Origin of the sequence: Iodobacter arcticus, from assembly GCF_042664895.1 — a bacterium.
GTDB lineage: Bacteria > Pseudomonadota > Gammaproteobacteria > Burkholderiales > Chitinibacteraceae > Iodobacter > Iodobacter arcticus.
The window spans coordinates 1-40,451 of sequence record NZ_JBHTBQ010000003.1 but is presented as its reverse complement, the minus strand read 5'-3'; the positions used below and the strand labels follow the sequence as shown (position 1 = coordinate 40,451).

The following is a 40,451-nucleotide window of genomic DNA, read 5'->3' as shown; positions in this document are numbered from 1 at the left end:
ATGGGCATGATCCACCTCCGCAAAATAGAACGTTCGTTCACTTTACGCCGCGCGAATGGCTAAATCAAGGGTTCCTGAGCAAGAGACATAATCAGGTAAATTAATACAAAGCGTAAGGATAACTCAGTACTTATCTTAAAGCATTATACTTTAAGCAACATTCAATCTTACTAAGATCACAAGCAACTAAGTGCTTAGGTATACATTAAGCAGCACTTGCCGCTCACCCCGAACGGCGGATGTTGGTTTAATTATGCAGGACAACTTAGATCAATAAAGCCGACGGCAGGCTTGGTATAAACATTTGAATTTGACGGAGAAACGCAGCAGCAAAAGCCATGCTAAAGCATTGCTCAATCCTATCAACTTAGCTTTTACCTTGGCGTGAATCTGCATTTCTTAGGGTGTACGACCACGTAGTCGGAGCGCAGAGAACGGTGCGCAAGAAGAACAACTTGCACACCCTACGCAAAACCAGACTTGGTCCTGTTTTTGGCCTTAAGTTGATAGGATTGGCTAATTGCTCCCCTCACAAATGCTTCCCTGCCTCTCTGCGACTTAATGCCGATAATTGATCGCTCATTTCTACCAAGAAAACACGAATGGCGGCAGGGTCGTGCCATGCGTATTCCCTCAGCGCCCATCCTATGGCTTTCCTAATAAAAAACTCGGTTTCGGGCGCAAGTTGCTTGGCGTAGTTTTGTAAGCGGGCAAGGTCGGTTTCGCCCTTCCAGCCCAGCTGATGCAACATGGCAATGCGTCTGATCCAGAAATCGGGGTGGAGTAGCGCGGCATCCATTTGGCTTTGCTGGGCTTTATCTGCTTTGGCTATCGCGCCTATCACTTTCACCAAGCCATCTACCGTATCCCACCAAGATTTCTGCTGAGCTAGGCCGAGTAAGATGGGGATGTCTGTGCCTGTTAAGACTTTGACATGCCTTGCCAGCAAATCGATGGCGATATATTGGTATTCGCGCTGCGGCAAATTCCACAGGCCTTGTGCCTCTGCGATTAAAGCCTCGGCACTGGCAGGCTTTAGTTCTTTGATCAATGACATGGTCGCGGCACGCCGGGCAGGGGCGGCTACGCCTAAAAATTCAAACTGATCACGCTGATAGGCACGCATGGCTATCGCCGCAGAATCATCAGCAATGGCTTGCATGGCGCTACGGATATGCTCTTGAAAGGAAGTCATTTGGCCTCTTAAATTATTTTTCAGGTCTGGTTTATATACTTGCCAAATCCCCCTGGCCCATATGTATCTTCATAAAATTGATGCACTTGTTCTCCCTTTTGAAAAAGGGGAGCTAAAGGGGATGAGGCATTGCATATCTTTACAAAAAGGCAGCAAACAAAGCTGATTCAAAAGCAAATCCCCCTCAATCCCCCTTTTACAAAGGGGGAAGCTACAACACTGAAGTGCCACCTAAAATTATGTAGATACTTATGCCCCCAGCCCCTTTTTTCAAAATGGGAAGCTGCAGCACTGAAGTGCCACCTAAAATTGTGTAGATACTTATACCCCCAGCCCCTTTTTCAAAAGGGGGCTGAAATCAATATTATTTGTTCTAGGGCCCGGTTTTACCCCCCTTTGAAAAAAAGCGAGGGATGAAATCAATTGTTGTAGTGGTCAAGTTGATAGGGCTGGGTTTTATCCCCCAAACTGCGAAAAAATAAAGGGTGAAATCAATCTTATCCCCTAATAAGGCTAGGTTTTACCCCCTTTTTCAAAAGGGCGATGAAATCAATCTTATTTGTTCTAGGGTCCGGTTTTACCCTCCTTTGAAAAAGGGGGGCCAGGGGGGATTTGTCTTTCAACCACATCAAAAATCACCTGCATAACTTCGTCAAATTCTTGTAAAACTTGTCTGTTATCAAATCGCAATACCAATAGGCCCATTGCCGCCAGCCCCTGATCTCTTTTCTTATCATTTACCTGATGCACAGCTTCAAAGTGCTGAGATCCGTCCAGCTCAATCACCAGACTGGCTGCTGCACAATAAAAATCAACAATAAAACTCGCCAAAGGCTTCTGCCGATAAAACTGCACACCCAACACCTGTTTGCGGCGTAGCCTTGACCAAAGCAATTGTTCCGCATTGGTCATCTGCTTGCGCAAATCTTGGGAAAAAGGTTTCAGGCCAGATTTGTATGGTTGCAAAATCCCCCCTAGCCCCCTTTTTCAAAGGGGGAGATGAAATCATTCTTAATGATATTTAAGTTAACCAAGTCGAGCTTGGCCTTTTTAAAAATAAAAGAAGCAAATCAATTTAGCCTATTCATGGCACTCGCTTTTACCCCCCTTTGAAAAAGGGGGGCCAGGGGGGATTTGCCTTTCAACTGTCGTTATATGGCCCAAAGATATTACTCAGCGTCATCACCAAGTCAGGCTGAACCTTTATAATCCCACCACCACTCATCCCCCGCCCCCTTCTGGAACTCTATGAATCTTCACCCCCTAAATCTGTTTGAGATGCCATTAGCTGGGCCACACATGATCGAGGCCAGCGCGGGGACGGGGAAGACTTGGACGATTACGGGTTTATATACAAGGCTGGTGATTGAGCACGGCTTAAAAGTGCCAGAGATTCTGGTAGTGACCTTTACCGAGGCCGCCACCGCCGAGCTGCGCGATCGCATCCGTGGGCGCCTTGCCGAGGTGTTGGAATCTTTCGAAGGGGAAGAGGCGCTCGATCCGTTTTGTGAGCAGTTACTGATTCAGCACGCCGATCGGCGGCAAGAGGTGATGCGCCGTTTGCAGCGCGCCATTGCCAGCTTGGACGAGGCGGCGATTCATACCATTCACGCATTTTGCCAGCGGGTGCTTATCCAGTCTGCGTTTGAAAGCGGCGCTGATTTTGGTATGGAAATCCTCAGCGATACCGGCCCGGTGCTGGATGAAATTGCCGCAGATTTCTGGCGCGAGCAGGTCTACCCCGCCGATGCGATTTACACCGAATACTTACTCAAAAGCAAAGCCAGCCCAGAGGAATGGCTGCGCGTAGTCTACGGCCATTTAGGCCAGCCGCTGCTGCATACCGTGGAGCTGGGTATGGCGGCCGATACTGCAGAATTAAGCGCCGCCCTGCCCGCTGCTTTTGAGAACTACCGCCAGCTTTGGAACGAGCATTCAGCTGTCATTAAAGAAATGCTGCTAGGGCAGTCGCTCTGCAAAGCCTTAAAGCAAACTAGCTATAAGCCTGAGCAATTAGAAAAAGTCTTTTTACTGATTGATGACCATATCGCAGGCAATGGCGGCTGGCAGGATATCGACAGCAAGGAGCTGATTAAGCTCAGCAGCAGTAAGCTAATCAGCGGCACCGCCAAGGGAAAAACGCCACCCGAGCATGCTTTTTTTGATGCAGTGGAATTGCTGGCCAGCTTAATTAATGACCTGAGCAGCGCTTGCCAGCTACGGCAAAAACAAGGCCTGGCCGAGCTGCGCCGCCGCTGCGATATCGAGTTACCCGAGCGCCTAGCCCGCCGTCAGCAATTATCCTTTAACGATCTTTTGCTGCGCGTGTGGCAAGGCCTGACTGCGGAAGGCGGCGAGCGCTTAGCCATAGCCATGCGCCGCCGCTATAAAGCCGCGCTGATTGATGAGTTTCAGGATACCGACGGTATTCAGTACGATATTTTCTCGCGCGTGTTTGCCGATGGCAGCACGCCGCTGTTTTTGGTTGGCGACCCCAAGCAGGCAATTTATAGCTTTCGCGGCGCGGATATTCACGCCTATCACCAAGCCGAAGCCTTGGTCGATGCCAAGGAAAGCTTGGACACCAATCAGCGCTCGGTGCCCGCTTTAGTCACAGCGGTAAATACCCTGTTTGAGCGGCCTAGCGAGGCTTTTGTTGACCCGCATGTCAGCTTTAGCGCGGTAAAAGCGGCGAGTAAACCTCGACCAGAATTAATTGTTGATGGCGAAAATGACGCTACTGATGAGGAGAGGAAGAGCGCCCCTTTTCGCTTCCAATTTTTGCCCGAGCCTGAAGGCGTATCGGATAAAGGCGTGCAAATCAGCTGGCCCAAAGAAACCGCCAATCATCTGGCAGCCCAAATCACCGCGCAAGAAATCGAAAGGCTGCTGCGCTTGGCAGGGGAAGGCAAAGCCAAGCTAGCAGATAAGCCACTCTCTGGCGGCGATATGGCCGTGCTGGTTCCCGATCGTTTTCGGGCTAAAGCCATGCAGGATGCGCTCACCCAGCTAGGCGTGCCGAGCGTGCTGCGGGTGAGGGATAGCGTTTGGGAATCGCAAGAGGCCGTCGAGCTTTATACCGTGCTTGCCGCCATTAGCGAGCCAGCCAAGCAAGGGCTTGTACGCGCCGCGCTGATTAGCACCCTACTCGGCAACAATGCCGCTACCCTGCTGCGCCTAGAAATCAACGGCTGGGACCAGATTGCGGACGCCTTTGCCCACTGGAAAAAACTCTGGCAAACGCAGGGTTTGATCCCGATGTTTAGAGAATGGCTGGAATACCAAGGCTTGGATGGGCGCAATGTGGCGCAACGCTTACTTTCTTTGAGTGATGGCGAGCGGCGGCTGACTAATCTATTACAGCTGGCCGAGCTATTACAAGCGCACAAAGCCACCGGCCTAGAGCAGCACTTGGCGTGGTTTAGCCGCCAAAATAAAAACGCCGGGGACGAAGCCCTATTGCGCCTAGAAAGCGATGAGGACCGCGTGCGCATCGTTACCCTGCACGCCAGCAAGGGCCTTGAATACCCCATCGTATTCTGCCCGTTCTTATGGGATGGCCGCCTGCTGGGCAAGCACACCGAAGCGGTGCGTTTTCATCAGGATGACAAAGCGTGGCTGGATTTAGGCAGCGATGATTTTGATGAGCATAAAGACAGCGCCAAACGGGAAGCCTTTGAAGAAAAGCTGCGCCTGCTTTACGTGGGCCTGACCCGCGCGAGAAACCGCTGCTATATCGTTTGGGGCAATATCGGCCTAAAAGATGGCCGAGGCTATGCAATTAGCGACGGCCTATCGCAATCGGCCATGGCCTGGCTGCTACATCCCCTCGCTGGTGAGCATAGCGATGTATTAGAAGCGCAAAAAGAACATCTAAAAGCTTACGATCATGAAACCTTGCTGGGTGAAATTACGGCGATGTGCCTGCAGCAGCCAGAAGTCTTTGCCCTGCACGATGCCCCCAGCGCTAGCGGGCCCGGCCTTAAAATTGCCCCTTCCGAGCCGCTAGTATTTAAGCCCTACCTTGGCAAAAAACTCTACCCCACATGGCGGGTCGCCAGCTTTTCTGGCATGACCGCGCATAATCATTCCGAAGGGCCAGATAGGGATAGCGCAAGTAGTGCGCCGGAAGCCGATTCATCCACAGCGCCAGAAGGCCGATCGGTATTTAGCTTCCCCGAAAGAGAAGCCGCCGCCACCGTGGCCGGTACTTGCCTGCACGCTATTTTAGAAGAATGGGATTGGCAAGATGCAGATACGCTGCTCGCCACCACCGGCAAAGCCCTAGAGCACCACGGTATTCCAGAGCATTGGCTAGAAATCGTCAGCCAAATGGTGCAAGACACCGTTTCTGCACGGCTCGATGGTAAGGCGCTGACCTTAGCCAGCATCCCGCCCAAAAACCGCGTGGCAGAAATGGAATTCACCTATAGCGTAAGCCACTGCCAGCCCGAACGCCTGATTGCAGCGCTGCAACATCCATCACTGCCTATCGAGTTTCGCGCCGCCGCCAGCACACTAGATTTCTTTCATATCAACGGCTTTTTAAGAGGCTTTATCGATCTAGTGTTTGAATACGAAAACAGCTATTTCGTGCTGGATTACAAAAGCAATTGGTTAGGTAATAGCGTGGCCGACTACGCCCCCGCTAAACTCATCCCCGCCATGGCCCAGCACCACTATTACTTGCAATACCTGATCTACAGCGCCGCAGTGCGCCGATTTCTGCGCCAGCGCTTACCCAACTTTACTGACGATCAATTCGGCGGTGTGTACTACTTATTTATGCGCGGGCTAGGAAAGCAAGACGGACAAAACGGCGTGTACTTCAGCAGACCAAGTATGGAATTGCTGGATGATATTGAAGTGGCGTTGATGGGGAATGCTGTGAAAACCTAATATCGTCGCCACAGAGAAAACCCAAATCTTAAACCACGGAGGAAAAGGAGAACACGGAGGGCCACGGAGAAAAACATGAGGAATAAGGTTTTCTCCGTGAAACTCCGTGTTCTCCGTGCTCTCTGTGTTTCAAGATTTGGGTTTTATAGCTACCCCGCGTGGGCACAAAAACCTGCCCACCCTACAATTTTTTTAAAGACCCCATGATTTCATTCAACCGCCCTATCGTGATGCTGGATTTTGAAACCACCGGCATCAGCCATTCTGATCGAATCACCGAAGTGGCTGCGCTGCGGATTGTTGACGGGCAGATTACTGATCGCTTTGTATCCTTGGTCAATTGCGGCGTGCGTATTCCCTCCTTTATTACCCAGCTCACCGGCATCAGCCAAGCCATGGTCAACAAGGCTCCGCCTGCCAGCGAGGTGGTTCCGGCGCTGATCGAATTTATCGGCAGCGATCCGCTGTCGGCGCACAACGCCAGCTTTGACGCGAAGTTTCTATTGGCCGAAAGCCAGCGCGTCCATCTATTGCCGCAATACCAAGGCCTGCACTGCACGCTCAAACTATCGCGCCGCTTATTCCCCGGCATGAGTAATTACAAACTCGCCACTTTGGCCGCAAGTTTAGGCATACGCTTTCAAGGCTCCGCCCACAGGGCCGAAGCCGATGCAGAAGTCTCGGCCCATTTGCTGATCCATATTGCCCAGCACTTAGCAAAAACCTGCCAAATGCAGCAGATTGATTTAGCACTGCTGGAAAAGATCAGCAAAACAGTCGCCGCCAAAGTACCTGATTTTTTAAATAAACAGAAAAAAGCCTAATCTCGTCGCCACAGAGAACATAGTGAAAGACAAAACCCAAATCTTGAACCACGGAGGAAAAGGAGAACACGGAGGGCCACGAAGAAAACTCCTCACGCTTTTCTCCGTGAAACTCCGTGTCCTCTGTGCTCTCTGTGGTTAAAGATTTAGGTTTTTTGCAGTTTTTTTATCCGTTTTGCTTCAAGAGCCCCCCATGCCAGACTTTGCCTTTGAATTAAGCCGTAGTTTTGAGCGCCTTTGCGGGCCGCAATCGGATGAGCTGAATGCCACCCTCGCCAAGCTCTGCGCGGCGCTGGCGGCGGGGCATAGTTGTATTAAAACTGCGCCATTCAGCAGCCCCTTAATCGGCAGGCCGGGCGAGTTTAAGCCGCTTACACAGGATAAAGACCGGCTCTATCTCACCCGCTATTGGTGGTATGAATCGCAGCTGGCCAAGCGCCTGCGGCAATTGGCAGGCGAGCGATGCGATGTGGATTTGGCTAAGCTTGCCACGCTGCTGGATGAGCTATTTGCTGCATCCAGCATTCAACCTGATTTGCAAAAAGTAGCGGCAGCGGCAGCAGTGATGCAAAAGCTGACAGTGATTTCCGGCGGGCCTGGCACGGGTAAAACCACCACCGTGCTGCGTATTCTGGCCGCTTTGCAAATCATGGAAGGCAACGCGCTAAGCATTAAAATGGCCGCGCCCACCGGTAAGGCTGCAGCCAGAATGAGTGAATCGGTGCGGGAAAGAAAATCGAGCCTTGCTGTCACGCCCGAAACGCTAGCTGTCATCCCAGAAACCGCTTCCACCCTGCACCGCTTACTGGGGCCGCGCCCTGATGGCAGTTTTAAGCATCATGCCGCTAATCCGCTGGCGCTAGATGTGCTGGTGGTCGATGAAGCTTCAATGATCGATCTGGCCTTAATGGCGCAGCTGGTAGAAGCCCTGCCCGCGCACGCTCGGCTGATTTTACTCGGGGACAAAGATCAGCTGGATGCGGTGGATGCCGGTGCGGTATTTGCCGAGCTGTGCAGCTTAAAATCGCCCAGCGCTGATTTTATTCAAGCGCTCAAAACCACTACAGGGGTGGAAATCGCCAGCAGCAAAGCGCCAGCCAGCAGCATGGGCAATGCCGTAATGACACTAGAGCATAGCCACCGCTTTGCCGCAGGCGGTGGCATTGGCAAGCTGGCAAGCTTGGTGAATTCGGGCGATGCCAAGGGCGCATTGGCGCTACTGCAGCCGGATGATTTATTTGCCGAGGCAGAAGCAGAATTAGGCTGGCAGCCCAATAGTAAAACACTACTCACCCGTTGCGATCTTGGCTACGCGGCTTACTGGCAGGCCGTGCTGGCTGGCGACGTGGACGCCGCTTTTGCTGCCTTCGATACCTTCCGCGTGCTAACTGCCTTACGTGAAGGCCATGCGGGGGTGATGGGGGTGAATCAGCAGTTAGAAGCACACTGGCAAGCCAAAAAATTCATCCCCGAGAATAGCCTCTGGTACGCAGGCCGCCCCATTTTAATCACGCAAAATGATTATGGCGTGCAGCTCTATAACGGCGATATCGGCCTAACGTTTATTGACAACGGCGCACCCCGCGTGGCTTTTAAAGGCGAAGGCAACACCCTGCGCTGGTTCAGCCCCGCCCGCCTGCCCGCCCACGAGACTGCACTGGCCCTCACGGTGCACAAAAGCCAAGGCTCGGAATTTGACGAGGTGATCTTATTGCTGCCAGACCAGCCGCATGAGCTACTCAGCCGTAGCCTGATCTACACCGGCCTCACCCGCGCCAAGAAAAAAGTAGAGATTTGGGGAAGTAATGAAGTGCTGAGCAAAGCCATTGCTAAGCAATCTATTCGGCAAAGCGGGCTGGCGGTGGCGTTGAGGTAGGGCCAAATCCAATCCTATCAACTTAAAGGAATTTGTAGGTTGGGTTAGCCGTCTGCATGCGAGGTTTACCTCGTTCAGCGATATATTGCGTAACCCAACATTCTTTTGCACCTAAATGTTGGGTTACGCTGGTTTATCCGCCCCAATAGGCGAATAAACCAGCTAACCCAACCTACAAAAGCATTATGCCTCGCAGGTTTTCCTTAAGTTGATAGGATTTGCCTTGGCTTTGTTTGGCGCTTTTTTGTAAAGATATGCAGGAAGAGGTTTTGTTTTTAACGCCTCCCGAGCAATAGTTTGTTGCGGTGCGTAACGCCTACGGCGTTTTGCACCCTATGAAATTACAACACCGATTTCACCTTACTCCGGCATTCCATCCACAAAGCACAGCAACTCACCCGGCTGCATTTTGGTCCATGTTTCATTGTCGGTTAGCGGCTGGGTGGCGATGACAGCGACCCGGTCGTTTTGTGTGGTAACTTGCGAAAAATCGACACTCACATCGGTGTCATTCAAATGCGCCAGCGTAAATGGCGCTTTGCGTACCAGGTAGTGCAAATCGGTGCTGCAATGGGCAAATAAAGCTCTGCCATCAGAAAGTAAGAAATTAAATGTGCCAACCGCCATCAGGGGCGTTGCCAACTCCGCCAGTGCTTGTTTCAACACCGGCAAGGGTGGGCAGCTTGCAAAGCGCTGGGCAAGCTCGGATAAAATCCAGCAAAACGCGTGCTCGCTATCGGTGCTGCCAACAGGCAGAAAACGGCTGCCAGCTAGATCTGGCCGCTCTGGCAGATTGCCATTATGCGCAAAAATCCAGTAACGCCCCCATAGCTCGCGGCGAAACGGGTGGGTATTGGCAAGGCTGATCTGCCCTTGCGTGGCCTTGCGAATATGGGCAATCACATTGGTCGATTTAATCGGATAGGCGCGTACCAGATCGGCAATCGGCGAGCTGGCCGATGGCAGATAATCCAGAAACATCCGGCAACCATCACCTTCAAAAAAAGCGATTCCCCAACCATCTGCATGATGGTCAGTCAAGCCACCACGACGGCGAAAGCCTTCGAAAGAAAACATAATATCGGTCGGCACATTGCAATTCATACCGAGTAGCTGGCACATGGGGTAATCCTTTATTCACTAGTACATTGCAGCACATTTACTCGCCTCACAAACACCTTAAACCTGTAGACACAGAGATCAGTGAGAACATGGAGCACACGGAGAAACCCTTAAATAATCAACTGATTAACAAGATTATTCAGTTAACCTTGATAGAGAACTAAACCTTGAACCACAGAGTAAAACGAGGACACAGAGACCACAGAGAAAACCATAGAATCTATCGTTTCCTTTGTGAAACTCTGTGGTTCAAGGTTTTGCTCCCTAAGCTTAAAGCTGAAGCAGTTTTAAGCTTAGGGATAATCAGGTTTTTCTCTATGTGCTCCGTGTGCTCTTTCGGCTCTGTGTCTACAGATCTTTTTGTAGTGAGAGCACTTCTAAACCTCTTAAAACAAAAAACGCCCAAGCGGGCGTTTTTCAAGGATAGAGATTAAAGCTTAATCTATCGTGCTTGAGCCCGCGCCGTGGCTAAAGCCACAATCCACCATCACCACTTCACCCGTCATACCAGTTGAAAGCGACGATAAGAGGAAAGCGGTTACATTGCCGACTTCTTCTTGCGTAACATTGCGCTTCAGCGGTGTGCCTTCGGCTGCTTTTTTCAGTAATGTGCTGAAATTAGCAATACCGGCAGCAGCCAGTGTTTTGATCGGGCCAGCAGAAACCGCATTCACACGAATGGCGCGATCCGGGCCAAGCGCAGCGGCCATATAACGAACATTGGCTTCTAGCGATGCCTTAGCCAAACCCATTACATTGTAGTTAGGAATCGCACGCTCTGCGCCAAGGTAAGTCATGGTAACCAGAGAAGCGCCTTCGCTCAGCATTGGGCGAGCGGCTTTGGCCAGCGCCGCAAAGCTGTAAGAGCTGATGTCATGCGCAATCTGGAATGATTCGCGCGTTACGGCATCAAGGTAATCACCTTTCAGGGCTTCGCGCGGCGCAAAACCAATCGAGTGAACCAAGCCATCGAGCTTATCCCAGTGCTTGCCAAGCTCTACAAATACTTCGGCAATCTGCTCATCGCTTGCTACATCACAGGGCAGAACCAAATCAGTATCGAAATCTTTCGCCAGATCGATAACGCGCTGGCGTAAGTTTTCACTTACATAAGTGAAGGCCAAGATTGCACCTTCACGTTTGGCAGCCTGAGCAATGCCGTAGGCAATAGAGCGGTCTGATAAAAGACCGGTGATCAAGATTTTTTTGCCGGCGAGAAAGCCCATACAAACACCTTTAATATATGTAATTAAGACATAGAGGCCGGATTATAAACGAATCTGCGCCTAGATACGCCAAACTTGTCAATGACAACGATCAATACCTTCTCTTCCCTGCCAATAGGCGGCGTATTGCCCGCCTAAGCATAAGAGAAGCGCTTATTTATACAGCATAGGGCAAATCAAGGATTTCGAGTTTAGGTCCGTCTACCGTGCCCAGATGTAAACCTAGCTCTAAGCTGGCAATTTGGGCAACCACCAGAATTTCCCAGCGGCCTTGATCTGCGGGAGCGGCTAGCATCACCTTACCGCTCGCTTGGCCATTCATTTCACTACTAAATACTTCCTGCCCTGCCTCGGCATGCTCAGTTGCAATACTGGCACGATACATGCGGCGCTTAAGCTTACCCAGATATTGGGTACGCGCCACAATCTCCTGGCCCGGATAGCAGCCCTTGGTAAAGCTCACGCCACCAATCAGCTCCATATTGGCCATTTGCGCGACAAAAGCATCGCTGGTTGCCGCTGTAATCCACGGGCTACCCGCACGAATATCGCTTAAACGCCAAAGTGATTCAGCCACCGGCAATACACCGCTTGCGGCTAATTGCTGCCAAAGCGCCAAAGCCGCATCGCTGGTAATGGCTAATTGGTAACGCTTGCCCGGCAATGCAATCACCGTGCAGTGCTCTTTATGCAGCGTTGCAAAATCGCCTTCTGGTAAATCGCCCAACACTGCTGATAATTTTTCAGCGGCTAAGGGGCCGGCTACACCTAATAAACAAAGCTCGCTACTGGCATCACGCGCCTTGGTTTTAGAGCGCATCACAAACATAGAAAGGCGCTTTTGGATGGCCTCTTGTAGCTCGGCGGCGATTTGCAAGCAGTAATCGTCCCCTTGGCGAAACACCAGAAAACTCGCCAGCATCCGGCCCTTAGGCGTGGAATAGCTGGAGTATTGCGCGGTATTTTCGCCTAAAGCACGAATATCGCTAGAAAGCTGGCCTTGCAAAAAAGGCTCGGTTTCTTCCCCGCTAAAAGCAATAATGCCAAAATCAGCCAACGGGCTCATTACAGCGGCGGTGGCGAATGCTTGCATCTCGCTTGCGCCATCACCCAATTCGCCCTGCGCCAAAAGATCTGTCCAAGCCATGATGTGCCCTGCTGTCTGCTAGTAAAACGCCCATTATAATGACTTTCAGTATTAGCAAGGGCATCAGCTCAGCTGCACAGGCCGCCAAGCTCAAGCAAATAAAGCAAGAAATCATACGATTTATAGCTAGCCCAGTGCTTTTTAAAGCAAATGGCCGCCAAAATACATAAAAAATACGGCCACTGCATTCAAAGCAACTGGCCGTATGGAGTCGAGCACACGGACTAGCAAGTGCTCACAAACATATCGTGCATGGAGTGCGCCTGGCACACCCCATCCGTGCACGTTTCTGTCTTATCAAAAAAGCATCATTTACAACGGCGTTTCAATCATTTCAGTAGGGCTAGGTAGTGCTCCCCCTCTGGCTGCGCTGCCTGAGCTTAAAGTCGGGCTTGTTAAATTGCCGCCTATTCTGATTTGATTAGAAATCACCAACACACCCGCTTTCAGACGGGCCGAAACCGCGCCGTTTAAAGTGCTGCCCCCCGTTTGCACCGCGCCCTGCGCGTTAAATTTGCCCGCTTCCAGCACCATGCTTTGCAGCTGTACAGAGCGATCGCGCATCACCATCTTGCCCTTTAAGGTATCAAAGCGCGTTTGCCCGCCCCGGCCCGCTGGTGTTTCGCCAGCGCGTAGCTGAGCCACTAAATCCAAATTATGCACAGCACCTTCCCGCACTAAAAACTGAGCATCAATTGCTGGATGTGCAAATAATTTTAAGTAGTCTGCTGCGCGATAATTAAACTGCGCCTCTGCATCCATGCGGCCAGAAACAAACGTGGCAGGGCTGAAGATTTTGCTCAGTGGCTCGGTATGAACCCCTTTAGCCACCAGTTGCCCTTGTAAATTCCATTCGGTTTGCTTGGTCAGCTGAGCCTTACCACTTAAAACCCCGCCATATGATTCACCGCGAATATCATCAATCACCAAACCCTCTGGTGAGCCTTCTCCGCTCATATATAACCTTTCGAAAACGATGGGGTAGCCTAGCGGCAACTCCCAGCTGGTGGCTTGCACGGTTAGCCCTACATTATCGCCCTTGGGCTTAAGATGAACTTCAATATGCCCCTGCTTATCCGCCAGCTGCAAATCGGCCATTGCGCCATTTTGGGCAAATTTCATGACCCCATCGATCGGCCCCAGCTCGCCCTGCTCCAGAATTACACTGGCTTTTGTCAGCACAACATCGCCCAAAGTAATGCGATCTTGCTCAAGGGCAGCAAAGCGTTTGGGTAGAGAAAAAGCCAAGGCGGGGCTTAAATGCACGCCTTCAACCTCAACATTTTTTAAGCTTTTGCCATACTTAAACAGATTAAAAAAGTTTAAAGGAATACGAATTTGTTCGATTTTTCCTGCGCCTTCATCAATTTTTATGCCATTTAGCGCAAAAAAAGGCAAAGGTTGGTAGGTAAATTCGATGTTTTCTAGCTGAACTTTCGCCTGTAATAGCGTTGAAAGACGCTTTTCCAGCTGAGGTTTGTAGCTATTTAGCGGCAAGATCAGCGGTAGACTTACAATTAATACAAAGAATAAAAGCAAACAAAACAACAGTGTTCTTGTTTTTTTCATCATAACGTCTCGAATAATTCATACTTTGTGTTGACAGAAAGAGGATCGGATTCTACCATACGGGCCTTCATCGATTCCCTGATAGCTCAGTTGGTAGAGCGACGGACTGTTAATCCGCAGGTCCCTGGTTCGAGTCCAGGTCGGGGAGCCAAGCAATCTTACGATACTAGGCTTCGATGATAAAGTAGGTAGTTTTGTTATTCCCTGATAGCTCAGTTGGTAGAGCGACGGACTGTTAATCCGCAGGTCCCTGGTTCGAGTCCAGGTCGGGGAGCCAATATTTAAAGGTGCTGCTGAAAAGCAGCTTCTTTTTTCTGGGGGACGCATCAAGCTCCTCAGTCATAAAAAACCAAGTTTTATTCCCTGATAGCTCAGTTGGTAGAGCGACGGACTGTTAATCCGCAGGTCCCTGGTTCGAGTCCAGGTCGGGGAGCCAATATTTAAAGGCGTTGCTGAAAAGCAGCTTCTTGGGGAAAGCAGTAGCGCCCCATTATAAAACACCAAGATTTATTCCCTGATAGCTCAGTTGGTAGAGCGACGGACTGTTAATCCGCAGGTCCCTGGTTCGAGTCCAGGTCGGGGAGCCAGTTAAAAAAACCACAGCCTTGGCTGTGGTTTTTTTACGTCTATTTTCCACCAGCCGTGATACTTTAGGCTTTCCTTATCTTCAAATATCACGTCCATGAACCCAAACGAATTCACCGGTCTGCAATTACTGCAAGCCATGGCCGATGGCAAGCTCCCAGAGCCTTCCATTACTCAGACGATGCCCATGAGCATGGTGCATATCAGCGAAGGCTCGGTACGCTTTACAGCACAAGCCGATGAGCGACATTTGAATCCTATGGGCGGCGTACACGGTGGCTTTGCCGCCACCGTGCTTGATTCTGTCACCGCCTGCGCCGTACACAGCATGCTAGAGGCAGGGGCCAGCTACGCCACAGTCGATTTAAATGTAAAAATGGTCAAAGCCATTCCTAAAAACACCAAGCTACTAGCTGAAGGAAAAATTTTGCATATTTCCAAAAGCATTGGTGTTTCGGAAGGATCAATCAAATTAGCCAATGGCACCCTATTGGCGCATGCCACAGCCACCTGCGTGATTCGACGCTAGCGCCCCAATGGCAAATAGCCATCAAAGCGCGTGCTTTCCCCGCCAAATACAAAATCAGGCTTCACCCCAGCCATAAGGGGAGCAATGCGGGGGCGTTTAACAATCACGCGTTTTTTGGCAATGTGTCTTGCGGGCTGCAGCAGCTCGTTGGCGTCCGGATCATCGCCAATCACGGTTTGAAACGCGGCCATTTCTTTTTTAGATTTGGCGCGTTTAGTTGGATCTGGAAACATCGGGTCTAGAAACACCACATCAAACTCGGGTGTGGCGGCAGGAGGATTAAATAAATAGTTAAATGCCTGCCCTGCCAGTAATTTAGCCAGCTCTAGATGCCCATCACCAAAGACCAAGCGCATTCTGCCCACGATCTTGCCAATCGCGGCATCGGCCTGTGCGCGGCGCAAACCATCTAGTAATAAGGCCACAGCCACGGGGGAACGCTCAATCAGCGTGACTTCGCAGCCTAAAGAAGCCAGCACAAAAGCATCCCGGCCAAGGCCTGCTGTGGCATCAAGGACTCTTGGCACGTACTCACCTTTAATCCCGACCGCTTTGGCCACCGGCTGGCCACGGCCTCCGCCAAATTGCCGACGGTGCGCAGCCGCTCCGCCAACAAAATCGACAGCAACCGTGCCTTTTTCGCCAAGCGTCACTAGCTCTAGCCGCTCATTTTGCCAGCAAAGATAATGGGCAGCGCCTGCTGGCAGCTCGCTCCAAAGCGGCAGTCCTAATGCAATAACTGCCTCACAAATTTCAGGGCTGGCCCCTGCTTGCAATAGGCCGATCATACCCAGCCCCCCATCATCAACACGGGTCTGTATTGATACTGCGGTCTGCGCGCAGCGGGGTCTTGGCGATAAAATAAACTCAGTTGTTGATACACGTCGGGATAACTCTCAAGCAATAAATGGGGGGCAGCGAAGAAGGTTTCGCTGCACACAGCCAGACATTCTGCCGGATTTTCTGCCGCATAGAGATCAATTGTGCCAGCTTCGCCCATCGCTGCCTGCCGGCTGATGGCCTGAAACGCCTTAGAAAACACTTTTTTCCAGCGTGCATAGTTCATGCCCTGATGCAGCGGTGGGCAACCATTGGCACTGCCGGAGCGCATATCCAGCTTATGCGCCATTTCATGAATCACCACATTGCTGCTGGGGTGATAAGGCGCTTCAATCACATCCATCATCGATAGCAAGACCGCGCCTTGGTGCCGTGCCTGCCCAGATAAAACACGCATTTCCTGATGTACAAGCCCTATCGAATCGGTATAAAGATCACGACTAATAAAGCGCCCCGGATACAGCACCACCTCCTGCCAATCGTCATAGGCATCAAAGCCCAGATTAAGAATTGGCAGCGTGGCCTGCACCGCTATCAATAGACGCAGCTCGTCATCGATCTCTAAGCCATGCACTGGCGTAATGGTCTTGGTATGCAAAAACCATGCAGCATGATCCTTTAGCAGGGCCAGATCAGCCTCATTCAAGCCACGCAATAAGGGCAGGAGCAGCATCTTTTGCCACAAACTATCTTGCACAGGCTGGCTGGCTAGCAGCCTATTGAGCTTAAGCGATCGTAGCGAGGGAAAGCTCGGTTTGAGACAGATTGCTCGGATTTTTGAGGCGAATAGCTGGCTATTCAACGAAAAAATGCGTGCAATATGGCCAAATCCGGCTTTTCCGCAGTAGATCAGTCTTAAGCCCAACAGGCTGCTTGAATAACGCCGCCGAGTACGCTGACGCAAAAAATTAAACATAGGGCAGATCCAGCGAGGGAGGCATATCAAAAGAGATGGGCATGGTTTTATGCAAATCAAGCGACAACCGTCCCCAAAGATTTTCTCCTTAGCAATATCAGGTAAACTCGCTGCCCTTACTGAATCGATCAGATGACAATGACGCTAAAAGGCCCCTCCCTACTGTTTGGCTTAGTTGCAGCATGCTTACTGGCTATCAACTACCAAAAAAGTCCTGCAGACATGCGTTTTGCGCTTGCAAAGCAGCCACACCTCACCGCCAGCACGCCGCAAATGGAGGTGCAACGCTTACGTGCACCCGTGCCTGCTGCGCATAGCGCCAGCATCATTGCATTGGCTAATGGTGAGCGTATCGCCTTTTGGTTTGGCGGCAGCCGTGAAGGCGCTACCGACGTCAGCGTATGGGCGTCCGTCTATCAAAATGGCCGGTGGATTAAGCCTTGGATTGTGGCAACGCCAGCGCAAAGTTCTAAAGATCAGCTGCGCTATATTAAAAAAGTAGGCAATCCGGTGCCGGTGCTCGATAGTCAGGGGCGTTTGCAGCTGTTTTATGTGTCGGTATCGATGGGTGGCTGGGCGACCAGTACGCTCAATCGTATGGTTTCAACCGACAACGGCCATAGCTGGGGCTCTGCCAGCAAAATCATTACTAGCCCCTTCTTTAATTTATCGACCCTCATTCGCACCCATGCTGTTCAATTGGAAGATGGCGGGTTCTTACTGCCCGCCTATCACGAGCTAGCGCGTAAATTTGGCGAGCTGCTCCAATTTGATAAAGACGGCAAGCTGGTCCGCAAAATCCGTATGAACGCCGAAGGTGAAAACCTGCAACCCGGCATCATTGCTTTAAATGCCACCGACGCCTTTGCCCTGCTCAGAAACAGCGGGCCGTCTCGCCAGCTGATGCTGCAGCAAACGCATGATGGTGGTGCCAGCTGGACACCCATTCAAAATCTGAATGTAAAGAACCCTGATTCAGCGATTGCGGTGGAACGTATGCCGGACGGCAGACTGATCATGGCACATAACCCACGCAGCGATGGCCGCAGTGAGTTAGCGCTCAGCGTATCTGTAGATGGTAAAAACTGGAAAAAAGTAAAAGTGATTGAAGACACCCGAGGCATGGAATTCTCCTATCCCACCCTGCTGGTTAACGACGAAATCATGGATCTGGTCTACACATGGGAGCGCTCTGAAATCCGCCATGTACGCTTTAACCGTGCTTGGCTAGATGGAGCAAAACCATGATTGCATCACTCACAGGATTGCTACTTTGGGGCACAACCGGTGCGGCGCTGGCCTGCTCTGGCTGGAAGAAAAATCGCGTTTTAGTCACCATCGGCGCACTCATTATCCTTGGCTCGCCTTGGCTATTGGGCCTACTGAGCGCCCCTAGCTTGGCAACAGCAGGCTTAGCCTGCGGCTTACTCTTTAAACAAAAACTACGCCCAGCCTTGGCTGGCTGGCTACTTATCAGCGGCTTAGTGCTGTATTCATCGGCCCTAGGGGCTTGGGCCTTTGATGTGTATGCCTTGGGCTATGCACCGCAAGCGCTGCTGATCTGGTGCGCCATCTCGCTAGGCCTCGCTTGGCAGCAGGGCCATAAAGCTTTAGCGCTTGCATGGCTGCTCGCCCTCGCGCTGTTTCCGCTTGGCGTATTAGAAAGCGTCAATCTTTGGGATGCCATGCTAGACCCAATGGCGATGATTACAGGGGCTGTTGCTTTATTACGTTGCTTAAAGAGATAAGGAAAAGGGGCCCCAAGGCCCCTATCAACATCCTCAAGCAAAACCCTCGTAACATGCGTAGGGTGTTTTTCACCCCAGCCCTATCAACTTAGCTATTTGTCATTAATCTACCGTGCAATTACAAATATTGAATCATCGTAGGGCGAGTGAAACCCGCGTATTTTTCAGTATCGCTCGTGGGTTTCACTCGCCCTACAAAACGATTCTTTTCGCCTGAGCATGTTGGGTTACGTCGATTTATCCGCTAAAACCCGCGAATAAACCGTCTAACCCAACCTACGCCCTGATCCCTAAGTTACATCCCTGCCTCAACCAGCATTTCACGCGTCAGCAAGAACACAAAGCCATCGCCGCTTTCGGTATCTAGCCAAACAAAAGGCAGCTCTGGGAAGCTCGTCTCCAGCTCTTCGCGGTTGTGGCCGATTTCTACCACCAGCACGCCCAGCGGATTCAGGAAGCGAGTCGCTTCTTCTAAAATACGGCGGGTAATATCTAAGCCATCTTCGCCACTACCTAGGGCCATTTCTGGCTCATGCAAGTATTCTGGCGGTAGCTCTTCTACCGAATGCGCGTCTACATAGGGCGGGTTAGAAATAATCAGATCGTAGAGCTCGCCTTCAACTGCGCTGAATAAATCTGAATCCATCAAATCAATTCGCTCGCCTAGGCTATATTCCAGCACATTGATTTCTGCCACATCCAGCGCGTCTGGCGACAAATCGAGCGCATCAATCGCCGCATCCGGGAAGGCATCGGCCATCACAATCGCGAGGCAACCCGATCCAGTGCATAGGTCCATCGCGCGGTGAATCAGCTCTGGGTATTCAATCCACGGCGTTAAACCGCCCTCACGAATAATCTCGGCAATAAACGAGCGCGGCACAATGGTGCGCTCATCCACATAAAATTTATATTCGCCCAACCACGCTTCTTTGGTTAGATAAGCCGCAGGCTTACGGGTTTCTACGCGCTCTTTTAATACCGCCAAAACTTGCGTTAATTCTTCTGGCAGTAATTTTGCGTCGTACATGGGCTCTAAACGATCTAATGGCAATTTTAACGTCGCCAAAATGAGATACGCCGCTTCATCCCAAGCGTTATCAGTGCCGTGACCATAAAAAAGCTCGGCGGCATTAAAACGACTCACCGCAAAGCGATGTAAGTCTCGGAGCGTTGATAAATGTTGTGAAGCGTGATCAAACATGGCTGTTTCTCATCAAGTTTTATATGCCGCTAGTTTAACCGATTGGCGGGCTGGCGACCTGCCCCGCGTTTTTCCAGTTGTCAGCTAGGGTATGCAGGGAGGCGAGCTTCGTGTAAATTGGAACGTTGTTCTTATTTTTCGGAAAGAAACACGCATGACATTCGCATCGCTCGGGCTGGCTCCGGAAGTGCTCAAGGCAGTCGCCGAGCAAGGTTATGAACATCCGACGCTGATTCAAGCGCAGGCCATCCCTGTCATTCTGCTAGGCCGTGACGTTCTCGGTGCAGCACAAACAGGCACCGGTAAAACAGCTGCGTTTACTTTACCGATACTCACCAAAATCGCTAAACACGCGAACACCAGCGCCTCCCCTGCTCGCCACCCCATCCGTGTATTAATTCTTACACCGACTCGCGAGCTAGCCGATCAGGTTTCTGAAAGCGTCACCACCTATAGCAAGCACATGCCGCTACGTAGCCATGTGGTATTTGGTGGCATGGATATTAAGGCGCAAATCCCTAAGCTGCGGGAAGGCGTTGAAATCCTAGTCGCAACACCTGGGCGCTTGCTTGATCATATTCAGCAAAAGACGGTTAATTTATCCCAAGTCGAAATCTTGATTCTGGATGAAGCCGATCGCATGCTCGATATGGGTTTTATCCTCGATATTCGCAAGATTTTTGAGCTGTGCACCAGCCGCAAGCAAACACTGCTGTTTTCTGCGACCTTTGCGCCAGAAATCAAAAAGCTAGCCGAAGACTTTATGCACGACCCAGAAGTCATCGAAGTAGCACGCCAGAATTCAGCCAATGAGTCGGTCAAGCAAGAGCTGCATCCGGTAGAAAACAGCCGTAAAAAAGCCCTCGTTGCCCATCTGATCCGCACGCACAATATGAGCCAAGTGATCGTATTTTGCCGCACCAAGATCGGCGCAGAGCAATTAGGCCGCGAGCTAAAACGCGCAGGCTTTTCTGCTGAAGCCATTCATGGTGATCGCACACAGCAATCTCGTTTAGAAACACTGGCGGCATTTAAAGATGGCACGCTTAAAGTATTGGTCGCCACCGATGTAGCCGCTCGCGGCTTAGATATTAACGAGCTACCGTTTGTGATTAACTTTGAGCTGCCCACTAATCCGGAAGACTATGTGCACCGCATTGGCCGCACTGGCCGCGCGGGCGCTACGGGCATCGCTATTTCTTTGGTGGCACCAGAAGAAGAGAAAGCTTACCTTGGCATCCAAAAAATGCTCAAACGTGATCTGCCTTTGATTCCGGTGATTGGCTTCTCTCCGGGCACTACACCCATAGAAGTCACACCGGCACCAAGCCGTGGACGTGAACGCGCTCCAGCACGGGTCACAGCAGAAGCGCCGGTAGCAGCACTCACTCGCAATATGAACACACCGCCAAGCAGCCGTGCCCGCGCACAAAGCTACGACGATATGCCAGATGCGCCATTGTCTAAACTAAAGCGCACACCACAAATTGCCGCATTGTTTTTACCGCCTAAGTATCAAGTCACACAGTAATAAGTTAGCAATGAGCGATTTCTCCCAACGCTGGACCACACGACTACATCAGGGCTTCCCCCTTTTAAAAGCCATGCAAGTTCAGCTATTGGGAGATCAATCCGATTGGCTACTGACTGCTCCCTACGGCACTAATCAAAACGATCACCATAGCGCATTTGGCGGCAGCATCAGCACGCTGGCCACCATTGCGGGCTGGTTGTGGGTATCTGAATTAGCTGGGCCAGACATGAAAGTGGTGATTCAAACCGGCAGTACGAACTTTTTAAGCCCCTTACAGAGCGACCTAGTGGCTAAAGTTTGCCCACCGGACGAGGGCCAAACCGCGCGTTTTTTGCAAACGCTGCAACGTAAAGGGCGAGCCAGAATGGCGCTGGAAATCACCGTTGGTGACACAACAGGTAAGATTGCTGCGCGTTTTAATGCTCAATATGTAGCGGGCTGATATTTCAGATAATGAATGAAACACCGCTCAAGTTTTTAAGTGGTGAGGATCATCTTATTTTTATGAGCAGCCGTACAGTCAGCCACAGTGCAATTGCTGCAGTGGCGTATATCCAATCTAATTTATAAAAATACTGCGCTTTATTCAAGACGGTAATTTAGCCGTGGCCAGAATCATTAATCTGCAATTACGCCCGCTGATTCTGCTTCTTTTTTCCGAGCCCAATCCTGCCGTAATTAAGACTGCATTCGCAATACACGGATTCATCCACGATGAATTACGTTTACCGATGAATCCGCGTCACCCGATAAAAAATCACAATTAAGAATTTTAGCCATGTAATGATCAAAGGAAAAACATTGTTATCTCTTTAGCTTGTTCAGATACTTTTCATTTTAACGCACCCCATTTCGCTTTAATTTGCTTCAGTCTGCCATTATCACTGATTATTTTATATCCCTGCTCAAACTGGCTAAGCGCCCATAAGCCTTTAGGATGCTGGATACTAAAGCCAATAAATACATCTTGTTTCGTACTTGAAAAAATCGTTTCAACCTGCCCCGTTACCCCTGCACTTTTAGCCCAGTAAGTAGGTATTTGTATTTCATTGGCCATCACTAAAGCCGCATCTAAGCTACCACTGGCTAATTGCTTTAAATTAATTTGCTCGCTATTCCCGGCTACAAACACTACCCCGCGCTTAGGCAGGCTACTTGCGCTAGGCGGATATTCGTAGCCATGCACCACCCCAATTTTTGTACCAAGTGCTAATTCTGCTTCATTCTGAGCAGAAACTGGCCGCGATTTATTTTGAAAATAAATAGGGGTAACCGTATAAAGCGGCACAGAAGGAAACTTTACTTTTCCCTCTAATGCAGGCTCCCAAGCCATATTAAAGCAAGCAATCCCTCTTGCTTCCAACACCATATTTTTGCAACGCGTATAGGGTACTACTTTAAGCTTTGCTTCAATCCCTACTGCAGCAAATATAGCCACAATTAATTCATTACTATAACCACTGCCATCTGCACGGGAAAACGGTTCGGCCGCATTTTCTACCATTAAGTCAATCGATGGCCCGGCAAGGCAAGCAGTGCTAAGCACTAGACAAATACCAGCATGAATTAAATACATCACTGTCTCTAATAAATGAACTGATCTAAATTTAGATGACTTCTCTGGCCGGCTTCTGCTCATTAACAACTTTGCCAGACAAGCGAGCCCCCTATCTAAGCCAGTTTCACTATCTAAAACTGCGCAAACTTATTACTGCTACGCTGCAAATGCAATTTCGCAGTCATTAGATCGCTCATTAATTAAACTCAAGACACAACTTACTTAGGCGGCATGCGTCACTTATGCTAAAATTTATTTCAATTATTCTTGTATAGTTGCCTTATGAAAAAACAAACAGCCACACAAATTTTTGAATCTCTTTCATCAGGGATTAGGCTTGATATTTATCGTTTTCTGGTAAGGCGAGGCTTAGAGGGCATGGTTGCTGGCGAGATTGCAGCAGCGCTTGATTTACCGCCTAACAACATATCATTTCATTTAAAGGGAATGACGCATGCCGGGCTGGTTTCAGTTGAGCAAGAAGGCCGTTTTCAGCGTTATCGGGCTAATTTGCCGCTGATGCTCGATTTAATCGCCTATCTTACCGAGGAATGTTGCGCTGGCCAGCCAGAACAATGCGCAGATTTACGACTTGCATCCTGTTGCCCAGAAGCCTTACTGCCTCCATTAGCAAACACAGCTCAAAAATAACGCCGCCGTAGCGGCTGTTATTAAGCAACAATGCCTATTGCCGCCTGCGGCATTATCTATATGCGACCCAGAAGCAATAGAACGACAATAATAATGATTATTATGCCTAAACCACCACTTGGGCCATAACCCCAGCCACTGCTGTGTGGCCAGCTTGGGATGGCACCGATTAGCATCAGGATCAGTACGATCAGTAATATGGTTCCTAAACTCATGATTTTCCCCTCAAAATTTTAATTCAATCCGGCATCAAGGCCGCTGACACACCACCCGCAGATGCCCAATGACTGTCCTGCTGAATGAGGAGGGTATAAATCGCGGCTTTTTTCGACCTGCTGCGTTGCTCGTCGCGGCATCGCCAGATGCAGTTTCCTTGCGCCTTACCGCTCGAAATAATCCATCGATTTATAAGCCCCCCATTCAACTGGACTGACTACTCTCATCTGCGGGAAATAAAACTGCGAGTGCTATTGCTTAAGAAAGCTGATTAAATCTCGGCTAAGCATGTCTTTATCTGTAGCAAATAAGCCATGCGGTGCGCCCTCGTATTCAATCAACTTGGCCTGTGGAATACCCTGAGCAGCCTCTCGGCTAGATATTTCGATGGGTACTGTTTTATCATCGGTGCCATGAATAATGAGGGTGGGCACATTAAATGCACTAAGTTCATCACGAAAATCGGTGCTTGAGAATGACTTCACACATTCAATCGTGGCTCTCAAGCTGGCTTGCATCGCAATACTCTGCATCCATTGCATAAGCTCATCGCTCACCGGCTGGGCAATGATGCCAATACCAAAGAATTTCTTAAAGAATCCGGCAAAAAACTTGGCCCGGTCTGCTTTAATATCTTCAATCATACTGTTAAACATCTCTTGCTCTTCACCGTCGGGGTTATTGCTCCGTTTCAACATAAAGGGCAATACCGAAGAGATCAGCGCTGTTTTCACCACCGATTTACCTTGGTGCCGAGACATATAACGCGCAACTTCCCCCCCTCCCATCGAAAAGCCCACCAGCGTGACATCAACGGCTCCCGTTTGCTGAATAACCGCAGCCAGATCATCCGATAAGGTGTCGTAATCGTAGCCATTCCATGGTTGGGATGAGCGACCAAAGCCGCGGCGATCATAGCTAATAACGCGGTAGCCTGCCTCTACAAGCACCATCGCCTGATCTTCCCAGCTAGCCGATGATAATGGCCAGCCACTCAATAAAATAACAGGCTGACCTGAGCCCCAGTCTTTAACAAAAAGTTCAGTATTATCAGGCGTTGTAATGATATTCATGACGAATAATCCTTTATTGAGGTGAAGAAACGGCAACTCAAACCTAAACACAGGAAATAATCACATTTTGCAAGTACAAACAGCCTGTCACAGGCTGCTTGAATACAAATCAAAAAACACATATTCAATCTGCGCTTATTTAATTCGCATATCATTTTTAACTGATTTCACACCTTTCACGGTTTTAACCAGCTGCACAGCACGATCCGAAGCGGCCTGCGAGCTCACAAATCCACTCAATTGCACAGCGCCTTTAAATGTTTCTACATTGATTTCCATCGACTTCAGAGTAGGCTCGCCAAAAATAGCCGACTTCACTTTACTGGTGATGACGCTATCGTCCAGATACTCACCCGTACCCTCTTGGGTTGGAGTAGATGAACAAGCAGCCACAGACAATAATGCGGTCGCCACAAAAAATGCTGCGAAATACTTGCCTAGGTGTTTCATGGTTAATTCTCCTGAAAAATATAAGAAATACGAAAATATTCGATCTCAGAGCAAACGAGTTATTGCGCCATTGCAATACTGCGCAAGACCTTGCTCATAAAATTGCCTAGCTCAAGGCACCAACATTGGCTCTATTTATCAAGCGCTCGCGGCTTACACACGATCTAATCTACGACGAACAAGCTCTTGATAAATATGTAGCAAGAACAGAGCGCCTAAGCTGGCACGAAAAATAACGATCAAAGAAACCGCCCCCACCAGCGCAATAAACAAGCTGTAAAGATTAAGCCCGCTCATTCCTTGCCAACCTAAGGAGATGAACACCCAGCTACCAATCAGAGCCCCCAACAAACCAAAAATCACATCCAGCACCATCCCTTGGCTTATCGTGTTCAGTATTTTGTTAATGATAAAACCTGCAATCAGCCCAAGCACGATCAAGGGAAAAAGTGACATCCTGCTCTCCGGTACTGGCAATGATAAGAAGGGCTTGCCTAGCGATTCATCAGCCAAGCAAGCCAAGGGCTAAACGAAACTATGGAAGACGCTTAGACGGAACATCTTTATTCAGTGATTCGAATTTCGTAATTTGCAACTCAGCTTCATCTTTTGTGATGCCATAGGATTCCTGGATTTGGCCGGCCAGCTTATCGCGCTTACCAGCAATCACATCCAGATGGTCATCTGTTAAATCGCCCCATTGCTCTTTCACTTTGCCTTTAAATTGCTTCCAGTTGCCTTCGACGATATCCCAATTCATATCAAGCTCCTTTGTGTTTAGGAGGCAAATGGCCTGATGCCATTTCAGCCTCTTGTTACCGTTAACACTTCATCAGCAACATGCCGCCAAGCTGTTCTTGGTGTGCAAGCGGCCAACGACAGAACCAGATTAAACAGATGCATCAACTTGGTCAGTGCGCTGCCGTACATAAGCGCATTTAATCTTTTATATTTCTTACTGGCTAAGAAATAACATCGTCACACCTCAATCATTCTCCCTTTCACAAAAGGCCGCTTCCATCCATCACTAACGCGCTAAAAAAATGATTATGGAATAAAAAATGGTGCTTAAGATCGGTAGCGTACAGACAGCTTTTTGCTTCACACGCATTGTTTATGTCTGAGCACTTGCCCTCTTTAATCAAGCCACCGGGCAAGCTTGCCAGCCGTGGTTTTAATGGCGGCGAGAAAAGCCCGTTTAAACACATCAACACCTCAACGCCACTTTTAACTGCTACTTCTAATGCCCCTCTTTTTTTCTAATGGAGAAACAAGATGTATACACACGCTCACAAACAACTGATTGCCTCTGGCTTGGTCGCAACCTTAACCGTATTCAGCGGCCCTCTTGCTGCAGCCAGCATCCCTCAGGAAATCAGCGATGCCAAACAAGAAACCCAAATCTGGACCACCTATGCCTTAAGTCCTTATTTACGGGCCAACGATCTCAAAGTATCCGTGCATAACGGCAAAGCAGTACTGAGCGGAAAAGTAGATGAAGAGATCAATAAAGACTTAGCCAAGCAAATCGCCTTGGGCGTGAGCGGAATTAAAGAAGTAGATAATCAGATTGTGGTTCAGGCGGATTACGCCCCAGCCAAAGAGGGTGCGAGCCGTAGCTATGGCGAAACAATTGATGATGTAAACATTAGCGCCGCCATTAAATCAAAGTTGATTTGGAGTAAAAACACCGATGGGCTGAGCACAACGGTCGATACACAGGCAGGCAAGGTACGGCTAGCGGGTACGGCAGATAATATAAAATCCAAAACACTGGCCAGCACGCTGGCCATGAACACCCGTGGCGTGGTTTCGGTGGACAATCAGATTCTAGTCAATGGTGAAAAAACCAGCATCGCAAATAGCGTCAAAAACACCGCATCAAATGCAGATCAGAGCATTAGCGATAGTTGGGTTACTGCAAAAGTCATCTCTACATTTCTATATTCCCGCAACGTGCCAAGCACAAATATCTCGGTAAACACACAACATGGCGTAGTAACACTCAGCGGCAAAGTAGCCAGCGGTGCAGAGCGCTCTTTAGCCATCGAGCTGGCAAAAAATGTGCGTGGCGTGAAGCGTGTTGAAGCCAAGGGGCTGATCAGCATTTAAGCGCATTGATTCCCCCTTAAAGGATCACTGGCCCCAGCGGGCTGGCGATCCTTTTTGCGTTTGGCATCCGCAGCCACCGCTGAATCATCTAGCCATATCAGCATGCTGCTTTTTAAGCCTCCCTCTCCACCATTCCCGGCCATTACAAGGACACTCCACATCATGGACAACCCAAACGAACAACTCGCCAGCCAGTTTTTAAAAACCTGCAAGGATGCAGGAGAAAGCGAGAAAAGAGTCATGGAGCGTTTAAAAAACCGCCTGCATATCAGCCATAACACCAATCAAAAATTTGATGACACTTTAACTTTGGGCCAGCGATTGGCCGATAAAATCGCTATTTTTGGCGGCTCATGGACATTTATTCTTATTTTTATAGGCATACTTTTTGTATGGATCATCCTCAACACGCTGATTTTGTCCAATAAATCCTTCGATCCTTACCCTTATGTTTTCCTTAATCTGATTTTATCCATGCTGGCTGCCCTACAAGCCCCTGTCATTATGATGTCGCAAAACCGGCATGCCGCCAAAGATAGAGCCGCGGCCGAGCATGATTACGAAGTGAATTTAAAATCAGAGCTGGAAGTACTCGCCTTGAACAAAAAAATTGATATCTTGCGTGATCAACAATGGTCAGAGCTTGTCTCTATGCAGCAAAAGCAAATAAAGCTACTCACCCAGGTGCTTGAAAAAAACAAAACCTCAGCACCCAAAGGGCCAAATTTTTTATCTGAACAATGAAGCTCACCATAAAAGCGCTTGAGTATAAAACTGACATTTAACCCATGTAAATACTTACAAAAAAACTCACAAAAACTTTACTTTTACCGCAAATTGTTTACGGAAAGTGTTCGGTAAAGAACATAGTATTAGCAAGGAATTCGGTATAACTAAGGGTAAGTACTTCATTCACTTTGCCACGCCCATGCTTTTATCAGCTAGGCGCCAAGCAGGAGCTCCAAATGACAGAACTTCATTTCCCTTGCCAAAACCTTATTCTTGCGGCTCTGCCGGCGGACAGCTATGCCTCTTTAGCCCCGCTATTAGAACTAGTTCACCTGCCCCTTGGCCACGTGCTTTATGAATCTGGCGCGCAAATGCAGCATGTTTATTTTCCGACCAATAGCATTGTTTCCTTGCTTTATGTTTTAGAAAGCGGCGCATCAGCCGAAATCGCCATTGTCGGCAACGAAGGTATTGTAGGAATATCGCTCTTTATGGGCGGTAATAGCACACCTAGTCGTGCTGTTGTTCAAAGCGCAGGTTTTGCCTATCGGCTAGATAAAAAGCAAATTAAAACCGCATTTAATCAAGCAGGTCCCTTGCAACATTTATTGTTGCGTTACACGCAAGCACTGCTCACTCAAATGGCACAAACCGCAGTCTGCAACCGCCATCATTCATTAGATCAGCAACTCTGCCGCTGGCTATTATTAAGCTTGGATCGCCTACCCTCTAATAAGCTGGTCATGACCCAAGAGCTGATTGCCAATATGCTGGGCGTTCGCCGGGAAGGCGTTACAGAAGCTGCGGGTAATTTACAAAAAGCCAAACTAATCGAATACAGCCGTGGCCGTATTAACGTGCTGGATCGTAAAGGCTTAGAAAAAAGATCTTGCGAGTGCTATGCCGTCGTTAAAGCAGAATTTGATCGCCTACTTCCCTGCAGGAATTTGCAAAATACCAGTGCCGCACCAGCAGCCACTGTCTTTTAACCAGCCGCTCTGGCTTAGATTTGTACAGAAGTAAACCTCTGACATTCCCCTTGGCTACTCACGCTGGTTTTTGCCCATAAAAACCAGCAGAGCCCAATCGCAGTAATCCGACTTCCCATTTGCGCCTCAATCGGCACAGCTAAGCCCAAAAGGCTTGCCATTTGTGGGGTGTTTTGCTGCAAAAAAGTAATCAGACTCAGTATCACGCCAAAAGTGGGTCTTAATCAGGGGCTAGGTAAATTCATTCGTAGCAATCACTCCATAAAGCGATCTTTCAATCCACATAAAAAAGGGGCTCAGCGTATGCCAAGCCCCTCTTTTTAAATACAATTGCTTCAAATACGGCGGCCGAACTTTCTCAAGGTAAGGTCAGCTTAATTTGCCAGCGAACTCACCCATCATTCCCGACGGGATGCTGATCTTCTGGAGCAATCTTGTTCCACTTCTAATGTATCCCGCATTAAAAGTGGAGTAAGCAAAGACAAACGCACTATAGAGCATGCGTAATAAAACAAGCTCAATGCGCCAGCTGTAAAAACAAGGGTCAAAATACACAATATCTTCCACCCCAGGCTCTCCCAAGTCAGGTAGACGATCAAAACCGTGCCATACGCAATCGCAAACCATGCCGATAAAATGGCAAGGATTAAAACAAAAAACAATTTTAATAAGCGCGTACGTAATTTCGCCCAAGCCAGAACAACTCGCTCCAGTTTAGATAAAAACCCAGCAAACCTATTTTTGCTGATAAGCAACAGACCAACCGTCAAGCCGATCATCAGCATGGACAGTGATGCATTCACCGCACTTACTTACGACCCAGAATCACTCCCACCAGCAGACCCGTGCCTGCGGCAAGCGCCACCGAGCGCCATGGATTATCTTTTACACAATCCCCAGCCGAGCTCACCATTGCCTTACCCGCACCGACAGCACTTTCCTGCATATCATGTGCCATCAGAAAAACGGTATCAAGCAGCAACATGCCCTGATTGCGTGCCTCATCCGCCTTCTCGCCTGTTAACGATTTAGCCGATTGCAGCAGAGCTTGTGCATCTTTAACCAAGGTGGCTACATCGCTATTAAGTGGCTTTGAATTTGATCCAAACATAATGAATTCCTCAGATGTAAGTGAAACATAAGGCCTAAAAATACAATCAGGCAGCAAGCAAATCCCGCATATCATCAGCGTGCTCTTCCTCTTTCGCCATAATCCCGGCAAGCAAGAGGCTAGTACTTGGATCGGTATCGCCAATGTCTTTGATCATCTGGCGATAAGATTCAATCGCTACCCGCTCAGAAATCAAATTGGCCTTAATCATGGCCAAAATATTGTCTGAATCGTCATACTCGGCGTGGCTGCGGGCAGTGAGGGTATTGGGGTTAAAATCCGGTTTACCATTCAATTGCACAATGCGTGCGGCTAGCAAATCAGCATGGCCTTGTTCCTCTTGTGCATGCAACAGAAACTCCGCCCTGATCGGCCCGTTTTGCAAGCCACTCGCCGTGTAGTAATGCCGCTTGTAGCGCAAAACACAGACTAATTCTGTCGCTAAAGCCGCATTCAGCATCGCCACCACTTGCTGGCGGTTTCCCTGATAACCTGCGGTGACCGCGCCATCAGTAATGTCTTTAGCTGCAGCCCTTATTTCATCAATATCAATACCTGGATAGATATTTGTAATATCACTCATGGTTTTTCTCGATTTAAAAAAGAAACAGAAAAATATGATGTGACTCTGGTTAACGTGGTGTTACCCGGCCAGTATCATCTGAAAGAATAATTTCAACGCGTCGGTTGAGTTGACGGCTATCTGCTGTTTGATTGGAGGCAACAGGGTGAGCCTCTCCATAGCCATGAATAGCAATACGGCCATCAGCGACGCCTAATTCTTGCAAGGCATTACGCACCGCAGTGGCGCGGCGTTCAGACAAGCCTTGGTTGTGCTTAGCGGCCCCAGTACTATCGGTAAAGCCTTCCACGAGGACGGTGCGATTTGGATTTTGCTGTAAAACAGTGGCTAGTTTTTTAGCCGTTTGCATCCCCTCATCATTCAAGCGCGATAGATCTGTGCCAAACAGCACATCGCTTAAAGTGATCACCATGCCACGCTCGGTTTTTTTTGCTTTTAAGCCTGCCAACTGCTGATCAAGCTCTGCGGCATGTGCTTTCGCAGCTTGCGTTTCCAATTTAGCTTGATCTGCCTCATTGGTACGCTGCTCTAACCGCGCTTGATCGCGGGTTTTAGCGCTATCCACAACGCCTGCCTCGCTGGTTTTTTGCTTAGCGACTTCCTGTGTTAGCGCAATTTTCTGCTTTACTACATAAGCTAAATGGTCAATTTCTTGCTCACTACCCTTATTAATCACCGCTTCATTGGCTTTATTTAAAGCGTCCCCTGCCTGCTTCATTTCTAAAGCTGCATAAGTTAATACTGCCGGATCGTTTTGAATCGCCAAATAATCAATCCGTGTTTGATCCAGTAAACCCGTACTTGTCGGCGCTGTGCTGCAAGCAGCAATCAACACGGCAATGGCTAATAAGATAGGTGTAACTATTTTTTTATTCATGATGAAATCCTTGAAACCACGCAAATAAAATACCTTTGCACAGTAAAATGCAATCAACAAAGCAAGATAAACTGATTATTTATTTACGCGATTTAACTCTTCACGCATCACTCTAATATCGTCCTGCAATGCCTGCTCTGCGACTTCTGCCTTACCCGAATTGGCTTTGCTTTGTGCCAGTTTGGCATCAGATTCAGCCTGATTAGCTAAATTGGCAGCTAACTTATAATCTTTGGCGGCCATCGCTTTATGCGCTTGCACCATTTTTTCTCGCGCCATATTCATTTCTACTGGCGCATATTTTGCCCCGCCCGCGCTAGCGGCATTCTCAACTGCAGCATCAGAAACTGCGACATTGGCAGTAGCAGGCGTTTTCATACTGTTACAACCTGCTATAAGCAAGACAGCGCTGACGCCCAAGATCTTGAGCCATTGTTTTGATTTTGTAGGCATGATGTTCCTCTTTAAACTGTGAATGGGTTTTTCCCCACATGTCTCAGTTATAAGCTGATTTTTTCACTTGATCGGTACGCTGACGCACATAGCGCTATTTTTTGTCATGATTAGAAAGCTGTTTAAAAAACATGCTCTAAAGCCATATTCGTCCTTTGCTAAACGTAAAACCAGCACTCTTTTCTTTATTTACTAAGCAAATGCACACTCTGTGCGTTAACGCTCAGACAGTCCTGCTATTTCTAAGCACTATATCCAGCTCAATGCTTTCTTATCTTCCTTACCCGCAGAACGAGCAGAAACAGCTCGGCTTCATGCAAAGCATGCCCTATGTAAAAGTATCGCGGATCAATGAGGGGAAATAGAGGAAAGAGAAACGCTCAGTTTTTTCTTTGCTTAAAAGTAGCCATAGCTGTCTTTGTGTTTGCCTTGCCATTCTTTGAGCATTAAAGGGAGATTGATTCATGCCAACCAACTTGAGTGCGCTTAGCTACAATCGTTTGCTAGCCGCGCTGCCAAGCCAAGATCAACAGCGCTTTTTAGCACGCTGCGAAAGGGTTGAGCTGAAGTTTTCCGACGTGCTCTCCGAGCCTGGCGCGTACATCCGGCACGTTTATTTTCCATTAGAAAGTTTTATTTCTTTATTAGCATCAATGGATGGGCACCCTACATTAGAAGTAGGATTAATCGGCAATGAAGGCATGCTCGGTGCCTCGCTCGCACTGGGAGTGAAGATTTCACCACTGCATGCTTTAGTACAGGGCCAAGGGAGCGTGTTGCGCATGACCGCCGAGGTGTTTTGCGAAGAACTACAACAAAGCACTGCGCTGCAGCATATATTACAACGCTACCTCTATGTGATCATCAAGCAACTGGCGCAAACCGCAACGTGCTCCCGCTTTCATGTGATTGAGGCACGGCTGGCGCGCTGGCTATTAATGACACAAGATCGGGCGCATTCGAATACTTTTCATATTACGCAAAAGTTTATGGCCTATATGCTGGGTGTTCGCCGTGTAGGGGTCACCACGGCCGCCACCACTTTGCAAAATCACAAGCTTATTCGCTATAGCCGTGGTGACATCACCATACTCGACCGGAAAGGCTTAAAAATGGTCGCTTGCCAATGCTATGAAGCCGACAAAGACAGCTACTCAAGCATCATGAACACTATTTAATCCGTATTTTTAATGGCAGGAACATCGGACAAAAGACGATTTAATTCTTTTCTGACTACAGCGTAACACTCACAAACTTGCTGCTCTAACCCCGAGCGATCTAGCACCGCAATATGCCCGCGGCGATAGCTAATATAACCTGCCCGCTGTAATTTTCCGGCCGCCTCTGTCACCCCCACCCGCCGCACACCCAGCATATTGGCGATTAATTCCTGAGTGATAATCAGCTCATTACTCTCTAGGCGATCCAAAGTAAGCAGCAGCCAGCGGCATAGCTGCTGCTCTACCGTATGATGCCGGTTGCACACTGCAGTTTGTGCCATTTGTGTAAGCAACGCTTGGGTGTAGCGCAGTAATAGCCTTTGTAAAGTCGCCCCACGGTTAAACTCTTCTTTTAAAATCTGACGGGGTAAGCGATAAGCGTAGCCCGCTGTTTGCACCACGGCCGAGCTAGATGTGCTATCCCCGCCCATAAATAAGGACACGCCCACCACGCCTTCATTGCCAACCCCGGCCGCTTCTGCGGAAGCCCCTGATTCCATTACATAATGCAGCGAGACGATAGAGGTAGTTGGAAAATAAGCATGCCGCAATTGCTCATCCGGCTCGTAAAGCATGTCACCAAGCCGCATCGCGACCAACTCTAGGTGCGGGGCTAGTAATTCAAGCTCGTCAGCCGGTAAGGCAGCAAGCAAATGATTTTGTTGAAAACTATGAATTGCTGACATAGAGAACCATCGAAAGAAAATGTTTTACTTGGAAGTGAGCTCTACACCAATGCCCCGGTAGCCAATAAAGCGACAGTGCCGATCAAACATGGGTTCTCCACTCACTTGAAACTTTTGCGCCGATCCATCGGGGTGAGCACGACTAAAAACAAAGTCTAAAAAAGGCTGCCGCGCATTGATTGTGTCCTGTAATTTTTTGCGCTCCTCTTCATTCCAGCCTTCTTCTACACTCTCTTCCACATCACTAGCCAGTGCATCAACCCGAATACCCAGCATTTCTAAAACGGGGCCTGATACTTTGGTAAAGTTCATTTGCTCGTCCTGCTCCCAGTACCAGTCAGAGGCAAGCTCGGTCAGGCTGCGATAACGCGCCTCACTTTCACGTAATTCGGCAGTTCGCTCTTCTACTTTGGCCTCCAATATCTTGCTATAACTTTCAAGCTTTTTATATAAAAGCCGCACTTCCAGCAAGTTATGGATGCGTGTTTTAACTTCAACTAAATCAAAAGGCTTACTGATAAAATCTTTGGCGCCTACTTGCAAGGCTCTCAACTTATGGCCTGGCTGTGCAGTAATCACTAGCACGGGCAAATAAGCATCTTCCACATTGGTTTTCAGGCCTTCCATCACTTGAAAACCATCCATCACGGGCATCTGCAAATCAAGCAGAATCAAGTCATAGCGATTTTTTCGGTGCAGCTCACAGACAGAGCTTGGGTCCATTGTTGAGGCAATATTGGAATAACCGGCATCGCTCAATAATTGCTCAAACAAGCTGACATTACTCGCTTGATCATCAACAATCAGAATGCTGGCATTAAGAATCTCGGAATAATGAATCATGATCGTTTTCCTTGTTATTAATCTGAATGGCTTCCGTTTTTACAAAACCCAGAGCAAGATCTAAAGTTTCCATAAATTCATATACCTTGATGGGTTTAGTCAGATAACGGAAAAACCCCGCAGCTAATCCTTTTTCAATATCACGAACCATGGCATTAGCGCTAATTGCCACCACCGGAATATGTGCCGTATTTAGATCTTGAGCCAAAATTTGTAATGCTTCGATACCACTGATTCCCGGCAAATTAATATCCATAAGAATAATGTCTGGCAAAGATGTACGGGCAATCTCAATACCACGCTTACCATCTCGCGCACTCAGTAAGCGAATATCCGGCCTGCGCATCATTAAGCTTTCTACCAACATCAGGTTGGCCGGATTATCCTCCACATAAAGCATGGTATACGTCGCTACCTGTAAAGGAGTCTGTGCCACGAAGGGGTGTTCTTCCAAATGATCGAGCAGCAGCGGCTCATTGACCAAGCTCAATTCAAGCCAAAAAGTGCTTCCTTCGCCAAAGTGGCTTTCTACCCCAATAACGCCGCCCATTAATTCAACCAAGCGCTTACACACGATCAAACCAATGCCGGTTCCTTCTACATGCGCCTCTTGCCCCAAACGATTAAACGGCTGAAACAATTGTGACAGCTGCTCTGGCGCCAGCCCCGCACCGGTATCGCGTAAGCTAATACGAATAGAATTAGGCTGGCTTAAGGTGCATTCAACCACCACCGAGCCGCCTTCTTTATTGTATTTAATCGCATTAGAAAGCAGATTAATCAGTACCTGCTTAAGCCTTGTCTGATCTGCATGCACAAAGTAGGGCAAATTGGCAGATGGAAACGCCACGCTAATGCAACGACCTTTCGCTTGAGGCTCGATCATCGTCTCGCATTCACGCATCACATCGGTCAGTAAAATAGGCTCCATAGAGAGTGACAACTTGCCAGACTCAATCAAAGCCAGATCGAGAATCTCATTGATCAACTCCAGCAAATACCAACCCGCTTTCAAAATTTGATCAATACTGCGTGTTTGAGAAGGGGTAGGCTCTGGCGAGCCAGATTCTAAAAGCTGAGCAAAACCAAGGATGGCATTGAGCGGCGTGCGTAATTCGTGGCTCATACTGGAAAGAAAATCTGATTTAGCTAAATTGGCTTTTTCGGCCACGGCGGTAGCGCGCTCTAATTCGGTATTTTTAAGTTGCAAGGCCTGATCCAGCAGCGTCCGTTCAGCCTCTACCAACTTACGCGCGGTGTTATCCGTGCCGATCAAGAGATAACCAATAATCGTTTCTCTCGCATCCCGCAACGCAGTGACCGATACCGCTGCGGGGAAACGGCTGCCATCTTTGCGGATATAAGTCAGCTCGTAAATGTCTTCAATCCCACGGGAAGCCTTAAATACCAGTGCTTCAAAGCCAGGTGAAATGGGCGTTGCCAGCTCAACACTCAATGCATTGGCCCGCTCAATAATCTCTTGTGGATCAGAAATATCAGCAGGCGTAATTTTGTTCACCACCTCTTCAGCCGTATAGCCCAGCATACATTCTGCGCCCACATTAAAAATCTGAATCACACCTTGCGCATCGGTCGCAATACTCGAGAAATTAGCACTATTGAAAATAGCTTTTTGCAAACTGCCTTCTTTCAGCTGTACTTCTTCGGCCTGCTTACGTTCAGTGATGTCACTGAGCACGATGCGCAGATCAGGGCTCCCCTCATGATCTGCTGAGGCAGAGGCGACTAAATGCGCCCAAAATTGCAAGCCGTCACTTTTAAGCATACGCAGCTCACCGATCTGCGGTTCACGCGTTTCCAGCAGCTGCTTGCCCAATAAGTAAAAAATATCTTGATCTGCTTTAGCAATAAATTGACTAAATAACTGATTAACCAAGGCTCTGCGGTTGCTCCCCAAAAGCGTGGCAGCCGTGAGATTGGCTTGCAGAATTCTTCCCTCGTCGCTGATCGTGCAATAGCCCACAGGAGCCAAATCATAAAGATCAAAATAACGCGTTCGTGCCGCATCTAAATCAATTTGTGTCCGGCGCAACTCTTCATTTTGCATTTCTAATTCAATTTGATGCACGCGCAATTCATGCAGCAGCCGCTGTGTTTCTTGCAGCGACATGGTATTGACGTCTTCTAATAGCGCTGCCGCCTGATCACGAACCCGCTCTTCCGCTTGCCCACGTAAAACGTGTTCTGCTGCCAAAAAGGGACCCTCTTTATTCACCCGCATGTTTTTATCCTTCATGATGCGTGTCTGTATTCAGCTTCCTAGCTCGCTCGGTAGTGGCAATGGCATACATCGCCCCTGCCACATTCACCAAGGCTGTAGAGGTCATGGAAACACCTAAAATATCGCCGCTCTTGCTCAAACGCTGGGTATGGTAGGGTTCCAGAACTTTTGACTGGCTAAGTTGATTCACTTGAACCAATGCTTCTTTTCGCAAAGCTTGGGGAATCCGATCCGCCGCATTCATCTGCAGCGCCTCAGCCTCGCTCCAACCATACATTCGCTCTGCACCGGGGTTCCAGGCCAAAATGCGGCCATTTAAATCCTGCACCGTAATGGCATCGTGCGCATCTCGTACCACGACGGCTAAACGAAACAGCTCATTGGCTTTGCGTAACGCTTCTCTGGCGTGCACCATTTCAGTAATATCTACAAAGGTAATCACCGCACCTTCGATCAGATTATCCAGCGTGCGATAGGGCTGAATACGCATCGTGTACCATTTACCAGCTTGAGTCTGCACATCAATTTCTTTTGGAATCAGGCTATTGAGTACATCTTGCACATCGGCTACCAGCTGCCCATACCCCAGCAAATTAGTTACCGTATGCGCAACTGGCCGGCCTACATCACTTAAAATCAAATTAATGATTTTGGTTGCGGCAGGGGTAAAACGCAGGATATTCAACTGATGATCAACAAAAATAGTCCCTATCCCCGTACTTGCCAGCAGGTTATTTAAATCATTACTGGCACGGGATAAATCAGCCACTTTTGTCTGTAATTCCATATTTACCGTGGTCAATTCCTCATTAATCGACTGCATTTCCTCCTTGGATGTTTCCAGCTCCTCATTGGTCGATTGCAGCTCTTCATTCACCGATTGCATTTCTTCATTAGAAGACTTGAGCTCTTCGTTGATGGTTTCCAATTTCTCATTGCTCACCTGGAGGTATTCATCCTTAGCGCAAAGCTCTTCATTTAAAGCAGCAATCCGTGCATCAAAGTTGCTGTGCTCTCCCCTTTCAAGCAGTGGTAAATAAATCGGTAAAGCAGGTGTAACCAACTGGCTGGTCTCTTCCAGAATGACCAAATAAAGCACTTCCCCGGCTGGCTGGCCCATAACTACAGGGCGAACCGTAAGATTAACCGGCGTGAAATGACCATTCGTTTTAACGCTCAAATTAAGCCGCTGGATCGTTTTATTTTTACTTACTGATTTATGCAAGGTGGCAATCAGCTCACGGCGTAATCCTTCACGTGCCATCTTTAAAATATTGTTAATACCCGTCTCGCCTTCAGGCAGCTCTAAATACATGCCCGTGCGCCCGTGCAAATACAAAATATCGCCGTGCTCATTCACCAATGCTGCAGCCGGTGCAAGCTGCTGCAAAAGCGTTTGCTCCGTTACCTCACGCATAGAGCGCTTTACTGGGTGGCTTTGCTTACTCGCGGCCTGAGGAAGTGCTATCCCCGTCGTCGCAATCGCTATCGGCGGCTGAAAGGCCCTTTTAATACCAAAGACATCTTGCTTTCTCTGATAAAGCTTAGATTTAGCATCAAGCACGGCAAATAAATCAGCAAACTCCCCCACGGTTTCTGACGTGCCAAGAAAAAGAAACCGGCTAGGGTTCAGCGCATAGTGAAACATGGGAATCAGCTTTTTCTGTAACTCTGCCCCCATATAAATCATTAAGTTACGACAGCTGATCAGGTCTAATTTAGAAAAGGGCGGATCTTTAATCACATCCTGCTCAGAAAAAACCAGCATATCGCGGATGCCTTTGTGGATACGATACGCGCTGCCATCGGCTTCCGCGGTAAAAAAGCGCGCTAGCCGTTGCGGGGAGATATCCCCAGCGATGCTTGCTGGATATAACCCTGCACGAGCGGTGGCAATCGCCCGGCGATCCATATCCGTAGAAAAAACCTGTATCGTATAATTTTGCTTTAGCAACTCCTGCTGCTCTTGCAACAAAATAGCGATGGAATAGGCCTCCTCGCCAGTTGAGCAACCCGTCGACCAAACACGAATCGTTGCCCCGGCAGGCTTCCCTTTAAATAATTGAGGAATCACCTGCTCTTCTAGCGCCAGAAAAGCCTCAGTGTCCCTAAAAAAATGAGTGACACCAATCAGAATATCGCAAAATAAAGCCTCTATTTCATCAGGCATTTTCTGCAAATATTTAACATACTGCTCAGTTGAATCAAGCTGATGCACCACCATACGCCGCTCAATCCGCCGTAAAATCGTGCTCGGCTTATACTGAGAAAAATCGTGGCCTGTTTGTGTGCGCAGCAGAATAAAAATTTTATTGAGTGAATTTTCATCCTTAACAATCGGCACCACAATCGTGCTAATCAGCTTGCCAAACTCTTGAGCAGCATAGGCAATCAACTTTGCAGGCATATCCGCAGGCTTTAGCTGGTAATCAACCAAGCCAGTGGCAATCGCGCTGCTTGGCATACCATCAAACTCGGTCGTAGCAGGTATCTGCGCCATGACCATGCCGCCCTCGTCCTTTATCTGCCGAATGCCCAAAGTGCCATCGCTTCCTGAGCCGGATAGCACAATGCCAATAGCCAACTCATGCTGATCTTGCGCCAGTGAGCTAAAAAAGAAATCTATGGGCAAGCGATGCCCGCGCGGCTCAGAAGGCGCAAGCAAGTGCAGCGCGCCATTCAAAAACGCCATATCGTGGTTAGGTGGAATGATGTAGGCACAATTAGGCTGCACCACCATGCCATCCTCAACTTCAAAGACCTGCATATGGGTGTAGCGCTGAACCAAATCACTGAGGATGCTTTTATGATCCGGAGCAAGATGCTGCACCAGTACAAATGCCATACCCATATCGAGATCTGCAGGCATTCCCGAAAAAAACTCTTCAAACGCGCCCAAACCACCCGCAGAAGCGCCAATACCAATAATGGGGAAAGAAACAGTAGGAGGAGTGTCTAGCGGAACAACAAGGCTGGGCGGATGTTCCAAAACTTGAGTTTTGGCTTTCTTTGTTACTTTTCCAGCGGTCATACATCATCCTAACGCCAAGCTAGCGTATTATTTAAGAAGTGTACGCTACTAAAGATCATTCACAGCGCTTATTAGCAGCACCCCCAGATGAATTTATCCATTCAGAAAAAAGAAAAAAATCAGACCTACAAGGTCGATCATAGCCTCTTGTAGGTTGGGTAACGGCTCGAAGTGCAAGATTTACCTCGCGTAGGTCGGGTAGCGGCTCGAACATGCAAGATTTACCTCGCTTAGGTCGGGTTAACGGTTTTATCCGTAACCCGACACGCAAACCACAGCTGGTTGGTCATTAGGTCATTACGCTAGGGCTGCGTTTCTTCCGCGCAAAGCAAAACCCCCGCCTCTTTCGAGTACGGGGGTTTGCTTACGGCTTAGGGTGTCTGGCAATGACCTACTTTCACACAGGTAATCTG

General features: G+C 48.8%; 39 protein-coding genes and 4 tRNA genes. 18 read left to right on the top strand and 25 right to left on the bottom strand.

Going from position 1 to position 40,451, the window contains the following annotated elements; all coding sequences use genetic code 11:
* Positions 1-529: 529 nt before the first annotated feature.
* On the bottom strand, positions 530-1,195 hold the full coding sequence (locus tag ACFQNF_RS01585) for a DNA alkylation repair protein (RefSeq protein WP_380185637.1): 666 nt from the start codon (positions 1,193-1,195) through the stop codon (positions 530-532).
* A gap of 564 nt (positions 1,196-1,759) precedes the next feature.
* A complete protein-coding gene (locus tag ACFQNF_RS01580; RefSeq protein ID WP_380185635.1) occupies positions 1,760-2,161 on the bottom strand; it encodes an endonuclease domain-containing protein in 402 nt (133 codons plus the stop codon).
* 282 nt (positions 2,162-2,443) lie between these two features.
* On the opposite strand from ACFQNF_RS01580, the gene recB reads away from it, so the two are divergent.
* The 3 genes from recB (at position 2,444) to recD (ending at position 8,794) form a co-directional block, all read left to right on the top strand.
* Positions 2,444-6,094: an exodeoxyribonuclease V subunit beta gene (gene recB / locus ACFQNF_RS01575; protein ID WP_380185633.1), complete on the top strand. Its 3,651-nt coding sequence runs from the start codon at positions 2,444-2,446 to the stop codon at positions 6,092-6,094.
* 203 nt (positions 6,095-6,297) lie between these two features.
* Positions 6,298-6,918, top strand: a complete 621-nt coding sequence (locus ACFQNF_RS01570) for a 3'-5' exonuclease (RefSeq protein WP_380185632.1) — start codon at positions 6,298-6,300, stop codon at positions 6,916-6,918.
* A 193-nt stretch (positions 6,919-7,111) separates the two neighbouring features.
* Positions 7,112-8,794 carry an exodeoxyribonuclease V subunit alpha gene (recD, locus tag ACFQNF_RS01565; protein ID WP_380185630.1) on the top strand — a complete coding sequence of 561 codons (1,683 nt, stop codon included), beginning with the start codon at positions 7,112-7,114 and terminating at the stop codon, positions 8,792-8,794.
* Positions 8,795-9,154: 360 nt separating this feature from the next.
* Here recD and ACFQNF_RS01560 read toward each other — a convergent pair whose 3' ends face one another.
* The 4 genes from ACFQNF_RS01560 to ACFQNF_RS01545 all read right to left on the bottom strand — a co-directional run bounded on the left by ACFQNF_RS01560 (position 9,155) and on the right by ACFQNF_RS01545 (position 13,861).
* Complete coding sequence (locus ACFQNF_RS01560) at positions 9,155-9,916, bottom strand: class II glutamine amidotransferase (RefSeq protein ID WP_380185628.1); 762 nt, start codon at positions 9,914-9,916, stop codon at positions 9,155-9,157.
* Between the two features lie 437 nt (positions 9,917-10,353).
* Complete coding sequence (locus ACFQNF_RS01555; RefSeq protein WP_380185627.1) at positions 10,354-11,142, bottom strand: enoyl-ACP reductase FabI; 789 nt, start codon at positions 11,140-11,142, stop codon at positions 10,354-10,356.
* 157 nt (positions 11,143-11,299) lie between these two features.
* Positions 11,300-12,289, bottom strand: coding sequence for a CAF17-like 4Fe-4S cluster assembly/insertion protein YgfZ (gene ygfZ / locus ACFQNF_RS01550; RefSeq protein WP_380185626.1), 990 nt, complete (start codon positions 12,287-12,289; stop codon positions 11,300-11,302).
* A gap of 312 nt (positions 12,290-12,601) precedes the next feature.
* On the bottom strand, positions 12,602-13,861 hold the full coding sequence (locus tag ACFQNF_RS01545; protein ID WP_380185625.1) for an AsmA family protein: 1,260 nt from the start codon (positions 13,859-13,861) through the stop codon (positions 12,602-12,604).
* A gap of 72 nt (positions 13,862-13,933) precedes the next feature.
* Here ACFQNF_RS01545 and ACFQNF_RS01540 point away from each other — a divergent pair.
* From ACFQNF_RS01540 to ACFQNF_RS01520, 5 genes are all read left to right on the top strand, one after another.
* Positions 13,934-14,009 (top strand) — tRNA-Asn (locus ACFQNF_RS01540).
* A 50-nt stretch (positions 14,010-14,059) separates the two neighbouring features.
* A tRNA-Asn gene (locus tag ACFQNF_RS01535) sits at positions 14,060-14,135 on the top strand.
* An 83-nt stretch (positions 14,136-14,218) separates the two neighbouring features.
* A tRNA-Asn gene (locus tag ACFQNF_RS01530) sits at positions 14,219-14,294 on the top strand.
* A 75-nt stretch (positions 14,295-14,369) separates the two neighbouring features.
* Positions 14,370-14,445, top strand: a tRNA-Asn gene (locus ACFQNF_RS01525).
* A gap of 95 nt (positions 14,446-14,540) precedes the next feature.
* Positions 14,541-14,972 carry a PaaI family thioesterase gene (locus ACFQNF_RS01520; protein WP_380185624.1) on the top strand — a complete coding sequence of 144 codons (432 nt, stop codon included), beginning with the start codon at positions 14,541-14,543 and terminating at the stop codon, positions 14,970-14,972.
* Here ACFQNF_RS01520 and ACFQNF_RS01515 read toward each other — a convergent pair.
* A complete protein-coding gene (locus tag ACFQNF_RS01515; RefSeq protein ID WP_380185622.1) occupies positions 14,969-15,760 on the bottom strand; it encodes a class I SAM-dependent methyltransferase in 792 nt (263 codons plus the stop codon). The two genes, ACFQNF_RS01520 and ACFQNF_RS01515, sit on opposite strands and share 4 nt — an antisense overlap.
* Positions 15,757-16,728, bottom strand: a complete 972-nt coding sequence (locus ACFQNF_RS01510; protein WP_380185621.1) for a M90 family metallopeptidase — start codon at positions 16,726-16,728, stop codon at positions 15,757-15,759. Before ACFQNF_RS01510 ends, ACFQNF_RS01515 begins: the two co-directional genes overlap by 4 nt.
* Before the next feature lie 132 nt (positions 16,729-16,860).
* Between ACFQNF_RS01510 and ACFQNF_RS01505 the strand changes: the two genes are divergently transcribed.
* Positions 16,861-17,976 carry a sialidase family protein gene (locus ACFQNF_RS01505; RefSeq protein ID WP_380185620.1) on the top strand — a complete coding sequence of 372 codons (1,116 nt, stop codon included), beginning with the start codon at positions 16,861-16,863 and terminating at the stop codon, positions 17,974-17,976.
* Entirely contained in the window at positions 17,973-18,476 is a 504-nt protein-coding gene (locus ACFQNF_RS01500; protein WP_380185619.1) for a hypothetical protein, read from the top strand. The genes ACFQNF_RS01505 and ACFQNF_RS01500 overlap by 4 nt, the downstream gene beginning before the upstream one ends.
* Before the next feature lie 295 nt (positions 18,477-18,771).
* On the opposite strand, the gene prmB is transcribed toward ACFQNF_RS01500, so the two are convergent.
* Positions 18,772-19,680, bottom strand: a complete 909-nt coding sequence (gene prmB / locus ACFQNF_RS01495) for a 50S ribosomal protein L3 N(5)-glutamine methyltransferase (RefSeq protein WP_380185617.1) — start codon at positions 19,678-19,680, stop codon at positions 18,772-18,774.
* A gap of 154 nt (positions 19,681-19,834) precedes the next feature.
* Between prmB and ACFQNF_RS01490 the strand changes: the two genes are divergently transcribed.
* The 3 genes from ACFQNF_RS01490 to ACFQNF_RS01480 all read left to right on the top strand — a co-directional run bounded on the left by ACFQNF_RS01490 (position 19,835) and on the right by ACFQNF_RS01480 (position 21,981).
* A complete protein-coding gene (locus tag ACFQNF_RS01490; RefSeq protein WP_380185616.1) occupies positions 19,835-21,211 on the top strand; it encodes a DEAD/DEAH box helicase in 1,377 nt (458 codons plus the stop codon).
* 10 nt (positions 21,212-21,221) lie between these two features.
* Positions 21,222-21,656, top strand: a complete 435-nt coding sequence (locus ACFQNF_RS01485) for a YiiD C-terminal domain-containing protein (protein ID WP_380185614.1) — start codon at positions 21,222-21,224, stop codon at positions 21,654-21,656.
* Between the two features lie 124 nt (positions 21,657-21,780).
* The gene (locus ACFQNF_RS01480) at positions 21,781-21,981 is read left to right on the top strand and encodes a dihydrodipicolinate synthase family protein (protein WP_380185638.1); all 201 of its coding nucleotides are present in this window, start codon (positions 21,781-21,783) and stop codon (positions 21,979-21,981) included.
* A 65-nt stretch (positions 21,982-22,046) separates the two neighbouring features.
* Here the strand turns inward: ACFQNF_RS01480 and ACFQNF_RS01475 are convergent, their stop codons facing one another.
* A complete protein-coding gene (locus tag ACFQNF_RS01475; protein WP_380185613.1) occupies positions 22,047-22,853 on the bottom strand; it encodes a substrate-binding periplasmic protein in 807 nt (268 codons plus the stop codon).
* A gap of 201 nt (positions 22,854-23,054) precedes the next feature.
* Here ACFQNF_RS01475 and ACFQNF_RS01470 point away from each other — a divergent pair, with 201 nt between their 5' ends.
* A complete protein-coding gene (locus ACFQNF_RS01470) occupies positions 23,055-23,423 on the top strand; it encodes an ArsR/SmtB family transcription factor (RefSeq protein ID WP_380185612.1) in 369 nt (122 codons plus the stop codon).
* A gap of 56 nt (positions 23,424-23,479) precedes the next feature.
* Here ACFQNF_RS01470 and ACFQNF_RS01465 read toward each other — a convergent pair whose 3' ends face one another.
* The 5 genes from ACFQNF_RS01465 to ACFQNF_RS01445 all read right to left on the bottom strand — a co-directional run bounded on the left by ACFQNF_RS01465 (position 23,480) and on the right by ACFQNF_RS01445 (position 25,922).
* Positions 23,480-23,638, bottom strand: a complete 159-nt coding sequence (locus ACFQNF_RS01465) for a DUF3309 family protein (protein ID WP_380185610.1) — start codon at positions 23,636-23,638, stop codon at positions 23,480-23,482.
* A 252-nt stretch (positions 23,639-23,890) separates the two neighbouring features.
* Entirely contained in the window at positions 23,891-24,712 is an 822-nt protein-coding gene (locus ACFQNF_RS01460) for an alpha/beta fold hydrolase (protein WP_380185608.1), read from the bottom strand.
* Between the two features lie 135 nt (positions 24,713-24,847).
* Entirely contained in the window at positions 24,848-25,162 is a 315-nt protein-coding gene (locus ACFQNF_RS01455) for a BON domain-containing protein (protein WP_046350936.1), read from the bottom strand.
* Positions 25,163-25,315: 153 nt separating this feature from the next.
* Positions 25,316-25,618: a GlsB/YeaQ/YmgE family stress response membrane protein gene (locus tag ACFQNF_RS01450; RefSeq protein WP_380185607.1), complete on the bottom strand. Its 303-nt coding sequence runs from the start codon at positions 25,616-25,618 to the stop codon at positions 25,316-25,318.
* A gap of 79 nt (positions 25,619-25,697) precedes the next feature.
* A complete protein-coding gene (locus ACFQNF_RS01445) occupies positions 25,698-25,922 on the bottom strand; it encodes a CsbD family protein (RefSeq protein ID WP_046350934.1) in 225 nt (74 codons plus the stop codon).
* 515 nt (positions 25,923-26,437) lie between these two features.
* Between ACFQNF_RS01445 and ACFQNF_RS01440 the strand changes: the two genes are divergently transcribed.
* Entirely contained in the window at positions 26,438-27,274 is an 837-nt protein-coding gene (locus tag ACFQNF_RS01440) for a BON domain-containing protein (RefSeq protein ID WP_380185605.1), read from the top strand.
* Here ACFQNF_RS01440 and ACFQNF_RS01435 read toward each other — a convergent pair.
* The gene (locus ACFQNF_RS01435) at positions 27,271-27,438 is read right to left on the bottom strand and encodes a hypothetical protein (RefSeq protein ID WP_380185603.1); all 168 of its coding nucleotides are present in this window, start codon (positions 27,436-27,438) and stop codon (positions 27,271-27,273) included. The two genes, ACFQNF_RS01440 and ACFQNF_RS01435, sit on opposite strands and share 4 nt — an antisense overlap.
* Between ACFQNF_RS01435 and ACFQNF_RS01430 the strand changes: the two genes are divergently transcribed.
* Both ACFQNF_RS01430 and ACFQNF_RS01425 read left to right on the top strand, forming a co-directional pair.
* Complete coding sequence (locus ACFQNF_RS01430) at positions 27,437-28,018, top strand: DUF1003 domain-containing protein (RefSeq protein ID WP_380185601.1); 582 nt, start codon at positions 27,437-27,439, stop codon at positions 28,016-28,018. The genes ACFQNF_RS01435 and ACFQNF_RS01430 overlap by 2 nt on opposite strands.
* Before the next feature lie 221 nt (positions 28,019-28,239).
* Entirely contained in the window at positions 28,240-28,992 is a 753-nt protein-coding gene (locus ACFQNF_RS01425) for a Crp/Fnr family transcriptional regulator (RefSeq protein ID WP_380185599.1), read from the top strand.
* 398 nt (positions 28,993-29,390) lie between these two features.
* Here ACFQNF_RS01425 and ACFQNF_RS01420 read toward each other — a convergent pair whose 3' ends face one another.
* The 5 genes from ACFQNF_RS01420 to ACFQNF_RS01400 form a co-directional block, all read right to left on the bottom strand.
* Positions 29,391-29,777: a hypothetical protein gene (locus ACFQNF_RS01420; RefSeq protein WP_380185597.1), complete on the bottom strand. Its 387-nt coding sequence runs from the start codon at positions 29,775-29,777 to the stop codon at positions 29,391-29,393.
* 23 nt (positions 29,778-29,800) lie between these two features.
* Positions 29,801-30,103: an ElaB/YgaM/YqjD family protein gene (locus ACFQNF_RS01415; protein ID WP_380185595.1), complete on the bottom strand. Its 303-nt coding sequence runs from the start codon at positions 30,101-30,103 to the stop codon at positions 29,801-29,803.
* Between the two features lie 46 nt (positions 30,104-30,149).
* A complete protein-coding gene (locus ACFQNF_RS01410; protein ID WP_380185593.1) occupies positions 30,150-30,686 on the bottom strand; it encodes a ferritin-like domain-containing protein in 537 nt (178 codons plus the stop codon).
* A 49-nt stretch (positions 30,687-30,735) separates the two neighbouring features.
* On the bottom strand, positions 30,736-31,563 hold the full coding sequence (locus ACFQNF_RS01405; protein ID WP_380185591.1) for an OmpA family protein: 828 nt from the start codon (positions 31,561-31,563) through the stop codon (positions 30,736-30,738).
* Between the two features lie 75 nt (positions 31,564-31,638).
* Positions 31,639-31,941 carry a DUF4398 domain-containing protein gene (locus ACFQNF_RS01400; protein WP_380185589.1) on the bottom strand — a complete coding sequence of 101 codons (303 nt, stop codon included), beginning with the start codon at positions 31,939-31,941 and terminating at the stop codon, positions 31,639-31,641.
* A gap of 539 nt (positions 31,942-32,480) precedes the next feature.
* On the opposite strand from ACFQNF_RS01400, the gene ACFQNF_RS01395 reads away from it, so the two are divergent.
* A complete protein-coding gene (locus ACFQNF_RS01395) occupies positions 32,481-33,194 on the top strand; it encodes a Crp/Fnr family transcriptional regulator (protein WP_380185587.1) in 714 nt (237 codons plus the stop codon).
* Here ACFQNF_RS01395 and ACFQNF_RS01390 read toward each other — a convergent pair.
* From ACFQNF_RS01390 to ACFQNF_RS01375, 4 genes are read right to left on the bottom strand one after another with little or no spacing between them, the layout of a single operon-like run.
* Complete coding sequence (locus tag ACFQNF_RS01390) at positions 33,191-33,922, bottom strand: Crp/Fnr family transcriptional regulator (protein ID WP_380185585.1); 732 nt, start codon at positions 33,920-33,922, stop codon at positions 33,191-33,193. The two genes, ACFQNF_RS01395 and ACFQNF_RS01390, sit on opposite strands and share 4 nt — an antisense overlap.
* A gap of 24 nt (positions 33,923-33,946) precedes the next feature.
* A complete protein-coding gene (locus tag ACFQNF_RS01385) occupies positions 33,947-34,765 on the bottom strand; it encodes a response regulator (protein WP_380185583.1) in 819 nt (272 codons plus the stop codon).
* On the bottom strand, positions 34,740-37,022 hold the full coding sequence (locus tag ACFQNF_RS01380; RefSeq protein WP_380185582.1) for a PAS domain-containing hybrid sensor histidine kinase/response regulator: 2,283 nt from the start codon (positions 37,020-37,022) through the stop codon (positions 34,740-34,742). The genes ACFQNF_RS01385 and ACFQNF_RS01380 overlap by 26 nt, the downstream gene beginning before the upstream one ends.
* Entirely contained in the window at positions 37,012-40,038 is a 3,027-nt protein-coding gene (locus ACFQNF_RS01375; protein ID WP_380185581.1) for a chemotaxis protein CheB, read from the bottom strand. Before ACFQNF_RS01375 ends, ACFQNF_RS01380 begins: the two co-directional genes overlap by 11 nt.
* Positions 40,039-40,451 lie beyond the last annotated feature (413 nt).

Excerpts from the sequence above, each read along its gene's own strand:
- ACFQNF_RS01465 (WP_380185610.1), bottom strand. The coding sequence starts at position 23,638 with ATGAGTTTAGGAACCATATTACTGATCGTACTGATCCTGATGCTAATC.
- ACFQNF_RS01455 (WP_046350936.1), bottom strand. The coding sequence starts at position 25,162 with ATGAAACACCTAGGCAAGTATTTCGCAGCATTTTTTGTGGCGACCGCA.
- ACFQNF_RS01430 (WP_380185601.1), top strand. The coding sequence starts at position 27,437 with ATGGACAACCCAAACGAACAACTCGCCAGCCAGTTTTTAAAAACCTGC.
- ACFQNF_RS01400 (WP_380185589.1), bottom strand. The coding sequence starts at position 31,941 with ATGAAAACGCCTGCTACTGCCAATGTCGCAGTTTCTGATGCTGCAGTT.
- ACFQNF_RS01420 (WP_380185597.1), bottom strand. The coding sequence starts at position 29,777 with ATGCTGATGATCGGCTTGACGGTTGGTCTGTTGCTTATCAGCAAAAAT.
- ACFQNF_RS01385 (WP_380185583.1), bottom strand. The coding sequence starts at position 34,765 with ATGATTCATTATTCCGAGATTCTTAATGCCAGCATTCTGATTGTTGAT.
- ACFQNF_RS01460 (WP_380185608.1), bottom strand. The coding sequence starts at position 24,712 with ATGAATATCATTACAACGCCTGATAATACTGAACTTTTTGTTAAAGAC.
- ACFQNF_RS01375 (WP_380185581.1), bottom strand. The coding sequence starts at position 40,038 with ATGACCGCTGGAAAAGTAACAAAGAAAGCCAAAACTCAAGTTTTGGAA.
- ACFQNF_RS01475 (WP_380185613.1), bottom strand. The coding sequence starts at position 22,853 with ATGAGCAGAAGCCGGCCAGAGAAGTCATCTAAATTTAGATCAGTTCAT.
- ACFQNF_RS01545 (WP_380185625.1), bottom strand. The coding sequence starts at position 13,861 with ATGATGAAAAAAACAAGAACACTGTTGTTTTGTTTGCTTTTATTCTTT.
- ACFQNF_RS01390 (WP_380185585.1), bottom strand. The coding sequence starts at position 33,922 with ATGTCAGCAATTCATAGTTTTCAACAAAATCATTTGCTTGCTGCCTTA.
- ACFQNF_RS01490 (WP_380185616.1), top strand. The coding sequence starts at position 19,835 with ATGACATTCGCATCGCTCGGGCTGGCTCCGGAAGTGCTCAAGGCAGTC.
- ACFQNF_RS01425 (WP_380185599.1), top strand. The coding sequence starts at position 28,240 with ATGACAGAACTTCATTTCCCTTGCCAAAACCTTATTCTTGCGGCTCTG.
- ACFQNF_RS01470 (WP_380185612.1), top strand. The coding sequence starts at position 23,055 with ATGAAAAAACAAACAGCCACACAAATTTTTGAATCTCTTTCATCAGGG.
- ACFQNF_RS01380 (WP_380185582.1), bottom strand. The coding sequence starts at position 37,022 with ATGAAGGATAAAAACATGCGGGTGAATAAAGAGGGTCCCTTTTTGGCA.
- ACFQNF_RS01505 (WP_380185620.1), top strand. The coding sequence starts at position 16,861 with ATGACAATGACGCTAAAAGGCCCCTCCCTACTGTTTGGCTTAGTTGCA.
- ygfZ (WP_380185626.1), bottom strand. The coding sequence starts at position 12,289 with ATGGCTTGGACAGATCTTTTGGCGCAGGGCGAATTGGGTGATGGCGCA.
- ACFQNF_RS01560 (WP_380185628.1), bottom strand. The coding sequence starts at position 9,916 with ATGTGCCAGCTACTCGGTATGAATTGCAATGTGCCGACCGATATTATG.
- ACFQNF_RS01515 (WP_380185622.1), bottom strand. The coding sequence starts at position 15,760 with ATGATCGGCCTATTGCAAGCAGGGGCCAGCCCTGAAATTTGTGAGGCA.
- ACFQNF_RS01510 (WP_380185621.1), bottom strand. The coding sequence starts at position 16,728 with ATGTTTAATTTTTTGCGTCAGCGTACTCGGCGGCGTTATTCAAGCAGC.
- recD (WP_380185630.1), top strand. The coding sequence starts at position 7,112 with ATGCCAGACTTTGCCTTTGAATTAAGCCGTAGTTTTGAGCGCCTTTGC.
- ACFQNF_RS01450 (WP_380185607.1), bottom strand. The coding sequence starts at position 25,618 with ATGTCACTTTTTCCCTTGATCGTGCTTGGGCTGATTGCAGGTTTTATC.
- ACFQNF_RS01445 (WP_046350934.1), bottom strand. The coding sequence starts at position 25,922 with ATGAATTGGGATATCGTCGAAGGCAACTGGAAGCAATTTAAAGGCAAA.
- ACFQNF_RS01435 (WP_380185603.1), bottom strand. The coding sequence starts at position 27,438 with ATGATGTGGAGTGTCCTTGTAATGGCCGGGAATGGTGGAGAGGGAGGC.
- ACFQNF_RS01570 (WP_380185632.1), top strand. The coding sequence starts at position 6,298 with ATGATTTCATTCAACCGCCCTATCGTGATGCTGGATTTTGAAACCACC.
- ACFQNF_RS01405 (WP_380185591.1), bottom strand. The coding sequence starts at position 31,563 with ATGAATAAAAAAATAGTTACACCTATCTTATTAGCCATTGCCGTGTTG.
- ACFQNF_RS01555 (WP_380185627.1), bottom strand. The coding sequence starts at position 11,142 with ATGGGCTTTCTCGCCGGCAAAAAAATCTTGATCACCGGTCTTTTATCA.
- prmB (WP_380185617.1), bottom strand. The coding sequence starts at position 19,680 with ATGTTTGATCACGCTTCACAACATTTATCAACGCTCCGAGACTTACAT.
- ACFQNF_RS01520 (WP_380185624.1), top strand. The coding sequence starts at position 14,541 with ATGAACCCAAACGAATTCACCGGTCTGCAATTACTGCAAGCCATGGCC.
- ACFQNF_RS01585 (WP_380185637.1), bottom strand. The coding sequence starts at position 1,195 with ATGACTTCCTTTCAAGAGCATATCCGTAGCGCCATGCAAGCCATTGCT.
- ACFQNF_RS01485 (WP_380185614.1), top strand. The coding sequence starts at position 21,222 with ATGAGCGATTTCTCCCAACGCTGGACCACACGACTACATCAGGGCTTC.
- ACFQNF_RS01500 (WP_380185619.1), top strand. The coding sequence starts at position 17,973 with ATGATTGCATCACTCACAGGATTGCTACTTTGGGGCACAACCGGTGCG.
- ACFQNF_RS01395 (WP_380185587.1), top strand. The coding sequence starts at position 32,481 with ATGCCAACCAACTTGAGTGCGCTTAGCTACAATCGTTTGCTAGCCGCG.
- ACFQNF_RS01440 (WP_380185605.1), top strand. The coding sequence starts at position 26,438 with ATGTATACACACGCTCACAAACAACTGATTGCCTCTGGCTTGGTCGCA.
- recB (WP_380185633.1), top strand. The coding sequence starts at position 2,444 with ATGAATCTTCACCCCCTAAATCTGTTTGAGATGCCATTAGCTGGGCCA.
- ACFQNF_RS01415 (WP_380185595.1), bottom strand. The coding sequence starts at position 30,103 with ATGTTTGGATCAAATTCAAAGCCACTTAATAGCGATGTAGCCACCTTG.
- ACFQNF_RS01410 (WP_380185593.1), bottom strand. The coding sequence starts at position 30,686 with ATGAGTGATATTACAAATATCTATCCAGGTATTGATATTGATGAAATA.